The sequence below is a fragment of the Aquabacterium olei genome, from assembly GCF_003100395.1.
GTDB classification, from domain to species: Bacteria; Pseudomonadota; Gammaproteobacteria; order Burkholderiales; family Burkholderiaceae_C; genus Aquabacterium; species Aquabacterium olei.
In genome coordinates this window covers 2,039,072-2,095,068 of the sequence record NZ_CP029210.1, presented here as the reverse complement: position 1 = coordinate 2,095,068, position 55,997 = coordinate 2,039,072, and the positions used below count along the sequence as shown (strand labels likewise).

The following is a 55,997-nucleotide window of genomic DNA, read 5'->3' as shown; positions in this document are numbered from 1 at the left end:
CGACAAGCTGAGCACGGCGCTGGGCACCGACGATGGCTCGCCACGCGAGTACCGCTTTGGCTACGGTGTGCTCGACGAGAACCTCAACGGTGTGGTCGACGAGGGCGAGAAGCGCGTGTACTTCGAGGTGTCGAACTTCTCGACCTACGTGTTCTTCGAAAACCCGCGCTGAGGCCCCCCGCGTGCGTCAGGCCTCGGCGGTGAGCCCGGCCTGCGCATGCCGCGCCTCTTCCGAGCGCTGTGCTCGGTGCGCCCAGATGCTGAGCACCAGACCCACGCTGACCCACGCCAGCCCCAGCCAGTGCAAGGCGGCGTAGCCCTGCTGCGTGATCACCCAGCCGCCGCCGGTGGCGCCCGCCGCCTGCCCCAGGTAGATGGCCGATGTGTTCAGGGCCATCAGCGCGGGGGCGAGACGGGGTGACAGCCCGCCCAGTCGCGCCTGCTGGCCGGAGTTGGTGGCAAAACCGCTCAGGGCCCACGGCAACATGACGACGGCCAGCGCCGGCAGCGTGGTGGCCACAGGCCAGATCAGCAGGCTGATGGCCATCATGGCCAGTGTGGTGGTGACGGCGCGCGCAGCCCCGGTCCGGTCGATCACCCGGTTCAGCCACAGGTTGCCTGCCAGCGCCAGTGCGCCGAACCAGGCAAACATGGCGCTGATCTGTTCGGGGCTGGCGCCGAAGCCGTGCTTGTAATACGGGGCCATGTACGCGAGCACGGAGAACTGCCCGGCACTCTGGCACGCCGTCACGGCCACCACGGCCATCAACAGCGGCGAGCTCAACACCTTGCGCCACGAACGCCATGACAGTGCCGGCGGCCGGATGCCTTTGGGCACATGCCGCCACACCAGCCACGCCACCAGCAAGCCGCCCAGGGCGACCAGGCCCATGGCCACGCGCCATCCCAGGCGCTCGCCCACCCAGGCGGCCATCGGCATGCCCGCCACTGAGGCGATGGACCACCCCATGAACACGAAGGTGATGGCCCGACCCCGGTGCGCCGGCGTGCTCATGAAGCCCATGGTGGCGGCCGCCTGCGGCGTGAACACCGCGGCAGACAGCACGGTCAGCGCCCGGATCGGCCACAGCCAGCCGTAGTCGGGCGCCAGCGCGCAGGCTGCATGCCCCAGCGCGTACCAGAGCATGGTCAGGGCCAGCAGCTTGCGACGGTCGATGTGGGCCACGGCCGCCGCCAGCAAGGGCGCGCCGAAGCCCATCATCACCGACGCGATGGCGATGAGCGTGCCACCTTGCGCCACCGAGATGTTCAGGCTGTGCGTCAGGTCGTTCAGCGTGCCGCCGACCACCATCACGCCGCAGCCGATGACAAAATTTCCGGCCAGCAGCGCCCAGCGGGCTGCAGCCATGTCGTGGCGGGGAAGGGCGCGCTCCAGTTCCAACGTACTGCCTCGGGGCCTGGCTCAGTGGTGAACCCGCAGGGCCTCCGGGTTGACGATGTGCGTCGGCGTCCCAGCGATGAAGTTCAGCAGGTTGTCGAACGCCGCGCTGAAATAGCGCTCGTAGTTGTCGAGCTCGACGTAGCCGATGTGCGGCGTGCACACCGCATTCTCGAGGCGCAGCAAGGGGTGCCCCTGCAAGATGGGCTCGCTCTCGAAGACGTCCACCGCGGCCATGCCAGGACGCCCCCGGTTCAACGCCGTCACCAGCGCGTTGTCCTGCAGGAGTTCGGCGCGCGAGGTATTCACCAGCAGGGCCGTCGGTTTCATTCTGTGCAGGTCGTCCTGGGTGATCAGGCCGCGCGTCTGCGGGGTCAGCCGCAGGTGGAGGCTCAGCACGTCGCTCGCCTCGAAGAACGCCTCCCGCGTGGGAGCAGGGATGAAGCCATCGGCCTGGGCTTGCGCACGCGAGGCCTCGCTGCCCCAGATGGTCACATGCATGCCGAAGGCCCTGCCGTACTGCGCGACCCGTTTGCCGATGCGGCCGTAGCCCCAGATTCCCAAGGTCTTGCCAGCCAGCACCATGCCGAGGCCGAAGTTCGTGGGCATGGACGCCGACTTCAACCCCGATTGCTGCCACGCTCCGTGCTTGAGGTTGCCGATGTACTGGGGCAGGCGCCGCATGGCCGACATCACCAGCGCCCATGTCAGTTCAGCCGGTGCGGTCGGATCGCCCACGCCTTCGGCCACGGCAATGCCGAGTCGGGTGCAGGCTTCGACGTCGATGTGCCCGCCGACCGGGCCGGTCTGGCAGATCAGCCGGAGCTTGGGGAGCTTCTCGAGCAGCGCGCGGGGAAAATGGGTGCGCTCGCGGATCAGAACCAGGGCCTCGACGTCACGCAGCCGAACCGACAGCTGGCCGATGCCTTTGACGGAGTTGGTGTAGACCTTGGCGGACAGCCCGTCGAGTCGGGACGCGCATTTCAGCTTGCGGACGGCGTCCTGGTAGTCGTCCAGAATGGTGATGTTCATGGGGTGCTTCACAGACCAATCACCATTGTGCAATGCAATCCTCCCGGCTTTGTCGCAAGGGGTCACATTCCGTCAGCGGCGGTGTGCGCCGCGAAACATCACCAGCGTGACGCGCGCCCTTGACGGCTGTCGTCCGAACGCCTGGATGCCCGCACGGGAAAGTGTGCGTCCAGTCCGTCCAGGCGTTTCTGAGCTTCGAGTTGCCCGCGGTGTGTCGAGATGGTCCGAAACACATCGGCGCGCAAATGCCACAGTTCGCGCAGCGAGCGCGCTCGTTCGATCTGGTTGCGCAAGCGGGTGGCGTCGGCCGATTGCAGATCCCATACGGCGTTGACGAACTCGCCACGGATGCCTGCAAGCAGACGGGCCGGCACGGCGGGGCCGCGCATCGGTTCCTCGAGATCCCAGAGCCAGCGCCAGAAACCGGTCAGCCAGTGGCTCCAGCCCGAACGCTGTGTCGTGAACAGACTGGGGGGTGTGACTTCGGGGCGCCGAGGGGCGGGGGAGGACAGCCCGGCGGTATCCGGGGCGTCCACCGCCAGAGCCAGCACCGTGCGCACGCCGGATTTTCCGTCGGGGCCCTTCGTGCGACTGCGGGTGTCGATGCGGGCCGACTCGTCCTGTGTGTAGAAAAACGAAGACATGAAACCCCCGGAAGCCGTGGCGCTGTCTTGGCCACTTATCGGAGGTATCGGCAGCCCGGGCGGCGAACTTGAGCTCACTCCCGGGCGAAAAGGGCAGGAATCAGGCGGCTGTTCTGCTCGGCAGCGTCACGTGCGGGGCACCCTGAATCAGCGCCACGGTGCCGTGTGTCTGCGCCCGGCTGAAGACATCGCGCGCGCAGCTTTCACAGCGGCCACAGCACGTGGCCAGGCCCGTCTCCATCTGCAGCTCGTCGAAGCTCGAGCATCCGGCGGCCGCCTGACGCTGGATTTCACGGTCTGACACTCGGCGGCACACGCAAACAATCATTCCTGTCACCCATGGCCCCGCGGTGGGGCGATGGATAAATTATCAAATAAGAATGATTCGCAGTCAATAGCCGCCCGGCGGCCTCAGCTCGGCTCGCTCATCTGTGACTGCAGGTAGTTCTGCAGGCCCACCTTGCCGATCAGGTCGAGCTGTGTTTCGAGGAAGTCGATGTGTTCTTCGGTGTCGTCCAGGATGTGCTGCAGCAGGTCACGCGACACGTAGTCACGCACAGACTCGCAGTAGGCAATGCCGTCCTTGATGGTGCCTTGGGCAGCGGTTTCCAGCTGCAGGTCGCCCTGCAGGATCTCGGGCACGTCCTCCCCGATCAGCAGCTTGCCCAGATCCTGAAGGTTGGGCAGGCCGTCCAGCATGAAGATGCGGGCCATCAGCTTGTCGGCGTGCTTCATCTCGCCGATCGACTCTTCGTATTCCTTCTTGGCCAGCTTGTCGAGGCCCCAGTGCTTCAACATGCGGTAGTGCAGGAAGTACTGGTTGGTGGCGGTGAGCTCGTTCTTCAGCTGGGCGTTGAGGAAATCGATGACTTTGGGGTCGCCTTGCATGGTGCTTCCTTATGGTGCGAATTCTGAGGGCCGGGTCGTTGTTCACGACAGGGCATGGGGAGCTTGGGTTATACTCCTAAGGTTTACCCGCAACCACCCCCCGCCTGGCAATTCCGATCGGTTTCCTTCACTGGACCTGAACTTGTCACGCCTGCGCCACGGACCGCTGTGTGGCACGTGCAGTCGTGCCAAGCGTGAGCCGGGCGCACAACAAACGGAGAATGAACCCGTGCTGCCCGTCCTGCCTCAAGCTCTTCTGGCCCTCGCAGACGGCACGGTCTTTCGCGGTACATCGATCGGCGCTGCCGGTCGCACCGTCGGCGAAGTGGTCTTCAACACCTCGCTGACCGGCTACCAGGAAATTCTCACCGACCCGAGCTATGCCCGGCAGATCGTCACCTTGACGTATCCGCACATCGGCAACTACGGCGTCAACGGTGAGGACGTCGAAGCCGCGAAAGTCCATGCCGCAGGTCTGATCATCAAGGACCTGCCCATCCGTACCTCGAACTTCCGTCAGACGCAGACGCTGTCGCAATACCTCCAGGCCCAGGGCACGGTGGGCATTGCCGACATCGACACCCGCAAGCTGACCCGCCTGCTGCGCCAGAAGGGCGCCCAGAATGGCGTGATCGTGGGCCTGAACCCCGGTGAAGCCGTGACCGACGCGCTGATCGCCGAGGCCGTGGCCGCAGCGCAGGCTGCTCCCAGCATGGCCGGCCAGGACCTGGCGCAGGTTGTCAGCCGCACCGATGTGTGCGAGTGGACGGAAACCGAGTGGAAGCTCGCCAACCCGGAGCTGGGTGGCAAGCCCGGTTTCGGCCAGCTGGGCGACCCGAAGTTCCACGTGGTGGCCTACGACTACGGTGTCAAGCGCAACATCCTGCGCATGCTGGCCGAACGCGGCTGCAAGGTCACGGTGGTGCCCGCCAAGACGCCCGCTGCCGACGTGCTGAAGTACAACCCCGACGGCATCTTCCTGTCCAACGGCCCTGGTGATCCGGAGCCTTGCGACTACGCCATTGCTGCCGCCAAGGAGCTGATCGAGACCGGCATCCCCACCTTCGGGATCTGCCTGGGCCATCAGATCATGGCGCTGGCTTCGGGCGCCAAGACCTTCAAGATGAAGTTCGGTCACCATGGCGGCAATCACCCCGTGAAGGACCTGGACAACGGCCGCGTCAGCATCACCAGCCAGAACCACGGCTTCGCGGTGGACGAGAAGACGCTGCCGGCCAACCTGCGCCCCACGCACATCTCACTGTTCGACGGCACGCTGCAAGGCCTGGCCCGAACCGACAAGCCCGCTTTCTGCTTCCAGGGGCACCCGGAAGCCTCGCCGGGCCCGCATGACATCGCCTACCTGTTCGACCGCTTCGTGTCGCTCATGACCACTGCACAGGCGGAGAAGAAATAAATGGCAAAGCGCACCGACATCAAGAGCATCCTCATCATCGGCGCCGGCCCGATCATCATCGGCCAGGCCTGTGAATTCGACTACTCCGGCGCCCAGGCCTGCAAGGCCCTGCGCGAAGAGGGCTACAAGGTCATCCTGGTCAACAGCAACCCGGCGACCATCATGACGGACCCCAACACGGCGGACGTCACCTACATCGAGCCGATCACCTGGCAGGTGGTCGAGCGCATCATCGCCAAGGAACGCCCTGACGCGATCCTGCCGACCATGGGCGGCCAGACCGCGCTGAACTGCGCGCTCGACCTGCACAAGCACGGCGTGCTCGACAAGTACAAGGTCGAGATGATCGGTGCCAACGAGCACGCGATCGAAAAGGCCGAAGACCGCCAGAAGTTCAAGGAAGCCATGACCAAGATCGGTCTGGATTCCGCGAAATCGGGCATCGCGCACTCGATGGAAGAGGCGTGGGCCGTGCAGAAGCGCATCACCGCCGAAATCGGTGGCGCGGGCTTCCCGATGGTGATCCGTCCTAGCTTCACGCTGGGCGGCACGGGCGGTGGCATTGCCTACAACCCCGAAGAGTTCGAAGAGATCTGCAAGCGCGGTCTGGACCTGTCGCCGACCAAGGAATTGCTGATCGAAGAATCGCTCATCGGCTGGAAGGAATACGAGATGGAAGTGGTCCGCGACAAGGCGGACAACTGCATCATCGTGTGCTCGATCGAGAACCTCGACCCGATGGGCATCCACACCGGTGACTCCATCACCGTGGCCCCGGCTCAAACGCTCACCGATCGCGAATACCAGCTGCTGCGCAACGCCTCCATCGCCATCCTGCGCGAGATCGGCGTCGAGACCGGCGGCTCCAACGTCCAGTTCTCGATCAACCCCGAGAACGGTCGCATGATCGTGATCGAGATGAACCCGCGCGTGTCGCGCTCGTCGGCGCTGGCCTCCAAGGCCACGGGCTTCCCGATCGCCAAGATCGCCGCCAAGCTGTCGGTGGGCTACACGCTGGACGAGCTGAAGAACGACATCACCGGCGGTGCCACCCCGGCTTCGTTCGAGCCCTCGATCGACTACGTGGTCACCAAGATCCCGCGTTTCGCCTTCGAGAAGTTCCCCGCAGCCGACAGCCGTCTGACCACGCAGATGAAGTCGGTGGGCGAGGTGATGGCCATGGGCCGCACCTTCCAGGAGTCGTTCCAGAAGGCCCTGCGTGGCCTGGAGACCGGCATCGACGGCCTGACCGAGATCAGCAACGACCGCGAAGAGATCCTGCAGGAAATCGGCGAGCCTGGCCCCGAGCGCATCCGTTTCCTGGGTGATGCCTTCCGCGTCGGCATGACGCTGGACGAGGTCTTCGAAGAGACCAAGGTCGATCCCTGGTTCCTGGCTCAGATCGAAGACATCGTCAAGACCGAAGGCCAAGTCAAGGGCCGCACGCTCGAAAGCCTGTCGGCCGACGAACTGCGCTACCTGAAGAAGAAGGGCTTCTCGGACCGCCGCCTGGCCAAGCTGCTCGGCACCGATCAGCACGCCGTGCGCAAGGCCCGCCATGCGCTGAACGTGCGCCCGGTCTACAAGCGCGTTGACACCTGCGCCGGCGAATTCGCCACGCAGACGGCCTACATGTACTCCACGTATGACGAGGAGTGCGAAGCCGATCCGACGGACAAGAAGAAGATCATGGTGCTGGGCGGTGGCCCGAACCGCATCGGCCAGGGCATCGAGTTCGACTACTGCTGCGTCCATGCCGCCCTCGCCATGCGCGAAGACGGCTACGAGACCATCATGGTCAACTGCAACCCCGAGACCGTCTCGACCGACTACGACACCTCCGACCGCCTGTACTTCGAGCCCGTGACGCTGGAAGACGTGCTGGAAATCGTCGCCAAGGAAAAGCCGGTCGGCGTGATCGTGCAGTACGGCGGCCAGACTCCGCTGAAGCTTGCGCTCGATCTGGAAGCCAACGGCGTGCCCATCATCGGCACCACGCCTGACTCGATCGATATCGCCGAAGACCGCGAGCGCTTCCAGGCCTTGCTGCACAAGCTCGGCCTGAAGCAGCCGCCCAATCGCACGGCCCGCACCGAGGACGCCGCCATCGCCCTGGCCAACGAGATCGGCTACCCGCTGGTGGTGCGCCCCTCGTATGTTCTGGGCGGCCGCGCCATGGAAATCGTCCATGGCGACAAGGACCTCGAGCGCTACATGCGCGAAGCCGTGCGCGTCTCCGAGAAGTCGCCCGTGCTGCTCGACCGCTTCCTGAACGACGCGGTCGAGGTCGACGTCGACTGCATCAGCGATGGCACCGACACGATGATCGGCGGCATCATGGAGCACATCGAACAGGCTGGCGTGCACTCCGGTGACTCGGCCTGCTCGCTGCCGCCGTACACGCTGTCGGCCGAGATCCAGGACGAACTGCGCCGCCAGACCGCGCTGATGGCCAAGGCCCTGAACGTGGTCGGCCTGATGAACGTGCAGTTCGCCATCCAGGGCGACGTGACCAAGGGCCTCGACGCCGCGACGGTCTATGTGCTGGAAGTGAACCCGCGTGCCTCGCGCACCGTGCCGTACGTGTCCAAGGCCACCGGCCAGCCGCTGGCCAAGATCGCCGCCCGCTGCATGGCCGGCCAGAAACTGGTCAACCAGACGTCGCCGGACGGCAAGCCGCCGCGCGAGGTGGTGCCGGCCTACTACAGCGTCAAGGAAGCTGTCTTCCCGTTCAACAAGTTCCCGGGTGTGGACCCTGTCCTCGGCCCTGAAATGCGTTCGACCGGCGAAGTGATGGGCGTGGGCGAGACCTTCGGCGAAGCGATGCTGAAGTCGCAGCTGGGCGCGGGTTCGCGTCTGCCGACCAAGGGCACCGTGTGCATCTCGGTCAAGGACGGGGACAAGGACCGTGCCGTGGCCGTCGCCCGTGACCTGGTTGCGCTGGGCTTCGGCGTCGTGGCCACCAAGGGCACGGCTGCCGCCATCGCCGCGGCCGGCGTCCCGGTGAAACCGGTCAACAAGGTCAAGGATGGCCGCCCGCACATCGCGGACGCCATCAAGGCGGGCGAGATCCAGCTGGTGTTCACCACCGTGGATGAAACGCGCACGGCGATTGCCGATTCGCGCAGCATCCGCACCGCAGCGCTGGCCAACCGCATCACGTACTACACGACCATGGCCGGTTGTGAAGCGGCTGTCGAAGCCCTGAAACACCAGGACGACCTGAAGGTCTACTCGGTGCAGGAACTGCACGCCAAACTGCACTAAACTGCCAGCACACCATGCCCGTGCAAGCGGGCATGGTCTTGTTTTTCCATGCGGGCCGCGCCTGGCCACCATCTGCCGATGGCATCCGGGGCGCGGCTCGGTTCATTTCAGAGGCCCTGAGGTCAGGGTGCCCACCGAGAGACAAACCATGTCGACCATTCCCATCACCAAGCGCGGCGCAGAAAAGCTGAAGGAAGAACTGCACCGCCTGAAGCACGTCGAGCGCCCGGCCGTGGTCGTGGCCATTGCCGAAGCCCGTGCACAGGGTGACCTGTCCGAGAACGCCGAGTACGACGCCGCCAAGGACAAGCAGGGCTTCATCGAAGGCCGCATCAAGGAAATCGAAGGCAAGCTGTCGGCCGCGCAGATCATCGACCCGTCCAGTCTGGACGCCGGTGGGCGCGTGGTGTTCGGCTCGACCGTCGACCTGGAAGAGGAAGAGTCGGGCGAGCAGGTGACCTACCAGATCGTTGGCGACGACGAGGCCGATCTCAAGCTGGGCCTGATCTCCATCAGCTCGCCGATTGCCCGCGCGCTGATCGGCAAGGAGGCTGGCGACGTGGCTGCGGTGCAGGCTCCCGGTGGCGTGCGCAACTACGAAGTCATCGAGGTTCGCTACATCTGAGGTCAGCGCGATGAAGCTTCAGCGGCTGCAGACCGCACTGGCCGGCATCTGGGCGGGCCTGTTGCTCGGGGTGGGGGGCGTGTCTGCTCCCAGTCTCTTCATGGTGCTGGATCGCACGCAGGCCGGGCTGGGCGCAGGGCGCATTTTCGCGACCGAGGCACGCCTGAGCCTGTTCATCGCCGTGGTGCTTTACGCACTGGAGCGCCGGCGGGTGCGCGATCTGGCCGAAAGCGGCGTCGCGGGCTCCGTCATGACGGGCAACCTCCTGCTCATGTTGGCGGCGCTGTTCCTCACCATCTTCGGGCAGTTTGCGCTGCACCCCATGATCGAGGCCGCCAAGGCGGGCGAGCCGACGCTGCTGTCCTTTGGGGCCTTGCACGGTATTTCGGCCGCGCTGTTCTGGATCAAGGCGCTCTGCGTGCTCGCGCTCGCCTGGCGCTTGACCCGTCTCGCTTCCCGCCAGCCATGAAAAACGCCGCCCGAGGGCGGCGCGTGTGGCAGCAGGAAAGGGAAGACGGACTCAAGCCGGCTTCTTGCTCGCCAGGCGTTTCTTGGCGCGCTTGATCAGGCCACCGGCGGTCACCCGCTGGTTGCCCATCACCTTCACCTTCTTGATCTCGGGGCGGCGCGTGCCGCTCTTCGAGAATTTCAGGATCTTGACTTCGCGCGGCCCTGGCTTGCGGTCGGTGGCTTCTTCCTTGGGCGCCTTTTCAGGAACCGGGCGCCACAACACCAGCAGCTTGCCGATGTGCTGCACCGGGGCGGCGTTCAGCTGGTCGCACAACGCCGTGAAAACGGCTTCGCGGGCGGCGCGATCGTCGCCCAGCACCCGCACCTTGATGAGGCCGTGGGCCTTGAGCGCAGAATCGGCTTCCTTCAGCACGGCCGCCGTGAGGCCGTCTCCCCCGATCATCACGACAGGGTCAAGGTGGTGGGCGTCGGCGCGCAGGGCGCGGCGCTCCGTGGTGGTCAGTTCAATTGCAGGCATCCCTCTATTATCGAGCCATGAAAGTCAAAACCAAAAGCAAAAAGCTCAACAAGGCCTGGTTGAATGACCACGTCAACGACCCTTACGTGCGCATGGCGCAAAAAGAAGGGTTCCGCTCGCGTGCGGCTTTCAAGCTGAAAGAGATCGACGAGGCCCTCCATCTGCTTCGGCCCGGTCAGCTGGTGGTGGATCTGGGGGCCGCGCCAGGAGCCTGGAGTCAGTACGTGCGGCGCAAGTTCGCGCCCAAGGATGGCGGGGTGGGCGGTGCAGCGGTGGGCGAGCTGAACGGCACCATCATCGCGCTGGACCTGCTGGACTTCGAGCCCATCGAGGGCGTGCAATTCATCCAGGGCGACTTCCGTGAAGACGACGTGCTGGCGCAACTGCGTGACGCCGTCGGCGATCGCCCCGTGGACGTGGTCGTGTCCGACATGGCGCCCAACCTGAGTGGCATCGAGGTGTCCGACAGTGCACGCATTGCCCACCTGATCGAACTGGCGATCGAGTTCTCCCAGCAACACCTCAAGCGCGACGGCGCCCTGGTTTGCAAAGTTTTTCATGGCAGCGGCTACAGCCAGCTGGTGGAGCTGTTTCGGGCGCATTTCCGGGTCGTCAAACCGATCAAACCCAAGGCATCACGGGATAAATCGGCGGAAACCTTCCTCGTTGGTATCGGGTTGAAACGTGCGGGTGTCGATGCTGCATCGCAGCAAGCTGATTGATTTTGTTGATCGACGCTTTCAAAGCGGGGAAAACCGGGGTTCGACAGGGGATAGCAGTCAGCAGGGCCACCCTTGACTCGTCTAGAATCGTCCCCATGTTCTGCGCTGATCGCATGTCGGTGGCTTTGTCAAGCCGGCTTCGGGTGGTCAGAGATCCGTTTCGGTTCGTAGGCGCATCCCGCGCCGCGTCGAGGCGGTCGAGTTCGGGTTGAAGGAGCCGCGGTGAACAATCAATGGTTCTCCAAAATTGCTGTCTGGCTGGTTGTGGCACTGGTGTTGTTCACCGTGTTCAAGCAGTTCGACCGTGCCACGACCGGGGGCAGCCAGATCGGCTACTCCGACTTTCTGGAGGAGGTCCGCGCCAAACGCATCAAGAGCGTGACCCTGCAGGAAGGCGGCGGCGGCACCGAGATCATCGCTGTCACCACGGATGACAAGCGCATCCGCAGCACGGCCACCTACCTCGACCGCGGTCTGGTGGGCGACCTGATCAACAGCGGCGTCAAGTTCGACGTCAAGCCGCGCGAAGAGCCTTCGCTGCTGATGAGCCTGCTCGTGTCCTGGGGCCCGATGCTGCTGCTGATCGGCGTGTGGATCTACTTCATGCGCCAGATGCAGGGCGGTGGCAAGGGCGGGGCCTTCAGCTTCGGCAAGAGCAAGGCCCGGATGCTCGACGAGAACAACAACAACATCACCTTCGCCGACGTCGCCGGTTGCGACGAAGCCAAGGAAGAGGTCAAGGAACTCGTCGACTTCCTGCGCGACCCGCAGAAATTCCAGAAGCTGGGTGGCCGCATCCCCCGTGGCGTGCTGATGGTCGGCCCTCCGGGCACCGGCAAGACGCTGCTGGCCAAGTCCATCGCGGGCGAAGCCAAGGTGCCGTTCTTCACCATCTCTGGCTCCGACTTCGTTGAAATGTTCGTGGGTGTGGGCGCAGCCCGGGTCCGCGACATGTTCGAACAGGCCAAGAAGAACGCGCCTTGCATCATCTTCATCGACGAAATCGACGCGGTCGGCCGCCATCGTGGTGCCGGCCTGGGCGGCGGCAACGATGAACGCGAGCAGACCCTCAACCAGATGCTGGTCGAGATGGACGGCTTCGAGACCAACCTGGGTGTGATCGTGATCGCCGCGACCAACCGCCCGGACATCCTCGACCCGGCCCTGCTGCGCCCCGGCCGCTTTGACCGCCAGGTCTACGTGACCCTGCCTGACGTGCGTGGCCGCGAGCAGATCCTGAACGTGCACATCCGCAAGGTCCCGGTCAGCCAGGACATCCGTGCCGACATTCTGGCGCGTGGCACCCCGGGATTCTCGGGCGCCGACCTGGCCAACCTGGTCAACGAAGCCGCGTTGTTCGCTGCCCGCCGCAACGGCCGCGTCGTGGAGATGCAGGACTTCGAAAAGGCCAAGGACAAGATCATGATGGGCCCCGAGCGCAAGTCCATGGTCATGCCCGAGGAAGAGCGCAAGAACACCGCCTACCACGAGGCCGGCCATGCCCTGGTCGCTCGTCTGCTGCCCAAGACCGACCCGGTCCACAAGGTGACGATCATCCCGCGTGGCCGCGCGCTGGGCGTGACGATGCAGTTGCCAGAGGGCGATCGGTACAGCATGGACAAGACGCGCATGCTGGACACGATCTCGGTGCTGTTCGGTGGCCGCATCGCCGAAGAGGTCTTCATGAACCAGATGACCACGGGTGCGTCGAACGACTTCGAGCGGGCCACCGCCATCGCCCGCGACATGGTGACGCGCTATGGCATGACCGATGAGCTGGGCCCGATGGTCTATGCCGACAATGAGGGCGAGGTCTTCCTCGGCCGGTCGATCACCAAGACGACCAACATGTCGGAAGAGACCATGCAGAAGGTCGACAAGCAGATCCGCAAGATCATCGACGAGCAGTACGCCACGGCGCGCAAGCTCATCGAAGACAACCAGGACAAGATGCACGCGATGGCCAAAGCGCTGCTCGAGTGGGAAACCATCGACTCCGAGCAGATCGAGGACATCATGCAGGGTCGCGAGCCCCGTCCGCCCAAGGACTGGACGCCTCCGTCCAACCGGCCGAGCGGCCCTAAGCCGCCGATCAGCGCCGACGGCGCGCCGGCCGCGGTCTGATTCGGGGCGCATGACGCCTGTCCAACGGGGCTTCGGCCCCGTTTTTCATTGCCACTTCCGTTTCCGCACATGACCACCTGGCAGACCACCCGTTTCCAGATCGACCTGAGCCGCCCGAAGGTGATGGGCATCGTCAATGTGACGCCCGATTCGTTTTCGGACGGCGGCACACATGCCGATGCCCGCTCGGGACTGGCCCATTGCGAGAAGCTGGTTCGCGAAGGCGCCGACATCCTTGACATCGGCGGGGAGTCCACCCGGCCGGGGGCGCCCACGTTGACGGTGGATGAAGAGTGGCAGCGCGTGGCCGAGGTGTTGCGTGGCGCACTGACGCTGGGCGTGCCGGTGTCCATCGATACCTGCAAGACGGGTGTGATCCAGCGGGCCCTGGACCTCGGGGTGGACATCGTCAACGACGTGCGGGCGCTGGCCGACGCCGGAGCCGAGGAACGGGTGGCGGCGCATGGCGCGTGCGGCGTGTGCCTGATGCACATGCAAGGCCTGCCAGCCACGATGCAGCACGAGCCGGTCTACACCGACGTGGTGGCCGACGTGCGTGCCTTTCTCGCTGCGCGGGCGGGTGCCCTGGTCGCACGGGGTGTCGCCCACGATCGCATCACGCTGGACCCGGGCTATGGGTTCGGCAAGACGCCTGCGCACAACCTGACACTCTGGCGGGCACAGGCCAGCCTGCTGGACCTGGGGTGGCCACTGCTGGTCGGATGGTCGCGCAAGTCGACCTTGGGCCATGTGACCGGACGCCCGGTGGAGGAGCGGCTCGTCGCGAGCGTGGCTGCCGCACTGGCCAGCATCCAGCGCGGTGCGGCCATCGTGCGCGTGCACGATGTGGCGGCCACGGTGGATGGGATCAAGATCTGGGACGCGGCAGGTCTGCTGCCCCCCCAGAAGGCAGGGCGCTGACCGATGCAAACGGAGCGACAATCGGCGTTGGTCCTTACCTCGTAGACAGATTCTCCATGACGCGACGTTACTTTGGCACCGACGGCATCCGTGGCACGGTCGGGCAATCGCCGATCACCCCCGACTTCGTGCTGCGGCTCGGACATGCCGTTGGACAGGTGCTCCGCCGTGGCGAGAAGCGCCCCACGGTGCTGATCGGCAAGGACACGCGCATCTCGGGCTACATGCTCGAGTCGGCTCTGGAGGCCGGCTTTGCGTCGGCTGGGGTGGACGTGCTGCTGACCGGGCCCCTGCCCACACCCGGTGTGGCCTATTTGACCCGGGCGCTGCGGCTGGATCTGGGTGTGGTGATCAGCGCGTCGCACAACCCGTACGGCGACAACGGCATCAAGTTCTTCTCGGCGCGCGGGGAGAAGCTGCCCGACGAGTGGGAGCAGCAGGTCGAAGCCGCACTGGAAGAAGCGCCTTGCTGGACCGACTCCCTGGGGCTGGGCCGCGCCCGCCGCATTGAAGACGCCCGAGGGCGCTACATCGAGTTCTGCAAGTCCACATTTGGCGCCAACCTGTCGCTCAAGGGACTGAAGCTGGTGGTGGACGGCGCCCATGGAGCGGCCTACCAGGTGGCGCCACGGGTGTTCCATGAGTTGGGCGCCGAAGTCGTGTCCATCGGTTGCTCGCCCGACGGCCTCAACATCAACGACGGCGTGGGGGCCACCCACCCCGACGCGCTGGTGGACGCAGTGCGTGCGCACAACGCGCACTATGGCGTTGCGCTGGACGGCGACGCCGATCGTCTGCAGCTCGTCGATGCCAGCGGGCGGTTGTTCAACGGCGATGAGCTGCTGTACGTGATGGTGGCCGACCGTCTGGCACAGGGCGAGACGGTGCGTGGCGCGGTCGGCACTCTGATGACGAACATGGCGGTGGAGCTGGCACTGCAGGAACGCGGCGTCGAGTTCGTACGCGCCAAAGTGGGCGACCGTTATGTGCTGGAGGAACTGGTCAACCGAGGCTGGCAGCTGGGGGGCGAAGGCTCCGGGCACCTGATTGCGCTCGACCGACACACGACCGGCGACGGGATCGTCAGTGCCCTCCAGGTTCTGCAGGCGGTCGTTCGCTCGGGGCGGTCGCTGGCGTCGTGGCTGGATGGCGTCACGCTGTTCCCGCAGACGCTGATCAATGTGCGTCTGAAGCCCGGCCAGGACTGGCGCGCCAGCGCTGCGCTCTCCGCCGAACACGAGGCCGTGAAGGCACGGTTGGCAGGCCGGGGGCGCGTGCTGATCCGGCCGTCAGGCACCGAGCCGCTGCTGCGCGTGATGGTCGAAGCACAGGATGACGCGCTGGCGCAGTCCTGCGCACAGGCACTGGCCAACGCGGTTCAGGCTTGACCCCATCGGCGGTTTCGCCAAAAGAAAAAGGGCCCTTCGGGGCCCTTGGTCGTTCAAGCGAGCGGCTTACTTCTTCGGCGGCATGAGCACGCGGTCGACGACGTGAACCACACCGCCACCGGCGGGTTGGTCCGCCGAGATCACCAAGCTTTCGTCTGCGGTGATGAAGTCACCGGCCTTGGACAGCGACAGCTTGGCGCCCTGGGCCGTGACCACCTGCGCAGCGCCAGGAATGGCGTCCGACTTCAACACGGTCGGCAGAACGTGGTAGTTCAGGACCGCCTTGAGTGCTTCCGGGTCCTTGGCGAGCTTGTCGAGCGTGGCGACCGGGACAGCCTTGAAGGCCTCGTCGTTCGGAGCGAACACGGTGACATTGCCTTGCAGGGCAGTCTCAAGGCCTGCCTGTTGAACAAGGCGGGCCAGGGTGCTCAGGTCTGCGCGTTGGCGAATGGCCGCTGCGGGGTTGGCGGCAGACGCTGCCTGGGCGGTGGTCTGTTGGCCACCTGTGGCGGCGCAGCCAGTCAGTCCGGCGGTGCTGCCGAGGGCGAGGGCGGCGACAACGGCCGACAGAAGGGTACGTTGGATCATGGTGTCTCCGAGAGAAAACTGCTCCACGACGATGGAGCGCCCGCGGACGATAAAACCCCCTCGTGACGAAACGGTGACGGTCGCATGACAGCCGTGTCATGCTGCGTGGGCCGAAGGCATTGGGGGTTTGTGACAACGCTGGCGGGACGTGTCACAGACGCGTCACAATCGGTGCCTACATTGCGCCGTATCGAGTTTTCGCTCCCTCGCAGACACTGAAAGGCGTACCACAATGAACTTCAAGATGATCCGCACCGCGACCGCGGTGGCCCTCTCGCTGATCGCCGCCTCGGCCATGGCTCAGGACGTGACCGGCGCTGGCGCCACGTTCCCGGCGCCGCTGTATGCCAAGTGGGCTTCTGCCTACAACACCGCCACCAGCGTGCGCATCAACTACCAGTCGGTGGGTTCGGGCGCCGGCATCAAGCAGATCAAGGCCAAGACCGTGGACTTCGGTGCTTCGGACATGCCGCTGAAGGACGAAGAACTGGCCAAGGACGGTCTGGTGCAGTTCCCCACCGTGATCGGCGGTGTCGTGCCGGTGGTCAACGTGAAGGGCATCCAGCCCGGTCAACTCAAGCTGACCGGTCAGGTGCTGGGCGACATCTACCTGGGCACCATCAAGAAGTGGAATGACCCGGCCATTGCTGCCCTGAACCCGGGCGTGGCGCTGCCGGATGCGCCGATCGCCCCCGTTCGCCGTGCAGACGGCTCGGGCACCAGCTTCATCTTCACGAACTACCTGTCGAAGGTGAACGCCGAGTGGAAGTCCAAGGTGGGTGAGGGCACCGCGGTGAACTGGCCGACCGGTGCGGGCGGCAAGGGCAACGAAGGCGTGTCGGCTTTCGTCCAGCGTCTCCCGAACTCGATCGGCTACGTGGAATACGCGTACGCCAAGCAGAATAAGATGGCCCACGTTCAACTGAAGAACGCGGCTGGTAACTTCGTCAACCCGGACGATGCCAACTTCAAGGCCGCTGCCGCCAGCGCCGACTGGGCCAAGTCGTTCTACCAGATTCTGACCGAGCAGCCCGGCAAGGACGCCTGGCCGCTGACCGGCGCCACCTTCATCCTGATGCACAAGACGCAGGACAAGGCAGAGCAGGGAGCCAGCTCGCTGAAGTTCTTCGAGTGGGCGTTCAACAATGGCGACAAGGCCGCGGCCGACCTGGAATACGTGCCCCTGCCGAGCAACGTGAAGGATCTGGTGCGCAAGCAGTGGGCCAGCGTCAAGGACGCGTCGGGCAAGACGGTCTCTTACAAGTGACCTGGGGCGAGCCCTCGCTGAGTGAATGAAGAAGAAAGCCGGACCCTGCGTGCAGGCGTCCGGCCTTGTTGTGTTCCGATGATCGGATGTTTTCTTACGTTGGAGGCCCTTGATGACCGCCGTCCTACCTGCTGAACTGGATGCCGCCAAGGCCCCGCCCGGACAGGGCAGCCAGCGCCGACCGATGACCAATCCTCCTGACCGCCGTCCGTCCGCCCCGTGGGCCGACACCGTTTTCGCGCTGCTGGCCCGTGCCTCGGCCATTCTGACCCTGGGCTTGCTGCTCGGCATCATCGCCTCGCTGGTGGTGGGAGCGTGGCCAGCCATCCAGGAGTACGGGCTCAGCTTCCTGTGGCGCACCGAATGGGATCCCGTTCAGAACCAGTACGGTGGCCTGGTGATGATCTACGGCACGCTGATGACTTCGGCCATTGCGCTGTTGATCGCTGTGCCGGTGAGCTTCGGCATCGCCATGTTCCTGACCGAATTGTCGCCAGCCTGGCTGAAGCGCCCGCTGGGCATCGCGGTCGAGCTGCTGGCTGCCGTGCCGTCCATCGTCTACGGCATGTGGGGCCTGCTGGTGTTCGGCCCCATCCTGTCGACCTATGTGCAGCAGCCGCTGCAGGCCTGGACCGAAGGCATCCCCTATCTGGGCGCTTTCTTCTCGGGCCCGCCGGTGGGCATCGGCATCCTGTCGGCCGGCATCATCCTGGCCATCATGATCATCCCGTTCATCGCCTCGGTGATGCGCGATGTGTTCGAAGTGACCCCCGCGCTGCTGAAAGAGTCGGCGTATGGCCTGGGCTCGACCACCTGGGAGGTGGTCTGGAAGGTGGTGCTGCCTTACACCAAGACCGGTGTGGTGGGTGGCGTCATGCTGGGCCTGGGCCGTGCGCTGGGCGAGACCATGGCCGTGACCTTCGTCATCGGCAACATGAACCAGCTGAACTCGCTGTCGGTCTTCGAGGCCGCCAACAGCATCACCTCGGCACTGGCCAACGAGTTCGCCGAAGCCGGTGATGGCCTGCACCAGGCCTCCCTGATCTACCTGGGCCTGATTCTGTTCTTCATCACCTTTGTCGTGCTCGCGTTCTCGAAGGTGCTGCTTGCCCGTCTGAAGAAGTCTGAAGGAGCCCGTTCGTGACCGCCGAACTGCAACGCATGCGCGCCAGTCGCTATGCCAGCCGCAAGCTGGTCAACATGCTGGCCCTGACCCTGTCGCTGGCCGCCATGGCCTTCGGTCTGGTCTGGCTGATCTGGATTCTGATCGAGACCGTTCGCCTCGGTGTGGGCGGCCTGGCGCTGAGCACCTTCACCGAGATGACGCCGCCGCCACAGGAAGCGGGGGGGCTCGCCAACGCCATCATGGGTTCGCTGATGATGGTGGGGCTGGCCACGCTGATCGGCACGCCGGTGGGCATCCTGGCCGGCATTTACCTGGCCGAGTATGGCCAGCGTGGCTGGCTGGGCAGCGCCACGCGCTTCATCAATGACATCCTGCTGTCGGCACCGTCGATCGTGATCGGCCTGTTCATCTACTCGGCGGTGGTTGCGCGCAACCATTCGTTCTCGGGCTGGGCCGGCGTGCTGGCTCTGGCGCTGATCGTCGTGCCGGTGGTGATTCGCACCACCGAGAACATGCTGATGCTGGTGCCCAATGCGCTGCGTGAGGCGGCCTACGCGCTGGGCACGCCGAAGTGGCGTCTGATCCTGACCATCACGCTGAAGTCGGCCCGTGCGGGCGTCGTGACCGGCATCCTGCTGGCCGTGGCCCGCATCTCGGGCGAGACCGCGCCGCTGCTGTTCACCGCGCTGTCCAACCAGTTCTGGTCTTCGGACCTGAGCCAGCCGATGGCCAGCCTGCCCGTGACGATCTTCAAGTTTGCGATGAGCCCGTACGAGAACTGGCAGCACCTGGCGTGGGCCGGCGTGTTCCTGATCACCGTGGGTGTGTTGGCCCTCAACATCATCGCCCGTACCCTGTTCCGCCAGCGCTGATCGGCGCGGCCCCCTGCATACCGGAGACCCTGCACATGGATGCCAAGGTTCAAACCAGCGCGAAGCCCAAGCTGGCCGTGCGCGACCTCAATTTCTTCTACGGCAAGTTCCACGCGTTGAAGAACGTCAACATGGAACTGCCCGAAAACAAGGTGACGGCCTTCATCGGCCCCTCGGGTTGCGGCAAGTCGACCCTGCTGCGCACCTTCAACCGCATGTTCGAGCTCTATCCCGAACAGCGCGCCGAAGGCCAGATCCTGCTCGACGGCCAGGACATCCTGACCACCAAGGAGGACGTTTCGCTGATCCGCGCCCGCGTGGGCATGGTGTTCCAGAAGCCGACGCCGTTCCCGATGTCGATCTACGAGAACATTGCCTTCGGCGTCCGCCTGTTCGAGAACCTCTCGCGCGTCGAGATGGACGAGCGCGTGGAGTGGGCCCTGAAGAAGGCCGCGCTGTGGAACGAAGTGAAGGACAAGCTGAACCAGAGCGGTTCGGGCCTGTCGGGCGGTCAGCAGCAGCGTCTGTGCATCGCGCGCGGCATCGCCATCAAGCCGGAAGTGCTGCTGCTGGACGAGCCGTGTTCGGCGCTGGACCCGATCTCGACCGGCAAGATTGAAGAGCTGATCCACGAGCTGAAGAACGACTACACCGTGCTCATCGTGACGCACAACATGCAGCAGGCCGCACGCTGCTCGGACTACACCGCCTACATGTACCTGGGCGAGCTGATCGAGTTCGGTGCCACCACCGACATCTTCATGAAGCCCAAGCGCACGGAGACCGAGGACTACATCACCGGCCGTTTCGGTTGATGCCGCAGTGACGAACAACAAGCCAAAAAGGAGTGTCCTCCATGACTGAAAAACACCTCTCCAGCCAGTTCGACGTGGAGCTCAGCGGCATTTCCACCCGTGTGCTGGAAATGGGCGGGCTGGTCGAATCGCAGGTGGCGCAGGCCATCTACGCGCTGACGCATTTCAGCGGCGAGACGGCCACCCAGGTGCTGCAGAACGAAGAGCGCGTCAACCAGATGGAACTCGACATCGATGCCGACCTGTCGACCATCATCGCGCGCCGTCAGCCGACCGCACGCGACCTGCGTCTGCTCATCGCCATCTCCAAGACGATTGGCAATCTGGAGCGGGTGGGGGATGAGGCGGCCCGCGTGGCACGCACGGTGCAACGCCTCATCAACACCGGCGTCTCCAGCCGCCTGCGCCTGCCTGTGGCGGATGTGTCGTTCGAAGCGTCTCTGGCCACTGCTTCGCTGCGCCGGGCGCTGGATGCGTTCGCGCGCCTGGACACCCAGGTGGCGCTGGAAGTGATCAAGAACGACAACGAGATCGATGCCGAGTTCGACGGACTGATGCGCAAGCTCATCACCTACATGATGGAAGACCCGCGCACGATCTCGGCGTCGATCGACCTGGTGTTCGTGGCCAAGGCCATCGAGCGCGTGGGCGATCACGCCAAGAACCTCGCCGAGCAGGTGATCTACATCGTCAAGGGCACGGACGTTCGGCACAACACGCCCGAGGCCGTGGCCAACATCATCAAGTAAGACCAAAACAGGAGCGAGACCATGAGCCGAGTGCTGGTGGTGGAAGATGAAACCGCGATCGCCGAGCTGATCGCGCTCAACCTGCGCCATGCCGGTTTCGAGGTCACGGTGGCGCCCGACAGCGAAGCGGCGCAGGCCCAGCTGGATCGGGTGCTGCCGGATCTGGTCCTTCTGGACTGGATGTTGCCGGGGCAATCCGGCCTGGCGCTGGCCAAACGGTGGCGCAGTGCCAGCCGCACGCGCGAGCTGCCGATCATCATGCTGACGGCCCGGGCCGAAGAGGTGGACAAGGTGGCCGGCCTTGATGCCGGGGCCGACGACTACCTCACCAAGCCCTTCTCGACGCATGAGCTGATGGCGCGGGTGCGCGCGGTGCTGCGGCGCAAGGCGCCTCAGGCGCTGGATTCGGCCGTGGAGATTGCCGGATTGCGCCTGGATCCGGCCACGCGGCGCGTGCAGCGCGGTGAGCAGGAGGTCAAGATTGGTCCGACCGAGTTCAAGCTCCTGCATTTCTTCATGACCCACCCCGAGCGGGTGCACAGCCGGGCCCAGTTGCTCGACCGTGTCTGGGGTGACCACGTGTTCATCGAGGAGCGCACGGTCGACGTGCATGTGAAGCGCCTGCGCGAGGCGCTCACGCCCGTGAACCGCGCCCAGCTGATCGAGACCGTTCGCGGGGCCGGTTATCGCCTCACTCAGCAACTGGCCGCAGACGCAGCCTGAGCCATCGTGGATTCAAGCAACTCGTGGCTGTGGTCGCGCGTCGGCGCCCGCCTGTTGATGGCGGGGGGCGGCGGTCTGATCGGCTGGTGGGCCGGGCACCTGGTAGACCATCCTGCCGCCATCGGGCTGATCGGCGCGGCGCTTGCAGTGCTGAGCGTGTCGGTGCTCGACACGCTCAAGGGCCATGCGGTGCTCGACTGGCTGCGCACACCGGAGGCGGTGCCGCCCGAGCTGCCCGGCCTGTGGGGCGAGGTGGCGCACCGTGTGCAGCGCGTCATCTACCTGAAAGACAAGCAGATTGCCGAGGAGCGCGCCCGCCTGGCCCAGTTCCTGTCTGCGATCGAGGCCTCGCCCAATGGCGTGATGCTGCTGGACGCGACCGAGCACATCAGCTGGATCAGTCCGAGCGCAGCCGATCACTTCGGCCTGCATCCGCAGCGCGACCTGATGCAGCGGGTGACCAACCTGGTGCGGCAGCCTGCGTTCGTTCAGTATCTGGCATCCGGGGATTACCGTGAGGCGGTCAAGTGCCCGGCGCCACGGGGTGGGCAAGGCTATCTGCTGGTGCACATTCGCTCATATGGGGAGGGGCTCAAGCTGGTGCTGTCGCAGGACATCACCGAGCGCGAGCGCGCCGACACGATGCGGCGGGACTTCGTGGCCAACGTGTCGCACGAGATCCGCACCCCGCTCACGGTGCTGTCGGGCTTCATTGAGACGCTGGCCTCGCTGCCGCTGACGGAGGTCGAGCGCAAGCGGGTGGTCGACCTGATGATGCAGCAGGCAGAGCGCATGCAGGGGCTTGTTGCTGACCTGCTGACGCTGGCGCAGATCGAGGGCAGTCCCCGCCCGGCGTCGGATCGATGGACCCGTGTCGACCAGTTGCTCCAGCGGGTGGAAACGGACGCCGCAGGGCTCTCGCGGGATCGACATGTCCTCCAGTTCGACATCGAGACGAACGGCGGGGCGTGCGAGATCGCGGGCGTGGAGAGTGAGTGGTTGAGCGCCATGGGCAACCTGGTCAGCAATGCCATCCGCTACACGCCCGATGGCGGCGAGATTGCGGTGCGTTGGACCTTGCAGCCGGAGGGCGGCGCCGTGTTCAGCGTGAGGGACAGCGGCATCGGCATCGCGCCGGAGCACATTCCCCGGCTGACGGAGCGCTTCTATCGCGTGGACGGCAGCCGCAGCCGTGAAACGGGCGGAACCGGTCTGGGGCTGTCCATCGTCAAGCACGTGGTGCAGCGGCATGGCGGCGAGCTGCGCATCACCAGCGAGGCGGGCAAGGGCTCGACCTTCACGCTCACGGTGCCCGCCGCCCGGGTTCGGATGCGCTGAGTCGGATCAGTCGGCTCGGCGGTAGACGACGATCTGTTCGGAGTTGCGCGTGCGCTGGTTGAAGCGCGCCGCAATTTCCCACCCGGGGTATTCGCGGGCGGTGCTCCGGCCACCGAGCCGAACCAGCAGCGTCGGGCACAGGGTGACCGAGGGTTTGAAGCCCCGTTGCACGCCATCCACGGCGTAGCCGCCGAAATACTCCAGGCCCGTCAACAGCGCGACGGGTGCGCCCGGGGCGTACACGCAGCTGCCCGTGGGGATGGACGAGGCCACGCGGTTCAGCAGCAGCCGGTAGCTGCGCGCCTGGTCCAGCAGCGGCAGCCAAAGCGTCATGAACAGCAACCAGCAAAGGGCCACGCCCCCAGCAGGCAGCACGAGGCTCTTCCACAGGGCATGTGTCTGGCGTGAGGTGCGCCAGCGCACCAGGGCCAGCCACAGCACCGTGCCGATGACGGCCGGGACGAGCCCGACCCACGAGAACACGCTCTCGTAACCCGGCACCAGCTTCGCCACGTTGGCGGCGATCTTGGCCGGCTTGCCCGTGTGCATGGCGCCGTAGATGACCCAGATGGCTCCTGCGCAGAGGGTGAAGAAGCACACCGAGAACCAGTCGATTGCGGCGCCCAGACTGCGCTGCAGGATGGGCAGCGCAAATGCGGCCAGCACGGCCAGCGGGGGCAGGGCGGCGAGCAGGGCGCGCTCATTGGCGCCCATGGAAACGGAAGCGGCGAAGCCGGCCAGCGCCACCAGCAGCGGGGCGGCAATGTGCCGGCGTTGCAGCTGACGACGCCAGTGCCACAGCGTGAGGGCCGCCAAAGGCAGTGTGGGCCACGCAAACCAGACGATCAGGCGCAGCATGTCGCCGAACCGTGGGCTGGCACCCACACGCCAGGCCCAGCCCGACAGGCCCTGCTGAGTCAGCAAGGTGGCGAGCGCGGCCGCGAGCACGGTGGCGGCGGCCACCCAGGGCAGATGGGCGCGCACGGCCGCGGTGCGTGAACGGAGACAGACAATGCTGCCCAGCACCCCGAGCATGACGGCCACGGCCGGGCTGCCGCTCAGGGCCATGGTGGTCAGACTGATCAGTGTGGCGGCACGGGCCTTGGCCGGGGACAGTGCCGTGGCCGCCAGTCCGTACAGAAACAGGGTGCTGCCGGTGAGCTGCAGCAGCTCCGGTGTGGTCTCGTGCCCGAGCTGAAGCAGGCCGAGGCTGGCAATCAGCGCCAGCAGCGCCCCGTCGGCGACGGCCCGCGCATAGTCCTGTGGCGCAGCCTCACCGCCAAACGCCAGCGGCACGGGTTGGGCCGCGTCGGTGCGCGCGAGGTGGTAGGTGCTGTACCAGGTCAGCGCGAGGATCGCGACCAGCAACAGTGCGAAGGGAATGCGCGCGGCCAGGGCCGGGTCCACCCAGGGTTGCAGCGCCCAGATGCTGGCCCCGCCGAGCCAGTAGGGCAGGATGCCCCCCCCGATGGGCAGCACGCCGCCCACATTGGGCTGCAGCCAAGATGCCTGCCCCAGTGCCAGGCTCCACATGTGACCGAAGGACGCGATGTCTTCGTTCTTCCACGGATCGCGGCCGAGCAGACCCGGTACCACGTATGCCGCACAGAAGAGCCACAGCGCCCAGCGCGGAAGGCGGCGGACTGCCTTCTGGGTGACGAGGGCGGGCGAGATCGTCGGGGCCTGTGGGTGGGCTTGCATGCGGTATCAGGCGAGAGAGGGCGACTGCAAACAAAAAGGGCAGCCTGAGCTGCCCTTCGCGTGACTCACGGCGCCGGGACAAGCCAGGCGGAGCCAGTTCAAGATCACTTCTTGAGGTGAGCGAACTTGTTGCGGAACTTCTCGACGCGGCCGCCCAGCGAGTCCACCGACTTCTGGGTGCCGGTGTAGAAAGCGTGCGATTCAGAGGAGGTTTCCAGCTTGAACAGGGGCAGTTCGCGGCCGTCTTCCCAGGTGGTGGTTTCCTTGGTAGGAGCGCACGAACGGGTCACGAACTTGAAACCGTTGGACTGGTCCACGAAGACGACGTCACGGTAGTTGGGATGGATACCTTGCTTGGGCATGTCAAAACCTCTTGCTGTTTGCATCATCGGGAGCCACCAGACACCACGTCTGGCACTTTCCGACAGCCGGAAAACCTCAGATTATAGCACGGCAGTGCGCAATGCCTTGCCGTGCAGGGGCCATGTCTTCATGGCCCCGCGGTCCGAGCGCCTGAGCGCTCAACCCCCACGTCGCATCATGTCGAAGAAGTCGTGGTTGTTCTTGGTGGACCGCATCTTGTCGAGCACGAACTCCATCGCCTCGATCTCGTCCATCGGGTAGAGCAGCTTGCGCAGAATCCAGCTCTTTTGCAGGATCTCGGGCTTGAGCAGCAGCTCTTCGCGGCGCGTGCCGGACTTGTTGATCAGGATGGAAGGGTAGACGCGCTTTTCGGCCATGCGGCGATCCAGGTGGATTTCGCAGTTGCCGGTGCCCTTGAACTCTTCGTAGATCACCTCATCCATGCGGCTGCCGGTGTCGACCAGCGCGGTGCCGATGATGGTGAGCGAGCCACCTTCCTCGACGTTGCGCGCAGCGCCGAAGAAGCGCTTGGGGCGCTGCAGCGCGTTGGCATCCACGCCGCCGGTCAGCACCTTGCCGGAGCTGGGCAGCACGTTGTTGTAGGCGCGGGCCAGGCGGGTGATGGAGTCGAGCAGGATCACGACGTCCTTCTTCATCTCGACCAGGCGCTTGGCGCGCTCGATCACCATCTCGGCGACCTGCACGTGGCGTTGGGCCGGCTCATCGAACGTGGAGCTGATGACCTCGCCGCGCACGGTGCGCTGCATTTCGGTCACTTCTTCCGGGCGTTCGTCGACCAGCAGCACGATCAGGTGCACGTCGGGGTGGTTGGCGACCATGGCGTGCGCCAGGTTCTTCATCATCACCGTCTTGCCGCTCTTGGGCGGCGCAACCAGCAGGGCGCGCTGGCCTTTGCCGATCGGGGCGATCAGGTCGATGATGCGGCTGGTGACGTTGTCGTCGCCCTTGCCGTTTTCGCGCTCGAGCTTGAACTGCTCTTCCGGGAACAGCGGGGTCAGGTTCTCGAACAGGATCTTGTTCTTGTTGACCTCGGCGGGCAGCCCGTTGACGGTGTCGACCTTGACCAGGGCAAAGTAGCGCTCACCGTCCTTCGGAACGCGCACTTCGCCTTCGATCATGTCGCCGGTGTGCAGGTTGAAGCGACGCACCTGGCTGGGCGACAGGTAGATGTCGTCGGTGCTGGCCAGGAAGCTGGCGTCGAGCGAGCGCAGGAAGCCGAAGCCGTCAGGCAGCACTTCGAGCACACCATCGCCGAAGACCTGCTCGCCAGCCTTGGCGCGCTTCTTCATGATGGCGAACATCAGCTCCTGCTTGCGCATGCGAGAGACGTTCTCGATTTCGAGGGCTTCGGCCATCTCCACGAGTTTGGAGATGTGCAAGGCCTTCAGTTCAGACAGGTGCATGTGTGGGAACCCTGATCAAACCTGCGTATGCCGGTGAGGCCGGGCTCATCAGGGAGCCGGGCTGGCACAACGCGTGGAGTGGGATGGCATCGACCCGAAAAGGTCGGAAAGGTCGACAGGTTGTTTGTCGTGGCGACAGGGCAGGGAGCGCGGGTGCGACTGAGCCTCTGTGCCGGCCCGGGCTGCTGCCCCGGCCTGACGAACACCACCCGGTTTCAACCAGGCGGTGATCGCATTATAGAGACGAAAACCGCTGAAAGATCAGAGGTTGCCGTCGATGAAGGCCGTCAGTTGGGCCTTCGACAGAGCGCCCACCTTGGTGGCGGCCAGTTGACCGTTCTTGAAGATCATCAGCGTCGGGATGCCGCGGATGCCGAACTTGGCGGGCACTTCGCGGTTCTGGTCGACGTTCATCTTGGCGACGTTGAGGCGACCGCTGTAGTCCTTGGCAACCTCGTCCAGGATGGGGGCGATCATCTTGCAGGGGCCGCACCATTCGGCCCAGTAATCGACCAGCACGGGCTGGGCGGATTGCAGGACGTCGGCGTCAAAAGAGGCGTCGGTAATGTGTTTGATCAGGTCGCTGCTCATGGAAGGATCCTCAGGGGGCCGCCGCGCGTGCAGCAAGAAAAAGGTGGCACTGCAGGGGCAAGGGTGGATCGATTCTGACACAGAACCTGCGGGGAACCCTGATGCCGGGCGGTTGCCTTGTTCAATGGGGGTGATAGCGGCTGCCTCCACACAAATTGCGGCAGAGCGGCCGTTTCCGTGAAATAAGGACGGGAAGGTGTGGCTGATAGACCCTTCGCCCACTGGCGAGCTGGTGTGCAATGGGGTGTCGCAGTCGGATTGACACCACAGGACACCGCGTTGCCTCCCGCCATGGCCCTAGCCCCGCCCTCAGCCCAGCCGGCGTCACGCCAGTTTGGCCGTTTCGAGTTGCACCAGATGGTGGGGCGCAGCCTGGCTTCGAGCACGTGGCTGGCCCGTGATCCCCGGCTGCAACACGAGATCCTGCTGTGCGTGCCCCGTGCGCGCCCCGCCACGGCCACCGAGCGGGACACCTGGACGCAGGACGCCCTGATGGCCGCCCGGCTGAAGCACCCCCGTCTGGTCGATGTGCTGGAAGTGGGGGCGCATGACGGCTGGCCGTTCGTGGCGTGCGAGCGGCCCAAAGGCGCGATGACCCTAGCCGAGCGGCTTCAGTCCGGACCGGCGCTGGCCGTGCTGGAGGTCGCGCACTGGATGGCCGATGTGGTCGAGGGGCTGGCGTACGCCCATGAGGCCGGGGTGGCGCATTTCGACATCGGGCTGCACAACGTGCTGGTCGAGCCGTCCGGTCATGCCGGCCTGTTCGGTCTGTCGGTCGGTCTGGCGGCCGCGGCGCCGGGCGCGCCGACCAAGGCGCAGTGGAGTCGCAGCCAAGTGCGGGTGGCCGCAGAGCGCGATGTGCTGATGTGCGGGCTGCTGATGCACCGCCTGCTGGCCGGCCATCCGGCGCTGGACGATGCCGACATGGGCAGTGCAGCGGGGCGGGTCGGCCCCGAGATTGTCCGCCTGCCTTGGACCACGCCGAGCCCGGTGCCGGACACCTTGCGCGCCATCGTGAACCGCGCGACCGACCGCCAGCAGCGCCAGCGCTATCTGAACGCCCGCACGCTGCTGAGCGCCCTCCAGGGCTGGATCAAGACCAATTCACAGGACGCTGCCGGCCCGCTGGCCTTGCTGCTGGACCGCCTGAACAGCGTGGGCAGCCTGCCGGCTCGCCCGGGGACCGACCGCAGCCTCCAGACGGCGCTGGGCGGTATGGACGGGTTGCGTGTCGACGATCTGGTCGACGTGGTGGCGCGCAATCCCGCGCTGGCGTGGGAACTGCTGCGGGCCGTGAACAACGCGGTGTACCGCGGGCGCAGTGCAGACGAGGGCGTGGGCACCTTGTCCCGTGCCATTGTGCTGCTGGGTCAGCAGGGGCTTCGCCGCGTGGGCGGCACCGTGCGCACGTGGCCCGGTGCCCTGCAGGCCCAGGCCAGCCTGCAGGAAAACTGGCAGGCGATCGATGCACTGAAAGTCGCCCTGCGCCAGGCGAGCCTGGCAGGCCACATGGCCAGGCTGCTGCGCCCCTTCAACGTGAGCGACGAGGAAGCCTTCATGGCCGCCTGCTCGCAGAAGCTGGGCTGGCTGCTGATTCTGTACCACTTCCCGGACGAGGCGGCCCAGGTGACGCGCCTGATGCAGCCGGGGCCACCACCTGAGGCCGGGGCGGCTCCCACGCCTGGCATGACGCAGGACGCAGCCACCAGCGCCGTGCTGGGCATCAATCTGGATGACCTGACGGGCGAGGTGATGCGCCATTGGGGCCTGCACGACCGGCTGGTTCAGGCTGCCCGGCCGCTGCCGCGGGGGGCGCTGGTGCGCCGACCGAGCGGCCCCGACGAGACGCTGAGGACCGTGGCCAGCCTGGCGAACGAGCTCGCCGATGCCCGGCAGTTACCCGGACCGCGCGGTGCGACGGCATTGCATCAGGCTGCCACCCGGTACGCGCGGGCGCTGGACGTGACGGCCAAGGAGTGCCAGCAGGTGCTCGAGCAGTCCGATCGGCTGGTGGATGCCGGTCTGCCGACGGCGTCGGTCAGCCCCGCTTGAGCGCTCGGGCGCAGTCTTCCACGAGCTGGGGGCCCTTGTAGATCAGGCCGGTGTAGATCTGCACCAGGTCGGCGCCGGCGTCACGCTTGGCGCGTGCGTCTGCCGCCGACATGACACCGCCCACCCCGATGATGGGAAAGCGCGGGCCGAGCGCCGCGCGCAGCTGGCGGATCACCTGGTTGCTGGCTTCCAACACCGGCGCGCCACTCAGGCCGCCAGTTTCGTCGGCGTGGGGCAGGCCCATCACGGCTTCGCGCGAGATGGTGGTGTTGGTGGCGATCACCCCGTCGATGCCGTTCTTCTGCAGCGTGGTGGCCACGACCGCCACCTGGGCCTCGTCGAGGTCGGGGGCAATCTTCACGAACATCGGCACGCTGCGACCATGCCGCGTGATCAGCTGCTGGCGCCGCTCCTGCAATTGCCCCAGCAGCGCGTCCAGCGCCTCGTCGCTCTGCAGCGCACGCAGGTTCTTGGTGTTCGGGCTGGAGATGTTCACCGTCACGTAGTCGGCGTGCGGGAAGACGCCTTCCAGGCAGATCAGGTAGTCCTCGACCGCGTTCTCGATGGGGGTCACCGCGTTCTTGCCGATGTTCAGGCCCAGGATGCCCCCGCTCTCACGGAAGCGGGCTTTGCGCACGTTGGCCAGGAACGAATCCAGGCCTTCGTTGTTGAAGCCGAGCCGGTTGATGAGGGCGTTGGCCTGCGGCAGGCGGAACATGCGCGGCTTGGGGTTGCCCGGCTGGCCCTTGGGCGTGACGGTGCCCACTTCCACGAAGCCGAAACCCATGGCGCCCAGGCCGTCGATCACGCGGCCGTTCTTGTCCAGGCCGGCGGCCATGCCGATGCGGTTGGGAAAGCGCAGACCGGCCACGTCGACCGGGTCCTCGACGCGGCGAGCAGCCCACAGGCAGGCCAGCGGCGTGTTCTGGAACCGGGCCAGGGCGCCGATCGTCAGATCGTGGGCGGCTTCGGGGTCCATCGAGAACAGCAGGGACTTCGGCAGGGAGTAGGGAATCAGGGCCATGTGGCGTTGTGGGGTGAAAACCGGCGCCTATTGTCCCCGATCCACGACTGGCCTCGGCCTGCCGGCCGGTGAGTCACGCGTGTGGCAAACTGCGCCGCCTTGATCGTCCCGGTGCCGGGGTCCGGTCGTGAGGCCCTTGCGCCTTGCCCGGGCGGGGTGCCGTGACCGTTTTTCCGGATTCAATTTCTGCAGGGTGCCCGCTTGGACAAGATCCTGATGCAACTGGCCGCCGAACTGAAGGTTCGGCCCGCCCAGGTCAATGCCGCCATCGAACTGCTGGACGGGGGCGCCACCGTGCCCTTCATCGCCCGCTATCGCAAGGAGGCCACCGATGGCCTGGACGACACGCAACTGCGCGATCTGGAGGCCCGACTGGCCTACCTGCGCGAGCTGGAAGACCGCCGCGCCGCGGTGCTCAAGAGCATCGAGGAGCAGGGCAAGCTGACGCCCGAGTTGCGCGCCGCCATCGAGGCCGTGCCGACCAAGCAGGAGCTGGAAGACCTGTACCTGCCTTACAAGCCCAAGCGCCGCACCAAGGGCATGATCGCCCGCGAGGCGGGCATCGAGCCGCTGGCCGACAAGCTGTTTGCCGACCCGACGCTCGACCCGCACACCGAGGCGCAGGCCTTCGTGAACGCGGACGCCGGCTTTGCTGATGTGTTTGCCGTGCTTGACGGCGTGCGCGACATCCTGTCTGAGCGCTGGGCCGAAGACGCCCTGCTGATCGGCAAGATGCGGGACTGGCTGTGGGCTGAAGGCCTGTTCAAGTCCAAGCTCATGGACGGCAAGGACGAGCACAACCCCGACGTGGCGAAGTTCCGCGACTACTTCGACTACGACGAGCCGATCCGCACGGTGCCGTCCCACCGCGCGCTGGCCGTGTTCCGCGGCCGCACGCAGGAAATCCTGGATGCCAAGCTGGTGGTGGACGAAGAGGTGGTGCCCGGCAAGCCGACGCTGGCCGAAGGCCGCATTGCGCTGCACCTCGGTTGGAGCCACAGCAAGCGCCCGGCCGACGACCTGATCCGCAAGTGCGTGGCCTGGACGTGGAAGGTGAAGCTCAGCCTGAGCCTCGAGCGTGACCTGTTTGCCCGCCTGCGCGAGGCCGCCGAGGCGACCGCGATCAAGGTGTTTGCCGAGAACCTGCGTGACCTGCTGCTGGCCGCGCCGGCCGGCAAACGGGTGGTGATGGGGCTGGACCCTGGCATCCGCACCGGCGTGAAGGTGGCCGTGGTGAGCGACACCGGCAAGGTGCTGGACACGTCGACCGTTTACCCGCACGAGCCCCGCAAGGACTGGGAAGGTTCGATCCACACGCTGGGGCGCCTGTGTGCGGCGCACGGCGTGAACCTGATCGCCATTGGCAACGGCACGGCCAGCCGCGAGACCGACAAGCTGGCCGGCGACCTGATCAAGCGCATCCAGCAGATGGCGCCGGGCACGCCGATCGAGAAGGTGGTGGTGAGCGAGGCGGGCGCGTCGGTGTACTCGGCCTCGGAGTTCGCCAGCAAGGAACTGCCGGAACTCGACGTGAGCCTGCGTGGCGCGGTGTCGATCGCTCGCCGCCTGCAAGACCCATTGGCCGAACTGGTGAAGATCGATCCGAAGAGCATCGGCGTCGGCCAGTACCAGCATGACGTGAACCAGAGCGAGCTGGCTCGCACCCTGGACGCCGTGGTGGAGGATTGTGTGAACGGCGTGGGTGTCGACCTGAACACCGCCTCGGCACCGCTGCTGGCGCGGGTGTCGGGCCTGAGCGGCACCGTGGCCAACAGCATCGTGCGCTGGCGCGACACGCATGGCGCCTTCCGCAACCGCAAGCAGCTGCTGGACGTGGCGGGCCTGGGGCCCAAGACCTTCGAGCAGGCCGCCGGCTTTTTGCGCATCCGCGAGGGCGACAACCCGCTGGACATTTCCGGCGTGCACCCCGAGACCTATCCCGTGGTCGAGAAGATGATGGCGCACACGGGCAAGTCCATCCAGGAACTGATCGGCAAGAGCGACGTGCTGCGCACGCTCAAGCCCGAGCTGTTTGCCGATGAGCGCTTTGGCGTGATCACGGTGAAGGACATCCTCGCTGAACTCGAAAAGCCCGGCCGTGATCCGCGCCCGGACTTCAAGGTTGCGCGCTTCAACGACGGCGTGGAAGACATCAAGGACCTGCAGGAAGGCATGGTGCTGGAGGGCACGGTGTCGAACGTGGCGCAGTTCGGGGCGTTTGTCGACCTGGGCGTGCACCAGGACGGCCTGGTCCACGTGAGCCAGTTGTCGAACAAGTTTGTCAGCGATGCCCGCGAGATCGTGAAGACCGGCGACATCGTCAAGGTGAAGGTGCTGGAGGTGGACCTGGCACGCAGCCGCATCTCGCTGACGATGAAGCTGGACGCGCCGACCGGCCAGAAGGCCGCCGGGGCAGGGCGGGACAACAGCTTCCGACCCGCGGCACGCAACGAGCGCCAGGGCGGCCAGCGGGGGACTCCGCAGGCTTCCGGCCAGTCGGCCATGGCAGCGGCGTTTGCCAAGCTGCAGACCAAGCGCTGAGCGACCTTTCGGCCTTCGTTGACCATGCAAGCGCTCTCGATCCATGCGGGCCCGAAGGCCCTGGCGCATTTGCGCACTCGGGGCCTGCGGCCGGGCGATGTGCGCGTGGTGCCGGGTGCGGCCGGTGGACCCAAGGGGCTGATCCTGCACCACCTGGATCGCCATCTGTTCGGCGAGTGGCTCACCCAGGACACGCCAGGCAGCCTGCACCTCGTGGGCGCCTCGATCGGTGCCTGGCGCATGGCGGCGGCGGCCATGCCGCAGGTCGACCAGGCCTTCACCGAGCTGGCTGCGGCCTACATCGCGCAGCGCTACGACCCCGAGCCGCCCCGCAAGGCGCCGACGCCCGGGCAGATCAGCGCGCACTTCGGCGCCACGCTGGCCGCCTTCTTCGAGGGGCAGATCGGCAATGTTGTGAACCACCCCCGTCGGCGGTTGCACGTGCTCACAGCCCGCGGGCGGCAGGTGCTGACCCGGGAAACGCCAGCGCGTCGCGCGGTGGGTTTCGGCAGCCTGGCGCTGGGCAACGCGATCAGCCGCAAGGTGGTCGGCTCCTTCCTTGAGCGCACGGTGTTTTCCACGCCGGGCGAGGCGCTGCCCGTCACGCTGGATGACCTTCCGACGCGGCACGTGGCGCTGAACACTGGCAACTTCCTGCCTGCGCTCCAGGCCTCGTGCAGCATCCCGTTCGTGCTCGAAGCCGTGCACGACATCCCCGGCGCCCGCGCGGGCGCGCACTGGGACGGCGGACTGGTCGACTACCACCTGCACTGGCCTTACGCTGCCATGTCCGATGGCCTGGTGCTCTACCCGCATTTCCAGCGGCAGGTGATCCCCGGCTGGCTTGACAAGGGCCTGCGCTGGCGGCATGGCGCCAGCCCCATGCTCGACAACGTCGTGCTGCTGACCCCCGATCCCCAATGGGTGGCCACCTTGCCCGGCGGCAAGCTGCCTGATCGCAAGGACTTCGTCCGACTGGGCTTCGACGAACGCGTGCAGGCCTGGCGCCGCGCGGTGGCAGAAAGCGCACGGCTGGCTCATGAGTGGGCGGACTGGCTGGCCAAGGGATGCCCCACCGATCGCGTCAAGCCCCTTTGAGCGGCGGCTGCCTTTGGCGGGCCGCCTCGCTACACTGTGTGCATGGATGTGTCTACAGGCAGCCTGTTTCTCATTGCGATCCTGATCGCCGCCAGCGCGTTCTTCTCTGTGGCCGAACTGGCGGTGGCCGCTTCCCGCCGATTGCGCCTGCGCCAGATGCTCGCCCAGGGCGAGTTCCGTGCCGGCCAGGTGCTGGCTGTGCAGGACCAGCCGGGCGACTACTTCACCGTGATCCAGATCGGGCAGAACACGGTCGCGATTCTGGGCGGCATCGTGGGCGAAGGGGCCTTCTCGCCCCTGATCCGCCCCTGGCTGTCCAGCCTGCCAATCACCGCCGAGCGGGCTGACACGGTGAGCGTGCTCGTGTCGTTCGTGGTGGTCACCAGCCTCTTCATCCTGCTGTCGGACCTGTGCCCCAAGCGGTTGGGCATGAATGCGCCCGAACAGGTCGCCATCCGCGTGGTCGGGCCGATGCGGCTCTTCCTGCTGCTGTTCAAGCCCATCGTGTGGTTCTTCAGTCGGCTCACCGACCGGCTGTTCCGCCTGTTCGGGCTGCCTGACCGTCGCGACGATGCCATCACGCCGGACGACATCCTGGCCATGGCGCAAGCCGGGGCCGACGCCGGCGTGCTGGCCGCGCCCGAGCACCGCGTGATCGAGAATGTGATCGAACTCGACACGCGGATGGTCACGAGCGCGATGACGGCGCGCGACAGCGTCATTCACTTCCTGCTCGACGACACCGAGGCGCTCATCAAGGCCCGGGTGGCGCAGTTCCCACACTCGACCTACCTGGTGTGCGAGGGCGACATCGACCACGTGTTGGGCTATGTCGATTCCAAGCACCTGCTCAACCGGGCGCTGAACAATCAGCCCATCGACCTGCGCGCCGAGGGCCTCATCAGCAAGGTGCTCAGCGTGCCGGACCGGCTCACACTGTCCGAGATGCTGAGTCAGTTTCGGCATGCGCAGGAAGACTTCGCCGTCATCGTCAACGAGTACAGCCTGGTGGTGGGCATCATCACCATCAACGACGTGATGAGCACGGTGATGGGCAGCCTGGTGGCCTCGCTGGACGAGGAGCAGATCGTGCAGCGCGATGCGAACTCGTGGCTGATTGACGGCGTGACGCCGATTCAGGACGTGCTGCGTGCGCTCGATCTCGATCGCCTGCCGCACGAAGACGAGTACGAGACGCTGGCCGGCTTTCTGATGGTGATGCTGCGGCGCATCCCGCGGCGCACCGACAGCGTCAGCTGGGGCGGGTTCCGCTTCGAGGTGATGGACGTGGACAACTTCCGCATCGACCAGGTGATGGTGACGCGGGAGGCCGATCAGGCCGTGCCGGCACCTGCCTGACACGGCCCGGTCGGCACCTCACATCGAGGCCTCCAGCAGCGCGCGGTAGTCGTCCTCGGTGGCGATGCGCGGGTTGGTCTTGTGGCAGTGATCGGCCATGGCGCCCTGGATGATCCGGTCGAACCACTCGGGCTGCACACCGAGCTCGGCCAGACCGCTCGGCAGACCGAGGCGGGCATTCAGCGCGCGGATGGCGTCGGGGATCTCGTCACCGGCGCGCAGACCCATGGCATGCGCCATGCGATCCAGCCGGCGCTCCTTGCGCACCGATTCGGCACCGGCATTGAAGCGGATCACCGCCGGCAGGAACAGCGCATTCAGCGTGCCGTGGTGGAGGCGGGGGTTCACGCCGCCCAGGCTGTGGCTCAGGCTGTGCACCACCCCCAGGCCCTTCTGGAAGGCCATGGCGCCCTGCATCGAAGCGCTCATCATGTTGAGGCGCGCCTCGCGGTCGCTGCCATCACGCGTGGCCCGCTCGATGTGGCCCCAGGCGCGCTCCAGTCCGTCGAGCGCGATGCCGTCGGCCGGCGGGTTGAAGGCCGGCGCCATGAACGTCTCCATGCAGTGCGCGATCGCGTCCATGCCCGTGGCGGCGGTCAGGGCGGGGGGCAGGCCCAGCGTGAGCTCGGGGTCGCAGATGGCGGCCTTGGGCATCAGGTTCCATGAGTGGAAGCCGAGCTTGCGCCCATCGTCCACGATGACGATGGCCCCGCGCGCCACCTCGCTGCCCGTGCCCGCGGTGGTGGGCACGGCGATCAAGGGGGCAGCCTGGGCCGTGATGCGGGGCGAGCCGCCTTCGATGGTGGCGTAGGTGGTCAGCGGGCCCGGGTGGGTCGCCATGATGGCCAGACCCTTGGCCAGATCGATGCTCGAGCCACCGCCCACGGCGATCAACCCATCGCACCGGCCTGCCTGCCACGCCGTGTGGGCGGCACGCACGGCGGCCTCGGTGGGGTTAGGCGGTGTCTGGTCAAACACGGTCACGGGCCAGCCTGGCAGGGCGTCGAGCGCTTTCTGCAGCACGCCAGCCGCACGCACGCCGGCGTCGGTGACGACGAGTGGCCGCCGGATGCCGACGCGTTCGCACTCGCTGGCCAGCAGCCGGATGGCGCCGAACTCGAACTGGATCTGGGTGAGGTAAAGGATGGTGGCCATGGCTTTACGGGGTCAGTGAGTCGATCACTCTAGCGTTTGAAGCGCGCCGGGCCCACCCGGGATGCCCCCTGTGGTGTCATGCATGCGGGCTCCCCGCGGAGGTGGGGGGAGCCGAGGGAAGAAAGGCCGTCAAAATAGCCTGTTGCCCCCCGGGATTCCGGGGAAGAGCCCCCTTTCGCGGCAAGACGGCGTGCACAAGCCGCCCGTCTCGCATACCATTGCACCCGATCCTGAAACGGACGTTTGAAACGTTCGTAGTGTGGAGACCGACATGCCTGCACAGGCCCCCGCGCGGCTTTCGCCCGCAGACACCAAAACCCGCATCCTCGATGCCGCCGAGACGCTGTTCGTCGCCGGTGGCTTCGAGTCCATGTCGATGCGACAGATCACCAGCGCGGCGGGCGTGAACCTGGCCGCGGTGAACTATCACTTCGGCAGCAAGGACGCGCTCATCCATGCGGTGCTGGCACGTCGACTCGACTCGCTCAACGAGCAGCGCCTGGCGATGCTCGACACCTTCGAAGCCACCCTGGGTGACCGCCTGACGTGCGAGCACGTGCTGGTCGCGCTGTTCCTGCCCGCCGTGCGGATCTACCGCAGCGACGTGCCGTTCGCCGACCGTTACCTGCATTTCCTGGGGCGCGCCTACACCGACCCCTCGCCGGTGGTGCGCGATTTCATCAACACGCACTACATCCAGATCCTCGGGCGTTTCTTCTCGGCCTTCCAGCGCACGCTGCCCGATCTGGAGCGCCACGACCTCGGCTTCCGACTGAACTTTGCGATGGGGGCTCTGGCCAGCATCCTGGCCGCCGGCAACACCCAGCGCGTCATCCGAGAGTTCACGCAGGGCAGTGGCGACAACGAGGCCCTGATCCTGTCCCGCCTCGCTTCGCTGATGGTGGCCGCCTTGAAGGCGCCGCTGCCCGGTTCGGCCGAGACCAATGTTTTCGACGCGATCGTCAACACCCCGGGGGTGGCGGCGACGCACTAGCCCGCCGGACGCCCCCCGGGGTATCCGGCTTCATGACACGGCGGTGTGCCGTGTCGCATCACCAACCGGCTGGTTGTGGCTGTCCACGCCCATCGGCCATCAAGACGAGTGAGACACATGAAAGACGGATACATCGACTTTGCCAACTCGCCCATGGGGGCCAAGCTGGTCAACGCGCTCGGCCTGCCGAAGCCGCTGCCGCTGGAGCGCTATCAGCCCGGGCAGCCGGTGGTCAAGGGATCCGTGCTCGTCGGGGGTGGTGGTGAGCCGCGCCTGCTGGAGGCCCTGGCCTCGGCATTTCAGCGCATCGGGGCGCAGACGCTGGCCCATGAGCGCCTGCCGCAGTGGGTGAGTGTGGCCAACAAGGCCGGCCTGATCACCGGGCGCTGGGGTGGCAATGGCAAGCCGGGCGAGAAGGTCAAGGCCCTGGTGTTCGATGCCACCGGCCTGACGGACAGCACCCAGTCGGACGCGCTGTACTGGTTCTTCCACGATGCCGCGCGATCGCTGTTGCCCTGCGGCCGGGTCATCGTCTTCGGGCGGCCGCCCGAGCAATGCAAGTCACCCCGCCAGGCCGCCATCCAGCGTGCGCTGGAAGGGCTGACCCGCTCGCTCGGCAAGGAGCTCAAGAAGGGCAGCAACGCGCAGCTGGTCTATGTGGCTGAAGGCGCGGAAGAGCAGATCGAATCGACCTTGCGCTTCCTCATCTCGCCGCGATCGGCCTATGTGTCGGCGCAGGTCATCCGCATCGGGGCCCCGGTGGGCACGGCCGAAATCCCGGGAGACTGGGCCAAGCCCCTGGCGGGTCGCAAGGTGCTGGTGACGGGCGCTTCGCGCGGCATCGGCGCGGCCATCGCGGAGGTCATGGCGCGTGAAGGCGCCGACGTGATCTGTCTGGACGTGCCCCAGGCCAAGGAGCCGCTGGAAGCCGTGGCCCGCAAGCTGGGGGGCAAGGCGATCGCCATGGACATCGGGGCCGAGGATGCGCCGCAGAAACTGGTCGACGCCGCCAAGGCCGATGGCGGCTGGGATGTCATCGTGCACAACGCTGGCATCACCCGCGACAAGACCATCGCGAACATGAAAGAGCACCTCTGGCAGCTGGTGGTCAATGTGAACCTGTCGACGCAGGAGCGCATCAACGACGCCATGGTCAGCGCCGGGGCCCTGCGCCGCGGCGGCCGCATCGTGTGCGTCTCGTCGATTTCCGGCATCGCGGGAAACATGGGCCAGACGAACTACGCCGTTTCCAAGGCCGGCGTGGTCGGCATGGTGCAGGCGTGCGCGCCGATCTTCAGCGAATACGGCATCACCATCAACGCGGTGGCCCCGGGCTTCATCGAGACGCAGATGACCGCGGCCATTCCGTTCGCGATCCGCGAGGCCGGTCGCCGCATGAACTCCATGAGCCAGGGCGGACAGCCGGTCGACGTGGCCGAAACCATCGCGTGGTTTGCCAGCCCGGCGTCTGCGGGCATCACCGGCAACGTCGTGCGGGTGTGCGGCCAGAGCCTGATCGGTGCCTGAGCGGGCTCGGTGGCATATGAAGACCATCGAAGTTCACAAGCTGCCCGGCCCGATCGCCCTGAACCTGGGGGCCTTGCGGTCGTCGAGCAAGCGCCCCGGCGTGGTCGAGGCCTTGCCCGAGGTGATGTACGTGCGCCCGCGCGTCGTGGTGGAAGCGCGCCATGTGGCCGACTACGCCAAGGTGTGCGGGTTCACGCAGGCGCATGGCGTGCCGATGCTGTATCCGCACATGCAGGCCTTTCCGCTGGCCATGATGCTGTTCGGCTCGCGGCGCTTTCCGTGGCCTGCCATGGGGCTGGTGCACCTGGCCAACAGCGCCCGGCTGCTGAAACGCATTCAGGTCGGCGACGAGTTGCGCATCGAGGTGCGCACCGGCGAGCTGTACGCCCATGACAAGGGCCAGGCGTTCACGCTGCATGCCTGCGCACTGAGGGGCGGCGAGGCCGTGTGGGAAAGCACCTGGACGCTGCTGCGGCTGGGTGTGCGCAACCCGCGTGGGCCCCGCTATGAGAGCGCCCTGAGCGACCCCACACCGTTGGCCCACCAGGCCGACTTCTATGCGGGGGCCGGAATCGGGCGCAGCTACGGCCGCGTATCGGGCGACATCAACCCCATCCACCTCTCGGCGCTCACGGCCCGCTTTCTGGGTTTTCGCAAGGCGATCGCCCACGGCATGTGGACCAAGGCCCGCGCCCTGGCCACGCTGATGCCACGCGAGGCCGTCGACCAGGCCGAGGTCGTTGTCGAGTTCAAGACCCCGCTGTTCCTGCCGGCGCGGGTGTCGCTGTGGGCTGCCCGTGACGAGCACGGCGCCCTGTTCGAAGTTCGCAATGCCAAGGGCGACAAGCCCCATCTGCGTGGTCGCGTGCGGTTCTGAGCACCCCCGGCCATTCCGTCGTTGATCGCCCTTTGCCATTTTTACGGAGACAAGTTGTCCATGAACACCGTTCGTCGCGTCGCCATCATTGGCGGCAACCGCATTCCCTTCGCCCGCTCCAACACCGTCTACTCGCACGTCTCCAACCAGGAGATGCTGACCGCCACCCTGCAGGGCCTGGTCGACCGCTACAACCTGCATGGCGAGCGCCTCGGCGACGTCGCAGCGGGCGCCGTGATGAAGCACAGCCGCGATTTCAACCTGGTGCGCGAGTCGGTGCTGTCGACCACGCTGGCGCCTGAAACCCCGGCCTACGACCTGCAGCAGGCCTGCGGCACCGGCCTGGAAGCCATCATGCTGGTGGCCAACAAGATCGCGCTGGGCCACATCGAATGCGGCATCGGCGGCGGGGTGGACACGACCTCGGACGCGCCCATCGGCGTCAACGAGAAGATGCGCAAGATCCTGCTCGAAGCCAACCGCGGCAAGTCGACGGCGGAGCAGCTGAAGACGCTGGCCAAGATCCGCCCGTCCATGCTGCTCAAGCCGGCCATCCCGAAGAACGGCGAGCCGCGCACCGGCTACTCGATGGGCGAGCATGCGGAACTGATGGCCCGCGAATGGGGCATCCCGCGTGAAGAGCAGGACCAGCTGGCCTGTCTGAGCCACCAGAACTTGGCGCGCGCCTACAAGGAGGGTTTCTTCGCCGACCTGCTCACTCCGTTCAAGGGTGTCAGCAAGGACAACAACCTGCGCGAAGGCCTGACCATCGAGAAGCTGCGTTCGCTCAAGCCGTGCTTCGACAAGAAGGTCGCGCCGGGGCAGGGCACGCTGACGCCGGGCAACTCCACCCCGCTGACCGACGGCGCGTCGGCCGTGCTGCTGGGCAGCGAAGAATGGGCCCGCGAACGCAACCTGCCTGTGCTGGCCTACATCACCTTCAGCGAAGTGGCTGCCGTCGACTTCTTCAACAAGAAGGAAGGGCTGCTGATGGCCCCGGCCTATGCCGTGCCGCGCATGCTGAAACGTGCCGGCATCACGCTGCAGGATTTCGATTTCTATGAGATCCACGAGGCGTTTGCCGCGCAGGTGCTGTGCACGCTGAAGGCCTGGGAAGACGCGACCTACTGCAGGGACCGCCTGGGCCTCGCGCAGCCCCTGGGCGCGATCGATCGCCGCAAGCTCAACATCAACGGCAGCTCGCTGGCGGCAGGCCACCCGTTTGCTGCAACCGGTGGCCGCATCGTGGCCTCGCTGGCCAAGATGCTGGCGCAGAAGGGCTCGGGCCGCGGCCTGATCTCGATCTGTGCAGCGGGCGGGCAGGGCGTGGTCGCCATCCTGGAACGCTGAGTCTGAACGCAACCAGGCAGGCCGTGCATCACGACACGGCCGCCACACGAGGAGACACACATGAGCACCATCGCCGCCAGCACAGCGTCCCAGCCGGGTCGTTCCATCGTCAACCCCGACGGCAGCACCAACCGCATCTGGCTGTCGTCGTACGTCGAGGGCGTGCCCGCCGACATCAACGCCGACAAGTACCAGTCGCTGAGTCAGTACTTCGACGAGTGCATCAACAAGTTCCGCAACCGGCCGGGCTTTGTCAGCATCGGCACCGAGATGAGCTACGACCGGCTCGACCGGCTGGTGAAGGCCTTTGCCGGCTGGCTGCAGAGCCAGGGGGTGAAGAAGGGCGACCGCGTGTCCATCATGCTGCCCAACACCTTCCAGTATCCGATCTGCCTGTTTGCGGTGCTGCGCATCGGTGCGGTGGTGGTCAACGTCAACCCGCTGTACACGGCGCGGGAACTGAACCACCAGCTCAAGGACAGCGGGGCCGAGACCATCATCGTGATGGAGACCTTTGCCAAGACCTTGCAGGACGCGCTGCCGGGCACGAACGTCAAGCGCATCGTGCTGACGCAGATCGGTGACCTGCTGTCGGACGGCTTCCTGAACCTCAAGGGCCGGGCGCTGAACTTCGTGCTGCGCAAGGTGCAGAAGATGGTGCCTGCCTACAGCCTGCCTGGCGCCATCTGGATCCGTGACGCGCTGAAGGCCGGGGCGGGCGTGAAGCTGCAACCGGTGGCCGTGCGCAACACCGACCTGGCTTTTCTGCAGTACACCGGCGGCACCACCGGCGTGGCCAAGGGCGCCATGCTCACGCACCGCAACGTGCTGGCCAACTGCCAGCAGGCGCTGGCGTTTGCCGAAGGCCAGCTCACCGACGAGACGGAAACCGTGGTCACGCCTCTGCCGCTGTACCACATCTTCTCGCTGACGGTGAACTGCCTGATTTTCATGGCGCTCGGCGGCCGCAACATCCTGATTGCCAACCCGCGTGACACCAAGCGCGTGATGATGATCCTCAAGAACGAGAACTTCAGCGGCATCACCTGCGTGAACACGCTGTACTCGTCCTTCCTCGATGATCCGGACTTCCGCAAGCGCGACTTCTCGAAGCTCAAGCTGTCGATTGCCGGCGGCATGGCGCTGCAGCGCTCCATCGCCGAGCGCTGGAAGGAAGTGACCGGCAACGCCATCGTCGAAGGCTACGGCCTGACGGAGTGCTCGCCCATCGTCACGCAGGCGCCGGTGGACATCTCCAAGCCCGGCCCCACCTTCACGGGCTCGATCGGCGTGCCGGTGCCGTCGACCGAAGTGCGCTGCCGCCGCGACGATGGCAGCTGGGCCGACCTTGGCGAGCCGGGCGAACTGTGCGTGCGTGGCCCGCAGGTGATGAAGGGCTACTGGAACCGCCCGGAAGCCACGGCCGAGGTGATCGACGCCGACGGCTGGCTGGCCACGGGTGACATCGCGGTGATGGACGAACAGGGCTTTCTGAAGATCGTGGACCGCAAGAAGGACATGATCCTGGTCTCGGGCTTCAACGTCTATCCGAACGAGATCGAGGACGTGGTGGCCATGCACCCCGACGTCAAGGAAGTGGCGGCCGTCGGCGTACCCGACGAGGTGGCGGGCGAGCGCGTCAAGGTGATCATCGTGCCGCGTGATCCGGGCCTGACCAAGGAAGCGGTGATCGAGCACTGCCGCAAGTACCTGACGGGCTACAAGATCCCGCGCATCGTGGAGTTCCGCAGCACCGAGCTGCCCAAGACGCCGGTCGGGAAGATTCTGCGACGGGAACTGCGCTAACCTTGGTTTCATGAGCAACGCCGCACAGTACAGCTTCGTTCACCGCCTCCGCGTCCGCTGGTCGGAGGTCGATGCCCAGCAGGTGGTCTTCAATGGCCACTACCTCACCTACCTCGATGTGGCGATCAGCGAGTACTGGCGCGTGATCGGGCTGCCGTATCCGGAAGGGTTGCAGCACGTGAGTGGCGACCTCTACATGCGCGCCAACAGCCTGCAGTACCACGCGCCGGCGCGGCTGGACGACTGGCTCGATGTCGGCATCCGCTGTGACAAGGTGGGCAACAGCTCCATCACCATCGGCTGGGGCATCTGGGCGCAGGGCAGGCTTCTGGTCACGGGCGAGGCGGTGTACGTCTTCACCGACCTGGCCACGCGCCAGCCGGTGTCCGTGCCGCAAAGCCTGCGCGACCAGATCAGCGCCCATGCCTCCGAGCGCCCGGTGCACCAGGTGCGGGCCGGCTCGTGGTCAGAGGTGGGGGAGGCGGCCCGTGCCGTGCGCCTCGCGGTGTTCGTCGGCGAGCAAGGCATCCCCGAATCCGAAGAATGGGACGACGACGACGCGGGCGCCGTGCATGTGGTGGCCACCAACCTCGCTGGCCTGCCGCTGGCCACGGGGCGCCTGATCTACCTGGGGCAGGCGCCAGGTACGGCCAAGGTGGGCCGCATGGCGGTGCTGCGCAGCAGCCGCGGTGTGGGATTGGGCCAGCTGATGCTCGAAAGCCTGATCGGCGAGGCGCGGCAGCGCCAGATCTCGATGCTGGCACTGCACGCGCAGGTCAGCGCCGAGGGCTTCTACGCGCGGCTGGGGTTCATCCCTGAAGGGCCCATGTTCGACGAAGTGGGCATCCCGCACCAGCGCATGGTGCTGAGCCTCTGACGCTCAGGACGCGGCCAGAGGCTTGCCCTTGGCCGGCTTGATCAGACTGCGGGCGCGCGTCTTGCGCTCGGGCGCCGAATCCGTAGGAGCCAGGGCGTGCTGATCCTGCTCCGACACCTCGCTGCTTTCGAACGCGTCTTCCTGGCGCAGCTCGGGCGGCGGCAGGGTGGCACTCAGGCGCGCCACCTCGGCGGGCGCCATGGTGTGCCGCGGCGGCCAGTTGCGCAGCGACACACGGCGCAGCAGCGCCATCCCGGGGCGGCCCGTGAAGGTGCGCTCCAGCACATGGGTGACGAGACGCTTGTTGACCCGTTCGGTGATGACCAGCGTGGCGCAGCGTGTGCCGTACGTGCCATCCGGCGAGCGGATGAAGGCGGTGGACAGCATGCGTTCCCAGTCGACCGAGACCCCGGTCTGGGGCAGATCGCTGTCGGGCACGCCAGTGGTGTCGGCCAGCGCCTCGAACAGGCGGTTGGCCAGGTCTTCGCTATCGGTGGACGCCGGGATGGCGGCCTTCATCGCCGCTTTCAGTCGTTGGACCTTGGGCCAGGGCGTGTTCAGCCGGGCGTTGGACAGTCCGAACAGGCCCTTGTCCAGCCGCTGTGGAAACAGCTGCCGGTTGTTGATCGAGAAGCCCTCGCCACGGGCGAAATCCAGCGCCACCATGTTGAATCCGTTGTAGCCGCTCATGGCCAGGCGCGGCCACAGCATCTGCATTTCGGTGTCGCCCCGCAGCCATTGGGGCACGATCAGCCCCCGCGAGGGCGCGTCAGGGTCGATGTCCTTGGGGTTGCGCACGTTGGTGACGAGGCCCAACCGGCCGGCGGCAGTCAGGCCGAGCCATGTTCCGCCGGCCTCGAGGTCGCGCCCACCGAGGATGGCCGGGCCGCCGCCGTCGGGCTCCCACCAGCCCAGCCGGGCCGTGGGTCGGTTCATGAACTCGTCGCGGTTGGCGGCGAGCACAAAGGGGAATCGGCTGCTTTGATCCAGGGCCAGGGCGACCAGGCACATGCGAAAACCTCGTACTGCTTCAATCGAGAGGGAAAGGGGGCATCACCGGCGCAAAGGACTCGGTGTGGCGTGCCAGGGTCAGGTCCGCAGGCCACGCGGCCATGGCGCGGACCAGGTGAACGTCGAATGAGGCGGGCACGCCGTCGGGGTGGGTGTAGACCTCCATCCACGTGACGTCCTGCCCGTTCTGAGCGCCGGTGTCGGTGCGCGCCATGAGGGAGGCGTGCAGGCCGGGACAGGCTGCGCGGGCTTCGGCCTGCAGCGCCCAGACCCGGTCCAGCAGTCCGGCCGCCAGGTGGGCCGGGCTCACGCGGTAATAGATGTAAAGGGCACGGGGCCCGGTCCGGACGGTCACGGATGGCTGCGCGCGGGGCGCCGTTTGGCAACCCCTGGAGCGTACCGCAGGACGACGGCCGCACCGGCGTCCAGGCCTTCGCACGGAACGAACGTGCGTGCGATTGCCGTTAAGGAATGCGCTGCATCGCCGGTTTTGCCAGCCGCGCCCGGGTCACTCTGCCGCGGGCAGGGGATAGGGCAGGGCGCCCAGTTGCAGCGCCACGCCATGGGCGCTGCCCGCGAACAGGGCCTTGTCGGCCGCGGCCAGCTTCAGCTCGATGAGTGCGCTGAAGCCTGCCTGCGCTTCGCCGGTGGTGGGCATGGGCGCCGCGTTGATCACCATGCCGGCGGGCTGGCCAGGGTCGTCGGCGCTGAAGACTTCGGCGCCGGGCTCGAGCGGTGCGGCGGCGTGGGCGATGAACGCACGGCGCTTGGTGGTGCCGCGGTATTGGCTGCGCGCCACCACCTCCTGGCCCGGGTAGCAGCCCTTCTGGAAGTTCACGCCGCCCACCAGTTCGAAGTTCACCATCTGCGGCACGAACTGGTCGACGGTGCGGGCCGCGATGTGCGGAATGCCGCTCATCACGTCGAGCCAGTGCCAGGCAGCCTCCGGGAGCGTCGGCAGGCCCGCCATCCACACCTCGGCCGCGTCGACCGGGCCGACCCAGCACCAGCGCGGCACGCCCAGGACATCGGCCAGGCGAATCAGGTGTCCGCCGGCATGCACGCGAACAGACCCCGGCGTGCCCGTGGCTGCGTCGCCCAGGTGCACGGCCACGTCCCGACCGACCAGCCCGACGACGGCCAGCTGGGCCGACACATCGCTCAAGCGAGCCTTGGCGCGCAGCACGAACATCGACAGGCGCTTGACCAGCCCGGGCAACACCTCGCGGTCGGTCAGGAGCCAGAAGGTCTCGGGCGTGGGGCGCAGTGTCAGCAGGCTGGCCAGCATGCGGCCCTTGGCCGAGCAATAGGCCGCCAGACGGGCCTCGTCGGCGGTCTGGCTGTTCATGTCCTGGCTGAACTGGCCGTGCAGGAAGGCGGCCGCATCGGCGCCCTCGGCCAGTACCACCCCGAGGTGGGGGACACGCACGGCGCCCGACCAGGTTTGCGGATCAGGAAGTTGGATGTCGCTCATGCGGTCATTATCATCACGCCCGTCATGCACCAAGCTCCTCGTCGGGTGAATCCCCCATCTCTTGTGCGGCAAGCCGGCGGCCTGCTGCGTTCCCTCGTGATCACGCTGGCTGTGGTGGCGAGCGCGCTGGCGGCCGCGGCAGGCTGGTGGCTCAACCGTCCCTTGCCGCTGTCGGGTCCCGCCCTCGAGCTGTCGATCGAGGCGGGGAGCACACCGCGTGACATTGCGCAGGCGTGGGTGGCCGCCGGGGTGGAGACCTCGCCCTGGCTGCTCTACCAATGGTTCCGCCTGTCGGGGCAGGCCCGGCAGATGCGCGCCGGGGGCTATGAGCTCACAGCAGGCGCCACGCCCCGCGACCTGCTGCGCATGATGGTGCGGGGGGACGAGCGGCTGGCCGCCGTGAAGCTGATCGAAGGCTGGACCTTTCGCCGCTTTCGCGCCGAACTGGCCCAGGCCGAGGGACTGCAAGCCACCACAGCCGGCATGACGGACGAGGCAGTGATGGCGGCACTCGGGCTGCCCGGGGTGGCGGCCGAAGGGCGATTCTTTCCCGACACCTATGCCTATGCGAAAGGCAGCGTCGACCTGGCCGTGATGCGCCGCGCGCTGCACGCCATGCAGCGTCAGCTCGATGCGGCGTGGGCCCAACGCCGGGCCGACGCGCCGCTGAAGTCCCCGGATGAGGCCCTGGTGCTGGCGTCCATCGTCGAGAAAGAGACCGGCGTGGAGGCCGATCGTCCGATGATCGCGGGGGTGTTCGCCAACCGGCTTCGCATCGGGATGCCGCTGCAGACCGACCCCAGCGTGATTTACGGTCTGGGCGTGCAGTTCGACGGCAACCTGCGCAAGGCCGACCTGCAGGCCGACACGCCGTGGAACACCTACACGCGCCGGGGGCTGCCGCCCACGCCAATTGCGATGCCGGGCAAGGCCGCGCTGATGGCCGCCGTGCAGCCCGCGCCCACCAAGGCGCTTTACTTTGTGGCCCGCGGCGATGGCAGCAGTGCGTTCAGCGCCACACTGGCTGAGCATAATCGCGCGGTCAACCAGTACCAGCGCAATCCCAGAAAGAGCCCATGACTGCCACCGGCCGCTTCATCACCTTCGAAGGCATCGACGGTGCGGGCAAGACCACCCACATCGACGCCCTCGAGCAGGTCTGGCGACAGGCCGGCCATGAGGTGGTTCGCACCCGCGAGCCGGGCGGCACCCCGCTGGCCGAGCAGCTGCGCGGCCTGTTCCTGCACCAGCCGATGGATGCGCTGACGGAAGCGCTGCTGGTGTTTGCCGGCCGCCGGGACCACCTGACGACGGTGATCGAGCCCGCGCTGGCACGGGGCGCCCGGGTGCTGTGCGACCGTTTCACCGACGCCACCTTTGCCTATCAAGGCGGCGGCCGGGGTTTCGATCTCTCGGTGCTCGCGACGCTCGAGCAATGGGTTCAGCAAGGTCGGCAGCCGGAGCTGACGCTGCTGTTCGATTTGCCGCCGGACGTGGCCGCCGGGCGCCTGAGCGCAGCCCGACAGCCGGATCGCTTCGAGGCCCAGGACACGGCCTTCTTTGAACGGGTGCGGGCAGGTTATCGCGCCCGGGTGGCGGCGCAGCCAACGCGTTTTGCCCTGATCGATGCCTCCCGCACGCCGGCCGAGGTGGCCGAGCAGGTGCGCGCCGTGCTGGCCGAGCGAGGCCTGGCATGAGCGATGCGGCCCGCTTCCCGCTGTGGCCCTGGTTGCAGCAACCGCTCGTCGAGGCGCTGGCCCAGTTGGGCAGCCACGCCGCGCTGTTGCACGGTGACGAGGGGATCGGGCAGTTCGAGTTCGCGCTGGCTCTGGCGCGTGGCTGGCTCTGCGAGGCACGTCCGATGGGGGCGGCCGCGGCCCCCGCATGCGGCCGTTGTGCCAGTTGCCACTTGATCGACGCCGGCTCGCACCCCGACCTGTTGGTGGTGCTGCCCGAGGCCTTGCAGCTGAGCCTGGGCTGGGGCGCCGCAGGGGCCGAGCCCGCTGCCTCGGACGGTGAAAAGGGCAGCAAGACCCGCAAGCCCAGCCAGGAAATCAAGGTCGACGCCATTCGGCAAGTGGTGCAGTTCTCGCAGCACACCGCCTCGCGTGGCCGTGCCAAGGTGGTGCTGGTGCACCCGGCCGAGCGCATGAACATGGTGGCGGCCAACACGCTGCTGAAAACGCTGGAGGAGCCGCCCGGGCAGGTGCGATTCGTTCTCAGCGGTGCGGCGCTTGACCAGTTGCTGCCCACGGTGCGCAGCCGCTGCCAGGCCTGGCGGCTTCCCATGCCCGATGCCGCCACCGCCATCCACTGGCTGCGTGACACCGTGGAGGGGCTGGACGAGCCGGCCGCCGCGGTGCTGCTGGCAGGCGCCGGCGGGCAGCCGCTGACCGCGCTGGCGCGTCACCAGATGGGGGTGGATGCGCGCTTGTGGCCGCAGCTGCCGAAGGCCGTGGCCCAGGGCGAGGCCGGGCTGGTGTCGGCCTGGCCCTTGCCGCTGTTGATCGAGACGCTGCAGAAGATCTGCCACGACGTCTGCTGTGTGGCCGTGGGCGCCGCCCCGCGCTTCTTTCCCGCCGCCAGCCTGCCGGAAGGGGCCGACCTCGAGCGGCTCACGGCGTGGTCACAGGAATTGCGCAAGGCCAGCCGCCATGCCGAGCACCCCTGGAACGCTGGCCTGAAGGTCGAGAGTCTGCTGCTGCAGGCCCGGGCCGCACTGGCGCGTCCTCGCCCTGCGCGCTAACCCTGCCCAGCCATCGACCTGGTCCCCTGCAATCGAGGGTGTATCGGCTGGTAAAGAGGTGGGGCGTTGCCAACTGGTTCACGTGCTGGCTTAGGGTGCCGGCGTTAAACTCGTCACACGATGAGTGAATTCCAGACGACGGCCATGCCCTCTGCTTTCGCGCCGACCGGCCCGGGGCGTTCGGCCATGGGTGCGGCGGGCGCAGCGACACCTGCTGCCACGGGCCGCCCGAGCGTCATCCAGCTGGTTTTTCGCGAGAAGGGCGCGCTGTACGCGGCCTACATCCCCGCCTTCACCGACGGGGGGCTGTTCGTGCCCACCACCCGCGAATACACGCTGGGCGACGACATCTACCTTCTGCTGTCTCTGCCCGAAGACCCACAGCGCTATCCGGTGGCGGGCAAGATCGCGTGGATCACGCCGGCCAATGCATCCGGCGGACGCACCCAGGGTGTCGGTGTGCGCTTTCCGGCCGACGAGAAGACCCGCCTGCTGCGCCTGCGGATCGAGCAGATCCTGGGCACCAACATCTCGTCGAGCAAGCCCACTCAGACGCTGTGAAGGCTTTGCGGCAACAATAGCGGGTTCACCGATCCGCTTGTTGCCACGGCCCTTCCATGTTCGTCGATTCGCATTGCCACCTCAACTTCCCGCAGTACACCGAGCAGCTTGACCAGGTTCGCGCCGAGATGGCGGCGGCCGGGGTCGACCGGGCGCTGTGCATCAGCACCACGCTGGAAGAGTTTCCGCAGGTGCATGACCTGGCCATGCGCTTCGACAACTTCTGGGCCACGGTGGGCGTGCACCCGGACAACGAAGATGTGCTGGAGCCTTCGCTGGACGACCTGCTGACGCGGGCCGCGTTGCCGCGCGTGGTGGGCATCGGCGAAACCGGGCTGGACTACTATCGCCTCGAGGGCCGCAGCGTGGCCGACATGGCCTGGCAGCGCGAGCGCTTTCGTGTCCACATCGAGGCGGCGAGGCAGACGCGCCTGCCCCTGGTGATCCACACGCGCCAGGCCAGTGACGACACCATCGCCATCCTGCGCGAAGCGGGGCAGGGTGAGGTCACGGGGGTCTTTCATTGCTTCACGGAAACCGAGGCCGTGGCCCGTGCCGCGCTCGACATGGGTTTCATGATCTCGTTTTCGGGCATCCTGACCTTCAAGAACGCCGCAGACCTGCGCGACGTGGCCCGCTTCGTGCCGCTGGACCGCTGTCTGATCGAGACGGACAGCCCCTACCTGGCCCCGGCGCCTTACCGCGGCAAGACCAACACGCCGGCCTACGTGCCCTATGTGGCCAAGCAACTGGCGGATGTGAAAGGGCTGTCACCCGAGGCTGTAGGCGAGGCGACGTCGGCCAATTTCGAGGAATTGTTCTCGCGCGTGCGGGCCGCCTGAGGGTGGACCCGCGGGCTGCTTCCTACACGGTGTCAGAAAATTTCTGACAGGCGGTTTGGCGGTGTGACGACTACCGCCGATGGGCCCCGATCCCTACGATCACATCCATCGACACACCCCTTGCACCTCGGAGACAGCCATGCACAAGCCCGGTCTTTTCACCAACCCGTTCGCCCTCATGATGGACCCGCAGGCCGTGCTGGAAGCCATTGAAGGCTCGGAGCGGCTGAAGCGCCTGCACAGCCGCATCTGCCGTCCGCTGGACAAGCCCCTGATTCCCCTGGTTCAGAACGACGATGCGTCGATGCTGGACGATGACGCCTTCGACGCGTCCGTCGCCTGAACCTGCGATCCTGTTTCTCTCGGCAATGCGTGTTTTGGCCCGCCTTCACAGGCGGGCCTTTTTCATGGCGATGCCGGGCGGGGTGTCACTCCGGTCGGGTGCTGTAGAAGCGGTAGGTGCCGCGCCCGGCCTCCTTGGCCTTGTAGAGCGCGGTGTCGGCATGCTGGATCAGCGTGTCGGCGTCATGGCCGTCGTCCGGGAACAGGCTGATGCCGACGCTGCAGCCGACGTGGGCCTCGTGGCCGCCGGGCAGGTGGAAGGTCCGCTGCATGCGCTCGATGATGGCGCGCGCCACCACAGCGGCGCCTTCGGAGCTGGCCAGGTCCTCGAGCACGATGACGAACTCGTCGCCGCCCAGGCGGGCCACCGTGTCGTTCTCGCGCAGGTGCAGCCGCAGTCGCCGTGAGGCGGCCTTCAGCAGTTCATCGCCCGCCTGGTGCCCCAGCTGGTCGTTGACAGCCTTGAAGCGGTCGAGGTCGAGGAAGAGCACGGCGCAGGTGGTCTGGCCGCGGTGGGCGCGCTCCAGAGTGTGTTCGAGCCGCGAGTGCAACAGCAGCCGGTTGGGCAGGTCGGTCAGCGCGTCGTGGTGCGCAAGGTGTTCGAGTTGCGTCTCAGCGTGCTGGATGCGCGTGATGTCGGTGAAGACGCCGACGTAGCTCGTCGTCTCGCCCGCATCGTTGTGCACGGCGCTGACGGTCAGCCAGCCGGGGTACACCTCGCCGCCCTTGCGGCGGTTCCAGATTTCCGCCTGCCAGTGCCCGCGGCTGAGCAGGTCTCGCCACATGGTGTGGAAGTAGCTGCGGTCGTGGCGGCCGGAGGCGAGCAGGCGCAGGTTCTGGCCGCGCACTTCGTCTTCGGTGTATTCGGTGATGCGTTCGAAGGCTGGGTTGACCGCCAGCACATGGCCGCCCGAGTCGGTGATGGCGACGCCTTCCTGCGTGCTGCGGAACACGGTAGCGGCCAGCCGCAGGCGCTCTTCCTGCTCGTGGCGGCTGGTGATGTCGCGCGTGACCTTGGTAAAGCCCTTGACGCGGCCGTTGCCGTCGCGCATGGCGGTGATCAGCACGCTGGCTCGAAAGCGGCTGCCGTCCTTGCGCATGCGCCAGCCGTCCTCGCTGTACTGCCCGTTGACGAGCGCGGTGGCCAGGGCCTGCGCCGGGGCAGCGGCCCGGACGGCCTCCTCGGGGTAGAAGCAGCTGAAGTGGCGCCCGGTGATCTCTTCGGTTCGCCAGCCGTAGATGCGCTGGGCGCCAGCGTTCCACGTCATCACGATGCCCTGTTCGTCGAGCATCAGCACGGCATAGTCCTGCAGGCTGGCGACCATGAGCCGGAAGCGCTCTTCGCCTTCCGCCAGTGCCGTGGTCAGTTCATCGGCCATGCGGCGGGCGCGCTCACGGGTGTTGATCCAGACCCAGCTGAGCACGCACAGCAGGATGCCGATCAGGCCGACGCCGGTCATGATGAGCCAGCGCGTGTCGTGGCGGTTCAGGGCTGTGAATTCGTCGAGCGCGCGGTAGCGCAGCAGCCATTCGCGGCCGTGCAGCGTCATGCGGCGTTCGTGCACCAGCCGCGTCGCCGTGGCGGGTGTGACGGGGGCGTCGCTGTTCGAGAGGCTGTCGAACAGCAGCTCGGGCCGGCCGCCGCCATCCGGGCCCAGGTCGTACAGCTGCACCTGGGCCACATTCAGCTCGGTCTGCAGCACGGCGGTGATCAGGTCCTTGAGCCGAAAGGGCGCATAGACCCAGCCGACGACGTTGGCCTGGCGCAAGGGGTCGGTGGACGGCTTGCGCCCGCCGCGGTACACCGGCAGGTAGGCCAGCACACCAGGTTGCACGTCGGAGTCGGTTTCCTGTACCAACCGGACCTTGCCGCTGTAGGCGATGTCGGCCGTGGCGGTCGCCCGGTCCATCGCGGCCCGCCTTACGGGTTCGGAGTACATGTCGAAGCCGAAGGCCCGCAGGTTGCGGCCATAAAAGGGCTCGAGGTAGACGATGGCCGAGTAGACGGGCCGGGAGCCCGGCGGCGTCACGTCGTATTCCGGGAACCCCTCTTCGCGCACCCCGCGCACATGGGTCTCCAGCTCGGCCGGCTGGATGCGTTGACTGAATCCGAGCCCCTGAATGCCGACATAGCCTTCGTCGAGTGCGAGCGCGGTGACGTAGTCACGCCATTCGGCGCGGGAGACGCTTTGTGACGCAGCAAAGAAACCTGCCGCGCCGCGCAGGATTTCGTCGTAGGTGCTGATGCGTTCGCGCAGGCGGTCGTGCAGGCGCGCCGCATGGGCCTGAAACTGCCGCGTGAGGGTGGCCTCTTCCTGAACATTCAGCGTGCGGTTCACGAAGAACAGCGCAAGCACGGTGATGGCCAGCGGCAGCAGGGTCGGCAGATGACGGTAGCCCACCACGGGCGGCGCGTCTGCTGAGGGAGCTGGGGAAGCGAGGTCCGGCATGGTGCTGGCGTCATCCCCTGCGTTGGTCGTAGACCCCGGACGCGCCGGCAGGGGGCTGACGCGCGCCTGGGCATTCTGGCCCGTGCTTCTCGGGCTGACCAGCAAAAAAGGCGCCCGAGCGTGGCGCCGTTTACACGGTAGGGGGGCAGAGGCGGTGTTCCAGGCGACGCCCCAGCCGCGCCAGCGTCACGCAGAGCGCGAAGTAAAGCGCTGCCACGAACAGGTAGGCCTCGACATAGAAGGGGCGCCAGTCGGCATCGCCGCCGATGGCGAGGCCCAGCGCACCGCTGAGTTCGTGCAGCCCGATCACCATGACCAGCGAGGTGTCCTTGAGCAGGCCGATGGCGTGGCTGACCATCGGAGGCAGCGTGGCCCGAACGGCTTGCGGCAGCACGATGCGCCGCTGGATGCCCCACCAGCCGAGCCCGAGCACCCGGGCAGCTTCGGTCTGTTCAGCGGGCACGGTCTGCAGGCCACCGCGCAGGATCTCGGCGAGGTAGGCCCCGGCAAACACGCCCAGCACAAGCAGCACGCGCGGCAGTAGGCCCGGTGTCCAGGCCGTGGGGAGCGCAGCGGGCAAGGCGAAGGCCGCGGCAAACAGCCAGATCACCAGGGGCGCGCCCCGCACGATCTCGATGACCGCCGTGCACGGCACGGACAGCATGGCCGACGGCGCGCGTCGGCCGTAAGCCAGCCCGATGCCCACCGGCCAGGCCAGGCACCAGGCGCCGATGGCGAGCAGCAGGGTGAGCGGCAAGCCGCCCCATTGTTCGGGCGGCACGGGGGCAAGGCCTGCCCAGCCGCCTCGCAGCAGCGCGACGCTGACGGCGAATCCCGCCAGTGCAAGGCCGGCCAGAGCCCGGCTTCGGGATGCGGTGTGCGTACGCCAGGCGATGGCGCCGGCCGCCCCGAATGTGCACCCCACCAGAAGCAGGGCGGCGAGCGCCGGCCGCCATTGATCCTCGAACGGGAAGTGCCCGAACAGCATGGGCCGCCACTTGGCTGCCACGACGCCCCAGCAGGCGCCCGCATGGTCGAGCGCACGGCAGGCGACCAGATCGGGCGCGAAGACGGCCTGCAGCACCGCCCAGTCCAGCACCCGCCACGCCAGCCACAGCAGGCCGAGCAGCACCAGGGCATCGAACACACGGCGAGGCCGGATCATGCAGTGCCCCCGGCATGGCGGCGGTTGAAGGCGTTCATCAGGCCGCTGGCCAGCCCGGAGAGCGCCAGGTAGCACAGCGCCATCACCAGCAGGCACTCCAGCGTGCGCCCCGACTGGTTCAGTGCTGTGTTGCCCACCGAGACCAGATCGGGGTAGCCCACCGCCACGGCCAGCGACGAATTCTTGATGAGGTTGACGTACTGGTTCGTGGCGGCCGGCACGATGGTGCGCCAGGCCTGCGGCAGCACCACGCGCCACAGTGCCTGCAGCCTGGTGGCACCCAGGGTGGAGGCAGCCTCGGCCAGCGAGGCCGGCACGGCTTCCAGTCCGCCGCGGATGACTTCGGCCAGAAAGGCGGCGGTGTAGAGCGTGAGCGACCAGGCCACAGCCAGGTACTCCGGCGTGACGGCCGCGCCACCCATCACGTTGAAGGTGCCTTGCTCGGGCCATTGCCACAGCCCGGCCCCGAGGCGATCGGTTTCCGCCGTCCAGGCCGTGGGCCACGGAAAGGCAAGCCCCCCCTTGCTGAGCCACAGGCCGTCGGCGAGCTGCCAGGCCGCACCCGAATCAGGTAGCCATTCGATCACGACGAAGTACCACATGAGCAGTTGCACGAGCAACGGCACATTGCGCACGGCCTCGACGACGAAGCCCGACAGCCGACGCAAGGGCAGGCTGGGGCCGCGCCGACCGAGGGCCAGAAGCAGGCCGAGCAGGGTGGCCGCCAGCAAGGCGGGCAGGCTCACGCGCAGGGTGTTGCCCAGACCGACCAGCAACGCCTTCCACAGCGGCTGTGCGGCTTCGAAGACCAGCAGCCCGGTCTCGCCGATCTCGAAGCCGGCGGGCTGCAACAGAAAGTCCAGCATGCAGCCGGGTCAGCGCACCGGCGGGGCGTACATCAGCCCGCCCTGGTTCCACAGGCGATTCAGGCCGCGCGGCAGCTTGAGTACGGACTGGCTGCCGACGTTGCGCTCGAACACCTCGCCATAGTGGCCGACAGCCTGGATGGCCCGGAAGGCCCAGTCCTTCTCGAGCCCCAGGAGCTTGCCGCTGTCTTCGCCGGTGCCGAGCAGCCGCTGCACGGCCGGGTCGTCACCCTTGCGGCGCTCGGCGGCGTTGGCCTTGGTGATGCCCAGTTCCTCGGCCTCCTGCAGTGCGAACACCGTCCAGCGCACGATGGCAAACCACGCGTCGTCACCGCGACGCACCAGCGGGCCGAGCGGTTCTTTCGAGATCAGGTCGGGCAGGATGACGTGGTCTTCCGGCTTCGGCGCTTCCTTGTTCCGGATGCCGGACAGTGCAGACACATCGGTGGTGAACGCCTGGCAGCGGCCAGCGAAGTAGGCCTTGAAGGCGGCTTCGTAGGTGTCGAAGACCACGGGCTTGATGCCCAGGCGGTGGGTGCGGGAGAAGTCGGCCAGGTTCTTTTCGTTGGTGGTGCCTGACTGCGTGCAGACCTGGGCCCCCTTGAGCTGGCGTGCGTTGGTCACCTTCAACTTGGCTGGCAGCAGAAAGCCCTGGCCATCGTAATAGGTGACAGCGGTGAAGTGCAGGCCAAGAGAGGCATCGCGGGTGAGCGTCCAGGACGTGTTGCGCGCCAGCACGTCGACCTGACCGGATTGCAGGGCGGCGAAGCGCTGCTGCGAGGTCAGGGGCACGAAGGCGACCTTGTCCGGCTGGCCCAGCACCGCAGCGGCCACGGCGCGACAGACGTCCACATCGAGCCCGCTCCAGTGGCCTTTGGCATCGGCGGCGGAGAAGCCCGCCACACCGT

General features: G+C 66.7%; 52 protein-coding genes (2 of these 52 running past the window's edge). 32 read left to right on the top strand and 20 right to left on the bottom strand.

Annotated elements, in window-relative coordinates:
- A protein-coding gene (locus tag DEH84_RS09485) for a hypothetical protein (protein WP_109036639.1) crosses the window boundary here: on the top strand, positions 1-172 show its final stretch. The gene continues 176 nt to the left of window position 1, outside the view; only the last 172 of its 348 coding nucleotides appear in the window; its start codon lies off the left edge, out of view; the stop codon is at positions 170-172.
- A 15-nt stretch (positions 173-187) separates the two neighbouring features.
- On the opposite strand, the gene DEH84_RS09480 is transcribed toward DEH84_RS09485, so the two are convergent.
- The 5 genes from DEH84_RS09480 to bfr form a co-directional block, all read right to left on the bottom strand.
- Entirely contained in the window at positions 188-1,369 is a 1,182-nt protein-coding gene (locus tag DEH84_RS09480) for an MFS transporter (RefSeq protein WP_109036638.1), read from the bottom strand.
- Between the two features lie 54 nt (positions 1,370-1,423).
- Positions 1,424-2,431, bottom strand: coding sequence for a D-2-hydroxyacid dehydrogenase family protein (locus DEH84_RS09475; protein ID WP_109036637.1), 1,008 nt, complete (start codon positions 2,429-2,431; stop codon positions 1,424-1,426).
- Positions 2,432-2,529: 98 nt separating this feature from the next.
- On the bottom strand, positions 2,530-3,075 hold the full coding sequence (locus tag DEH84_RS09470) for a hypothetical protein (RefSeq protein WP_109036636.1): 546 nt from the start codon (positions 3,073-3,075) through the stop codon (positions 2,530-2,532).
- A 100-nt stretch (positions 3,076-3,175) separates the two neighbouring features.
- Positions 3,176-3,403 (bottom strand): (2Fe-2S)-binding protein, encoded by a 228-nt coding sequence (locus tag DEH84_RS09465; protein ID WP_109036635.1) that lies wholly within the window; start codon positions 3,401-3,403, stop codon positions 3,176-3,178.
- 83 nt (positions 3,404-3,486) lie between these two features.
- Entirely contained in the window at positions 3,487-3,963 is a 477-nt protein-coding gene (gene bfr, locus DEH84_RS09460) for a bacterioferritin (protein WP_109036634.1), read from the bottom strand.
- A gap of 229 nt (positions 3,964-4,192) precedes the next feature.
- On the opposite strand from bfr, the gene carA reads away from it, so the two are divergent.
- From carA to DEH84_RS09440, 4 genes are all read left to right on the top strand, one after another.
- Positions 4,193-5,380, top strand: coding sequence for a glutamine-hydrolyzing carbamoyl-phosphate synthase small subunit (gene carA / locus DEH84_RS09455; protein WP_109036633.1), 1,188 nt, complete (start codon positions 4,193-4,195; stop codon positions 5,378-5,380).
- Positions 5,381-8,647 (top strand): carbamoyl-phosphate synthase large subunit, encoded by a 3,267-nt coding sequence (carB, locus tag DEH84_RS09450; RefSeq protein ID WP_109036632.1) that lies wholly within the window; start codon positions 5,381-5,383, stop codon positions 8,645-8,647.
- A gap of 148 nt (positions 8,648-8,795) precedes the next feature.
- The gene (gene greA, locus DEH84_RS09445; protein WP_109036631.1) at positions 8,796-9,272 is read left to right on the top strand and encodes a transcription elongation factor GreA; all 477 of its coding nucleotides are present in this window, start codon (positions 8,796-8,798) and stop codon (positions 9,270-9,272) included.
- Between the two features lie 10 nt (positions 9,273-9,282).
- Positions 9,283-9,741, top strand: coding sequence for a DUF4149 domain-containing protein (locus DEH84_RS09440; RefSeq protein WP_109036630.1), 459 nt, complete (start codon positions 9,283-9,285; stop codon positions 9,739-9,741).
- A gap of 51 nt (positions 9,742-9,792) precedes the next feature.
- Here DEH84_RS09440 and yhbY read toward each other — a convergent pair whose 3' ends face one another.
- Positions 9,793-10,260, bottom strand: a complete 468-nt coding sequence (gene yhbY / locus DEH84_RS09435; protein WP_109036629.1) for a ribosome assembly RNA-binding protein YhbY — start codon at positions 10,258-10,260, stop codon at positions 9,793-9,795.
- Between the two features lie 17 nt (positions 10,261-10,277).
- On the opposite strand from yhbY, the gene DEH84_RS09430 reads away from it, so the two are divergent.
- From DEH84_RS09430 to glmM, 4 genes are all read left to right on the top strand, one after another.
- A complete protein-coding gene (locus DEH84_RS09430; protein WP_109036628.1) occupies positions 10,278-10,982 on the top strand; it encodes an RlmE family RNA methyltransferase in 705 nt (234 codons plus the stop codon).
- A gap of 222 nt (positions 10,983-11,204) precedes the next feature.
- Positions 11,205-13,106, top strand: coding sequence for an ATP-dependent zinc metalloprotease FtsH (gene ftsH, locus DEH84_RS09425; protein ID WP_109036627.1), 1,902 nt, complete (start codon positions 11,205-11,207; stop codon positions 13,104-13,106).
- Positions 13,107-13,175: 69 nt separating this feature from the next.
- Positions 13,176-14,027 carry a dihydropteroate synthase gene (folP, locus tag DEH84_RS09420; protein ID WP_109036626.1) on the top strand — a complete coding sequence of 284 codons (852 nt, stop codon included), beginning with the start codon at positions 13,176-13,178 and terminating at the stop codon, positions 14,025-14,027.
- Between the two features lie 56 nt (positions 14,028-14,083).
- Positions 14,084-15,415 (top strand): phosphoglucosamine mutase, encoded by a 1,332-nt coding sequence (glmM, locus tag DEH84_RS09415; RefSeq protein ID WP_109036625.1) that lies wholly within the window; start codon positions 14,084-14,086, stop codon positions 15,413-15,415.
- A 66-nt stretch (positions 15,416-15,481) separates the two neighbouring features.
- Here the strand turns inward: glmM and DEH84_RS09410 are convergent, their stop codons facing one another.
- Complete coding sequence (locus DEH84_RS09410; protein ID WP_109036624.1) at positions 15,482-16,003, bottom strand: fasciclin domain-containing protein; 522 nt, start codon at positions 16,001-16,003, stop codon at positions 15,482-15,484.
- Positions 16,004-16,235: 232 nt separating this feature from the next.
- Between DEH84_RS09410 and pstS the strand changes: the two genes are divergently transcribed.
- From pstS to phoR, 7 genes are all read left to right on the top strand, one after another.
- Positions 16,236-17,270, top strand: coding sequence for a phosphate ABC transporter substrate-binding protein PstS (gene pstS / locus DEH84_RS09405; RefSeq protein WP_109036623.1), 1,035 nt, complete (start codon positions 16,236-16,238; stop codon positions 17,268-17,270).
- A 184-nt stretch (positions 17,271-17,454) separates the two neighbouring features.
- The gene (pstC, locus tag DEH84_RS09400) at positions 17,455-18,414 is read left to right on the top strand and encodes a phosphate ABC transporter permease PstC (RefSeq protein ID WP_109038308.1); all 960 of its coding nucleotides are present in this window, start codon (positions 17,455-17,457) and stop codon (positions 18,412-18,414) included.
- Between the two features lie 17 nt (positions 18,415-18,431).
- Positions 18,432-19,268, top strand: a complete 837-nt coding sequence (gene pstA, locus DEH84_RS09395) for a phosphate ABC transporter permease PstA (RefSeq protein WP_245932766.1) — start codon at positions 18,432-18,434, stop codon at positions 19,266-19,268.
- Between the two features lie 35 nt (positions 19,269-19,303).
- A complete protein-coding gene (gene pstB / locus DEH84_RS09390; protein ID WP_109036621.1) occupies positions 19,304-20,083 on the top strand; it encodes a phosphate ABC transporter ATP-binding protein PstB in 780 nt (259 codons plus the stop codon).
- Positions 20,084-20,124: 41 nt separating this feature from the next.
- The gene (gene phoU, locus DEH84_RS09385) at positions 20,125-20,832 is read left to right on the top strand and encodes a phosphate signaling complex protein PhoU (protein WP_109036620.1); all 708 of its coding nucleotides are present in this window, start codon (positions 20,125-20,127) and stop codon (positions 20,830-20,832) included.
- Between the two features lie 21 nt (positions 20,833-20,853).
- On the top strand, positions 20,854-21,555 hold the full coding sequence (gene phoB, locus DEH84_RS09380; RefSeq protein ID WP_109036619.1) for a phosphate regulon transcriptional regulator PhoB: 702 nt from the start codon (positions 20,854-20,856) through the stop codon (positions 21,553-21,555).
- Between the two features lie 6 nt (positions 21,556-21,561).
- Positions 21,562-22,893, top strand: a complete 1,332-nt coding sequence (phoR, locus tag DEH84_RS09375; RefSeq protein ID WP_245932545.1) for a phosphate regulon sensor histidine kinase PhoR — start codon at positions 21,562-21,564, stop codon at positions 22,891-22,893.
- 6 nt (positions 22,894-22,899) lie between these two features.
- Here phoR and DEH84_RS09370 read toward each other — a convergent pair whose 3' ends face one another.
- The 4 genes from DEH84_RS09370 to trxA form a co-directional block, all read right to left on the bottom strand.
- Positions 22,900-24,594 (bottom strand): hypothetical protein, encoded by a 1,695-nt coding sequence (locus tag DEH84_RS09370; protein ID WP_109036618.1) that lies wholly within the window; start codon positions 24,592-24,594, stop codon positions 22,900-22,902.
- Between the two features lie 104 nt (positions 24,595-24,698).
- Complete coding sequence (locus DEH84_RS09365) at positions 24,699-24,956, bottom strand: type B 50S ribosomal protein L31 (RefSeq protein WP_109036617.1); 258 nt, start codon at positions 24,954-24,956, stop codon at positions 24,699-24,701.
- Between the two features lie 159 nt (positions 24,957-25,115).
- Positions 25,116-26,381 carry a transcription termination factor Rho gene (rho, locus tag DEH84_RS09360; RefSeq protein WP_109036616.1) on the bottom strand — a complete coding sequence of 422 codons (1,266 nt, stop codon included), beginning with the start codon at positions 26,379-26,381 and terminating at the stop codon, positions 25,116-25,118.
- 261 nt (positions 26,382-26,642) lie between these two features.
- The gene (gene trxA, locus DEH84_RS09355; protein WP_109036615.1) at positions 26,643-26,972 is read right to left on the bottom strand and encodes a thioredoxin TrxA; all 330 of its coding nucleotides are present in this window, start codon (positions 26,970-26,972) and stop codon (positions 26,643-26,645) included.
- 291 nt (positions 26,973-27,263) lie between these two features.
- Between trxA and DEH84_RS09350 the strand changes: the two genes are divergently transcribed.
- Entirely contained in the window at positions 27,264-29,024 is a 1,761-nt protein-coding gene (locus DEH84_RS09350) for a serine/threonine protein kinase (protein WP_109036614.1), read from the top strand.
- Here the strand turns inward: DEH84_RS09350 and DEH84_RS09345 are convergent.
- Positions 29,011-30,048: a quinone-dependent dihydroorotate dehydrogenase gene (locus DEH84_RS09345; RefSeq protein WP_109036613.1), complete on the bottom strand. Its 1,038-nt coding sequence runs from the start codon at positions 30,046-30,048 to the stop codon at positions 29,011-29,013. The two genes, DEH84_RS09350 and DEH84_RS09345, sit on opposite strands and share 14 nt — an antisense overlap.
- A gap of 201 nt (positions 30,049-30,249) precedes the next feature.
- On the opposite strand from DEH84_RS09345, the gene DEH84_RS09340 reads away from it, so the two are divergent.
- From DEH84_RS09340 to paeA, 3 genes are read left to right on the top strand one after another with little or no spacing between them, the layout of a single operon-like run.
- Positions 30,250-32,589 carry a Tex family protein gene (locus tag DEH84_RS09340; protein ID WP_425428948.1) on the top strand — a complete coding sequence of 780 codons (2,340 nt, stop codon included), beginning with the start codon at positions 30,250-30,252 and terminating at the stop codon, positions 32,587-32,589.
- 24 nt (positions 32,590-32,613) lie between these two features.
- On the top strand, positions 32,614-33,687 hold the full coding sequence (locus tag DEH84_RS09335) for a patatin-like phospholipase family protein (protein ID WP_109036612.1): 1,074 nt from the start codon (positions 32,614-32,616) through the stop codon (positions 33,685-33,687).
- A gap of 42 nt (positions 33,688-33,729) precedes the next feature.
- Entirely contained in the window at positions 33,730-35,046 is a 1,317-nt protein-coding gene (gene paeA, locus DEH84_RS09330) for a polyamine export protein PaeA (RefSeq protein ID WP_109036611.1), read from the top strand.
- A gap of 18 nt (positions 35,047-35,064) precedes the next feature.
- On the opposite strand, the gene gbd is transcribed toward paeA, so the two are convergent.
- Complete coding sequence (gbd, locus tag DEH84_RS09325) at positions 35,065-36,201, bottom strand: 4-hydroxybutyrate dehydrogenase (RefSeq protein WP_109036610.1); 1,137 nt, start codon at positions 36,199-36,201, stop codon at positions 35,065-35,067.
- Between the two features lie 271 nt (positions 36,202-36,472).
- Here gbd and DEH84_RS09320 point away from each other — a divergent pair, with 271 nt between their 5' ends.
- The 6 genes from DEH84_RS09320 (at position 36,473) to DEH84_RS09295 (ending at position 43,632) form a co-directional block, all read left to right on the top strand.
- A complete protein-coding gene (locus DEH84_RS09320; RefSeq protein WP_109038305.1) occupies positions 36,473-37,195 on the top strand; it encodes a TetR/AcrR family transcriptional regulator in 723 nt (240 codons plus the stop codon).
- 117 nt (positions 37,196-37,312) lie between these two features.
- A complete protein-coding gene (locus DEH84_RS09315) occupies positions 37,313-38,722 on the top strand; it encodes a 3-oxoacyl-ACP reductase (RefSeq protein WP_109036609.1) in 1,410 nt (469 codons plus the stop codon).
- A 16-nt stretch (positions 38,723-38,738) separates the two neighbouring features.
- Complete coding sequence (locus DEH84_RS09310; protein WP_109036608.1) at positions 38,739-39,599, top strand: MaoC/PaaZ C-terminal domain-containing protein; 861 nt, start codon at positions 38,739-38,741, stop codon at positions 39,597-39,599.
- Positions 39,600-39,659: 60 nt separating this feature from the next.
- Entirely contained in the window at positions 39,660-40,949 is a 1,290-nt protein-coding gene (locus tag DEH84_RS09305; RefSeq protein ID WP_109036607.1) for an acetyl-CoA C-acetyltransferase, read from the top strand.
- 60 nt (positions 40,950-41,009) lie between these two features.
- Entirely contained in the window at positions 41,010-42,755 is a 1,746-nt protein-coding gene (locus DEH84_RS09300) for an AMP-binding protein (RefSeq protein WP_109036606.1), read from the top strand.
- A 10-nt stretch (positions 42,756-42,765) separates the two neighbouring features.
- Entirely contained in the window at positions 42,766-43,632 is an 867-nt protein-coding gene (locus DEH84_RS09295) for a YbgC/FadM family acyl-CoA thioesterase (protein ID WP_109036605.1), read from the top strand.
- A gap of 3 nt (positions 43,633-43,635) precedes the next feature.
- Here DEH84_RS09295 and DEH84_RS09290 read toward each other — a convergent pair whose 3' ends face one another.
- The 3 genes from DEH84_RS09290 to ygfZ all read right to left on the bottom strand — a co-directional run bounded on the left by DEH84_RS09290 (position 43,636) and on the right by ygfZ (position 46,117).
- On the bottom strand, positions 43,636-44,643 hold the full coding sequence (locus DEH84_RS09290) for an NRDE family protein (RefSeq protein ID WP_109036604.1): 1,008 nt from the start codon (positions 44,641-44,643) through the stop codon (positions 43,636-43,638).
- 19 nt (positions 44,644-44,662) lie between these two features.
- Entirely contained in the window at positions 44,663-44,998 is a 336-nt protein-coding gene (locus tag DEH84_RS09285; RefSeq protein ID WP_159098926.1) for a DUF4936 family protein, read from the bottom strand.
- A 153-nt stretch (positions 44,999-45,151) separates the two neighbouring features.
- On the bottom strand, positions 45,152-46,117 hold the full coding sequence (gene ygfZ / locus DEH84_RS09280; RefSeq protein ID WP_109036602.1) for a CAF17-like 4Fe-4S cluster assembly/insertion protein YgfZ: 966 nt from the start codon (positions 46,115-46,117) through the stop codon (positions 45,152-45,154).
- Positions 46,118-46,141: 24 nt separating this feature from the next.
- Between ygfZ and mltG the strand changes: the two genes are divergently transcribed.
- From mltG to DEH84_RS09250, 6 genes are all read left to right on the top strand, one after another.
- Positions 46,142-47,197, top strand: coding sequence for an endolytic transglycosylase MltG (mltG, locus tag DEH84_RS09275; protein ID WP_109036601.1), 1,056 nt, complete (start codon positions 46,142-46,144; stop codon positions 47,195-47,197).
- Positions 47,194-47,814 carry a dTMP kinase gene (gene tmk / locus DEH84_RS09270; RefSeq protein ID WP_109036600.1) on the top strand — a complete coding sequence of 207 codons (621 nt, stop codon included), beginning with the start codon at positions 47,194-47,196 and terminating at the stop codon, positions 47,812-47,814. Before mltG ends, tmk begins: the two co-directional genes overlap by 4 nt.
- Entirely contained in the window at positions 47,811-48,863 is a 1,053-nt protein-coding gene (gene holB / locus DEH84_RS09265) for a DNA polymerase III subunit delta' (RefSeq protein WP_109036599.1), read from the top strand. The genes tmk and holB overlap by 4 nt, the downstream gene beginning before the upstream one ends.
- 186 nt (positions 48,864-49,049) lie before the next feature.
- A complete protein-coding gene (locus DEH84_RS09260; protein ID WP_109038304.1) occupies positions 49,050-49,424 on the top strand; it encodes a PilZ domain-containing protein in 375 nt (124 codons plus the stop codon).
- A gap of 56 nt (positions 49,425-49,480) precedes the next feature.
- Complete coding sequence (locus DEH84_RS09255; RefSeq protein WP_109036598.1) at positions 49,481-50,266, top strand: TatD family hydrolase; 786 nt, start codon at positions 49,481-49,483, stop codon at positions 50,264-50,266.
- A gap of 139 nt (positions 50,267-50,405) precedes the next feature.
- Positions 50,406-50,609, top strand: a complete 204-nt coding sequence (locus DEH84_RS09250; RefSeq protein WP_109036597.1) for a hypothetical protein — start codon at positions 50,406-50,408, stop codon at positions 50,607-50,609.
- Positions 50,610-50,694: 85 nt separating this feature from the next.
- Here DEH84_RS09250 and DEH84_RS09245 read toward each other — a convergent pair whose 3' ends face one another.
- The 4 genes from DEH84_RS09245 to DEH84_RS09230 form a co-directional block, all read right to left on the bottom strand.
- Positions 50,695-53,058 carry a sensor domain-containing diguanylate cyclase gene (locus tag DEH84_RS09245; RefSeq protein WP_109036596.1) on the bottom strand — a complete coding sequence of 788 codons (2,364 nt, stop codon included), beginning with the start codon at positions 53,056-53,058 and terminating at the stop codon, positions 50,695-50,697.
- A gap of 130 nt (positions 53,059-53,188) precedes the next feature.
- Positions 53,189-54,223: an amino acid ABC transporter permease gene (locus DEH84_RS09240; protein WP_109036595.1), complete on the bottom strand. Its 1,035-nt coding sequence runs from the start codon at positions 54,221-54,223 to the stop codon at positions 53,189-53,191.
- Positions 54,220-55,089, bottom strand: a complete 870-nt coding sequence (locus DEH84_RS09235) for an ABC transporter permease subunit (protein ID WP_109036594.1) — start codon at positions 55,087-55,089, stop codon at positions 54,220-54,222. The genes DEH84_RS09240 and DEH84_RS09235 overlap by 4 nt, the downstream gene beginning before the upstream one ends.
- Before the next feature lie 9 nt (positions 55,090-55,098).
- Positions 55,099-55,997, bottom strand: partial view of an amino acid ABC transporter substrate-binding protein gene (locus DEH84_RS09230; protein ID WP_109036593.1) — the 3' portion only. The gene runs 136 nt beyond the window's last position; 899 of the gene's 1,035 nt are visible here — the last part of the coding sequence; the start codon falls outside the window, past its right edge — the gene reads right to left on this strand; its stop codon occupies positions 55,099-55,101.

Excerpts from the sequence above, each read along its gene's own strand:
- DEH84_RS09465 (WP_109036635.1), bottom strand. The coding sequence starts at position 3,403 with ATGATTGTTTGCGTGTGCCGCCGAGTGTCAGACCGTGAAATCCAGCGT.
- greA (WP_109036631.1), top strand. The coding sequence starts at position 8,796 with ATGTCGACCATTCCCATCACCAAGCGCGGCGCAGAAAAGCTGAAGGAA.
- DEH84_RS09315 (WP_109036609.1), top strand. The coding sequence starts at position 37,313 with ATGAAAGACGGATACATCGACTTTGCCAACTCGCCCATGGGGGCCAAG.
- DEH84_RS09245 (WP_109036596.1), bottom strand. The coding sequence starts at position 53,058 with ATGCCGGACCTCGCTTCCCCAGCTCCCTCAGCAGACGCGCCGCCCGTG.
- pstB (WP_109036621.1), top strand. The coding sequence starts at position 19,304 with ATGGATGCCAAGGTTCAAACCAGCGCGAAGCCCAAGCTGGCCGTGCGC.
- phoU (WP_109036620.1), top strand. The coding sequence starts at position 20,125 with ATGACTGAAAAACACCTCTCCAGCCAGTTCGACGTGGAGCTCAGCGGC.
- DEH84_RS09440 (WP_109036630.1), top strand. The coding sequence starts at position 9,283 with ATGAAGCTTCAGCGGCTGCAGACCGCACTGGCCGGCATCTGGGCGGGC.
- carB (WP_109036632.1), top strand. The coding sequence starts at position 5,381 with ATGGCAAAGCGCACCGACATCAAGAGCATCCTCATCATCGGCGCCGGC.
- DEH84_RS09305 (WP_109036607.1), top strand. The coding sequence starts at position 39,660 with ATGAACACCGTTCGTCGCGTCGCCATCATTGGCGGCAACCGCATTCCC.
- trxA (WP_109036615.1), bottom strand. The coding sequence starts at position 26,972 with ATGAGCAGCGACCTGATCAAACACATTACCGACGCCTCTTTTGACGCC.
- yhbY (WP_109036629.1), bottom strand. The coding sequence starts at position 10,260 with ATGCCTGCAATTGAACTGACCACCACGGAGCGCCGCGCCCTGCGCGCC.
- phoB (WP_109036619.1), top strand. The coding sequence starts at position 20,854 with ATGAGCCGAGTGCTGGTGGTGGAAGATGAAACCGCGATCGCCGAGCTG.
- DEH84_RS09430 (WP_109036628.1), top strand. The coding sequence starts at position 10,278 with ATGAAAGTCAAAACCAAAAGCAAAAAGCTCAACAAGGCCTGGTTGAAT.
- DEH84_RS09310 (WP_109036608.1), top strand. The coding sequence starts at position 38,739 with ATGAAGACCATCGAAGTTCACAAGCTGCCCGGCCCGATCGCCCTGAAC.
- DEH84_RS09300 (WP_109036606.1), top strand. The coding sequence starts at position 41,010 with ATGAGCACCATCGCCGCCAGCACAGCGTCCCAGCCGGGTCGTTCCATC.
- DEH84_RS09475 (WP_109036637.1), bottom strand. The coding sequence starts at position 2,431 with ATGAACATCACCATTCTGGACGACTACCAGGACGCCGTCCGCAAGCTG.
- DEH84_RS09255 (WP_109036598.1), top strand. The coding sequence starts at position 49,481 with ATGTTCGTCGATTCGCATTGCCACCTCAACTTCCCGCAGTACACCGAG.
- DEH84_RS09240 (WP_109036595.1), bottom strand. The coding sequence starts at position 54,223 with ATGATCCGGCCTCGCCGTGTGTTCGATGCCCTGGTGCTGCTCGGCCTG.
- DEH84_RS09410 (WP_109036624.1), bottom strand. The coding sequence starts at position 16,003 with ATGATCCAACGTACCCTTCTGTCGGCCGTTGTCGCCGCCCTCGCCCTC.
- DEH84_RS09250 (WP_109036597.1), top strand. The coding sequence starts at position 50,406 with ATGCACAAGCCCGGTCTTTTCACCAACCCGTTCGCCCTCATGATGGAC.
- DEH84_RS09235 (WP_109036594.1), bottom strand. The coding sequence starts at position 55,089 with ATGCTGGACTTTCTGTTGCAGCCCGCCGGCTTCGAGATCGGCGAGACC.
- DEH84_RS09345 (WP_109036613.1), bottom strand. The coding sequence starts at position 30,048 with ATGGCCCTGATTCCCTACTCCCTGCCGAAGTCCCTGCTGTTCTCGATG.
- holB (WP_109036599.1), top strand. The coding sequence starts at position 47,811 with ATGAGCGATGCGGCCCGCTTCCCGCTGTGGCCCTGGTTGCAGCAACCG.
- DEH84_RS09470 (WP_109036636.1), bottom strand. The coding sequence starts at position 3,075 with ATGTCTTCGTTTTTCTACACACAGGACGAGTCGGCCCGCATCGACACC.
- glmM (WP_109036625.1), top strand. The coding sequence starts at position 14,084 with ATGACGCGACGTTACTTTGGCACCGACGGCATCCGTGGCACGGTCGGG.
- pstS (WP_109036623.1), top strand. The coding sequence starts at position 16,236 with ATGAACTTCAAGATGATCCGCACCGCGACCGCGGTGGCCCTCTCGCTG.
- DEH84_RS09370 (WP_109036618.1), bottom strand. The coding sequence starts at position 24,594 with ATGCAAGCCCACCCACAGGCCCCGACGATCTCGCCCGCCCTCGTCACC.
- rho (WP_109036616.1), bottom strand. The coding sequence starts at position 26,381 with ATGCACCTGTCTGAACTGAAGGCCTTGCACATCTCCAAACTCGTGGAG.
- paeA (WP_109036611.1), top strand. The coding sequence starts at position 33,730 with ATGGATGTGTCTACAGGCAGCCTGTTTCTCATTGCGATCCTGATCGCC.
- gbd (WP_109036610.1), bottom strand. The coding sequence starts at position 36,201 with ATGGCCACCATCCTTTACCTCACCCAGATCCAGTTCGAGTTCGGCGCC.
- DEH84_RS09290 (WP_109036604.1), bottom strand. The coding sequence starts at position 44,643 with ATGTGCCTGGTCGCCCTGGCCCTGGATCAAAGCAGCCGATTCCCCTTT.
- ygfZ (WP_109036602.1), bottom strand. The coding sequence starts at position 46,117 with ATGAGCGACATCCAACTTCCTGATCCGCAAACCTGGTCGGGCGCCGTG.
- DEH84_RS09260 (WP_109038304.1), top strand. The coding sequence starts at position 49,050 with ATGGGTGCGGCGGGCGCAGCGACACCTGCTGCCACGGGCCGCCCGAGC.
- pstC (WP_109038308.1), top strand. The coding sequence starts at position 17,455 with ATGACCAATCCTCCTGACCGCCGTCCGTCCGCCCCGTGGGCCGACACC.
- folP (WP_109036626.1), top strand. The coding sequence starts at position 13,176 with ATGACCACCTGGCAGACCACCCGTTTCCAGATCGACCTGAGCCGCCCG.
- DEH84_RS09365 (WP_109036617.1), bottom strand. The coding sequence starts at position 24,956 with ATGCCCAAGCAAGGTATCCATCCCAACTACCGTGACGTCGTCTTCGTG.
- pstA (WP_245932766.1), top strand. The coding sequence starts at position 18,432 with ATGCGCGCCAGTCGCTATGCCAGCCGCAAGCTGGTCAACATGCTGGCC.
- bfr (WP_109036634.1), bottom strand. The coding sequence starts at position 3,963 with ATGCAAGGCGACCCCAAAGTCATCGATTTCCTCAACGCCCAGCTGAAG.
- DEH84_RS09320 (WP_109038305.1), top strand. The coding sequence starts at position 36,473 with ATGCCTGCACAGGCCCCCGCGCGGCTTTCGCCCGCAGACACCAAAACC.
- DEH84_RS09295 (WP_109036605.1), top strand. The coding sequence starts at position 42,766 with ATGAGCAACGCCGCACAGTACAGCTTCGTTCACCGCCTCCGCGTCCGC.
- DEH84_RS09480 (WP_109036638.1), bottom strand. The coding sequence starts at position 1,369 with ATGGCTGCAGCCCGCTGGGCGCTGCTGGCCGGAAATTTTGTCATCGGC.
- mltG (WP_109036601.1), top strand. The coding sequence starts at position 46,142 with ATGCACCAAGCTCCTCGTCGGGTGAATCCCCCATCTCTTGTGCGGCAA.
- DEH84_RS09350 (WP_109036614.1), top strand. The coding sequence starts at position 27,264 with ATGGCCCTAGCCCCGCCCTCAGCCCAGCCGGCGTCACGCCAGTTTGGC.
- DEH84_RS09335 (WP_109036612.1), top strand. The coding sequence starts at position 32,614 with ATGCAAGCGCTCTCGATCCATGCGGGCCCGAAGGCCCTGGCGCATTTG.
- tmk (WP_109036600.1), top strand. The coding sequence starts at position 47,194 with ATGACTGCCACCGGCCGCTTCATCACCTTCGAAGGCATCGACGGTGCG.